Below are 56,122 nucleotides of genomic sequence, written 5' to 3'. Positions count from 1 at the left end.
CGGCGGGCGGAAGACGGGCATGCGGAAGTACGAGGCGTTCCAGAAGCTCTCCGGCGGGCGGCGGGCGGGAACCATGCCGGGATCCACCGTCGCCCAGCGCCCGTTCTCCAGCAGGATGCCGCGGACGGCCGGGGACGGACGGCCCTCATGCGCCGCCGTCGCCTCCTGGGTGCAGCGAATGGAGGCAACGGCGTGGACGGAAACCGCAGCGCCCGAGATCTCGGCGCGGCGACGAGGTGCATCAACCAGGTCGGCGAGAAGGGAAGCCAGGCTGTCGCGGCTTACCTCCGGCACATGGTCGGACTTCGTGGCCGCGAAAGCGACGCGGGAGATGCCCGCGCCCGTCAGCAGGTCCAGCCAGCCACGGCCGTAGCGGAGGGTGGCCGAGATGGCCGAGAGCGCCTCGGCAGTGTCCTCAAAGGCCTCTCGCCCGGCATGGAGGGCGCCGAGCACGTCCACCAGCACCACCTGCCGATCGAAGCGGCGGAAGACGGGGGCAAGGAAGCGGTCGCGCTGGTCGTGCAGATAGGCTTCGTGGCGACGGGCCAGCAGCCCGCCAAGGGGAGAGTTGCGCGCGGATTCCGGGAGCGGGAAGAACCACAGCAGCGGCGCGTCGCCGGACGGGCCGGGATTCAGGAACCGGCCGGGCTGCAGGAAGCGCAACCCCAGCTCGTCCCGGGCGAACAGCAGGAACTGACGGTACAGCGCATGGCCCCGGCGGGCGAGAGAGTCCTCGGCCGGCGCGTTGACGGGCAGCGCGCGGGCAAAAGCAAGGAACTCGGCGGCCGGAGCCGCGCGGATTCCTTTCGAGATCCGCACCAGGGTCTCCTCCGACCACTGTGAGAAATCCTGGGCGAACATGGGGAGGTCCAGCAGCCACTCGCCAGGATAGTCGAGCAGGTCGAGTGTCACCTCCCGGTCTGGCAGAAACTGGCCGTAGATGCCCCGCCGCCGCAGTGTGAGCGCGAGGGAGAGGGTGGAGAGGTCTTCCGTCCGCGCGGGCCAGGCGGGCGGGTCGGCGGCGAGCGCGGCCAGATGCGCCTCGGCATCGAAGCGTGGCGTTGCCTCCACTCCGGGCGGGATCGCGCGGGCTGCGCGCAGCCGGCCGGAGGTGGCCTCCAGCGCGCGCAGACTGCGCCGCCCCTGCCCCGCAGCCACGAGATTGGCGACGAGGGAGGTGAGGAACACGGTCTTCCCCGCCCGCGACAGGCCGGTGACGGCCAGCCGCAGATGCTCGCGCCCGGTCAGTGCCAGCGCCGCTTCCGCGCTGCGCCCGGCGACGTCGGTGACCAGGCGGAAGGGATCGGGGATCACGCGCCCTCGCTCAGGCGCGCTGGATCAGCTCGATCTTGTAGCCGTCCGGGTCTTCGACGAAGGCAATGATCGTCGTCCCGAACTTCAGCGGCCCCGCCTCGCGCGTCACCTTGCCGCCCTGGGCCTTGATCCGCTCGCAGGCGGCGTAGGCATCCGGCACGGCGATCGCGAGATGGCCGAAGGCAGTGCCCATCTCGTACTTGTCCACTCCGTAGTTGTAGGTGAGCTCGATCTCGCCCTCGCCGGCCGCGTTGCCGCCATAGCCGAGGAAGGCCAGCGTGTACTTGCCCTCGGGCACGTCGTTCCGGCGCAGCTCCCGCATGCCGAACATCGTCGTGTAGAAGGCGATGCTGCGCTCCAGGTCGCCGACCCGGATCATGGTGTGGAGGAACTTGCCCTTCGGGGTATCGCTCATGTCGCGGCTCCTGTTGTCGCCGGCCCCACATGGTCATCAGGACGGATCGCGAGAAGGAATAGTCCGGCGGAATCCGCCGTCGTGATCATCCTTTCCCGATCCATCAGCAGCGCGCCCTCTGCCTCGAAGGCGATTCCCGACAATCCGGCCGCGATCGCGCCCTCTACCGTACGCAGGCCAAGGGTGGGCATATCCACCTCACGGTCCTGGCCGGGCTTCACCAGCTTCACCAGCACGCCGCCAGGCCCTTCGCGCCTGAGGTCGCGCGCGCGGGCTAGCATGGCGTCCGTCCCTTCGATCGCCTCCACGGCGAGCACTAGGCCCTGCTGCACCACGGTCCCCTGCCCCACATCGGCTCTCCCCAGCGCGCGGACGACCGCGATCCCGCGGGCGATATCGGCCATCCCGCCGGCATCCGGCGCGGCGCGGGTAAGAAGCCCGGCCGGGCACTGCGCGTCGGCGAGGAACTTGGTAGGCCCGATGGGCTCGAAGCCCTCCTCGCGCATGATCTGGCGCACGGCGGAAAGCAGGCTGTCATCGCCGTTGAAGGCGCGCATGCCGATACGGGCGAGGTACTGCGCGCCCTTCGCATCTGGGCGGAGGGAGAGGATGGAAGGCCGGCGGACATTGCCGACAAGGACGAGTTGCCTGGCGCCGGCCGCGCGGACCCAATCCAGCGCCTGGCCGACTGCACCGAGGCGGAAGACCATCGTTTTTTCGCCGACCCAGTCGGCGGGATTGGCGAAGCCATCCAGCAGCACAGCGACGAAGGGGCGGCCCATGGCTCGGCAGGCAGCAGCCACCCGCAACGGCATGGCACCGCCGCCGGCGATGATCGCAACTGGTTCCTGGCTCATCGGCGTCAGGCCGCTTCGGCTTCCGAAGCCTCGTCCGTCTGGCGGCCGGCGCGCATCAGGCCGCGACGGCTCGACCCCTCAATGAAGGCGAGGATTTCGGCCACCTGCGGCTGCTCGCCCTGGTCCTGCGCGACGAGCGCGATGCGCGCATCGAAGGTGCCGCGCCCCAGAAACAGTCCGCGATAGGCCGCGCGAAGCGAGTTGATCGCCTCGCGGCCAAAGCCACGGCGCTTGAGGCCAATAAGGTTCAGACCGATCAGCCGCGCGCGGTTGCCCATGCAGGAACCGAAGGGGATCACGTCCCGCTCCACGCCGCTCATCCCGCCGATCACCGCCTGGCGCCCGATGCGGACGGACTGGTGAATGGCCGTGCCACCGCCGACGAAGACGTTGTCGCCGATATGCACATGCCCGCCGAGCATGACGTTGTTGGCGAGGATCACCTTGTCCGCGAGCTGGCAGTCGTGGCCGACATGGGCGACGCACATTATCAGGCAGTCCGAGCCCACGCGCGTGATGCCCTCGCCTCCCACGCTCCCACGATGCACCGTCGCGTGCTCGCGAATGATGCTGCGGGCACCGACAATGACGCTGGTCGGCTCACCCTTGTACTTCAGGTCCTGCGGCGGCAGCCCGACCGACGCGAAGGGCAGCACCTGCACACCCTCGGCGAGATGGGTGATACCGTCGATCACGGCATGGGCGCCGATCTGCACACCATCATCCAGCACGCATTGCGCGCCAACCGTCGCATAGGGGCCGATGACCGCGCTGGCCGCGATGCGCGCGCCCTCGGCGACGATCGCGGTGGGATGGATCTCGGGCACGTCTAGCCGTCCAGGATCATGGCGGCGTAGGTCGCTTCGGCCACCACGACACCGTCGACCTTCGCCTCGGCGGAGAACTTCCAGACGTTTCCGCGCTGGCGTTCCTTCTTCACATGCACGCGCATCTGGTCGCCGGGCACGACGGGCTTGCGGAACTTCGCGCCCTCGACGGACATGAAATACACCAGCTTGCCACGGGCCTCCGGCCCCAGCGTCTCGACAACCAGCACCCCCGCGGTCTGCGCCATGCTCTCGATGATCATGACACCTGGAAAGACGGGGTGCCGGGGGAAGTGGCCCTGAAAGACATGCTCGTTGATCGAGACGTTCTTGATGCCCACCGCGCTCTCGTTGAGGACGAGATCGACCACGCGGTCCACCAGAAGGAAGGGGAAGCGATGCGGGATCGCCTCCATGATGCGCGCGATGTCGAGGGTCGTCCGGGCCGCGCCCGCGCCCCTGGGCGCCTCCGCGGCCCCGGTTGTCATCGCCGCCTGTCCTTCGCCGTCCGCCATGTTCAATCGCTCGTTTTCATGGGCGCCGGTCTCGGCGCATCCGTTCCTTTGTCCCGCGCGGCCGCCTTCGACTGGCCCAGCTTGCGCAGGGCAGCGAAGCCACGCATCGCGTCGCGTACGGGAATGGCGGGGCTGCCCACCACGTCCTGCCCGGCCGGCACATCCGCCATGACGCCTGCCTGGGCCCCGATCCGCGCGTTCGCGCCGATGCTTAGATGCCCCGCAACGCCTGCCTGCCCTGCCACCACGACGAAATCGCCGAGGGTGGTGGAGCCGGAGATGCCCGCCTGCGCCACGATGATACAGCCGCGCCCGGTGGAGACGTTGTGCCCCAGCATGGCTAGGTTATCCAGCCGGGTCCCGGGCCCGATCACGGTGTCGTTCCCGGACCCGCGGTCAATGCAGGCATTGGCGCCCACCTCCACCCCATCGCCCAGCACCACACGGCCGAGCTGCGGGACAGTGACGTGCTCGCCCCGGGCTGTGCTGGCGAAACCGAAGCCCTCGCTGCCGATCCGCGAGCCCGGATTGAGAGTCACACGGTCGCCTGCAAGGCAGTGCGTGGCCGTGACGTGGGACAGAATGCGGCACTCCGCGCCAAAAACGGAGTTCGGGCCAATATGCGCGTGCGGCCCCACGATGCAGCGCGGGCCGAGCACGACGCCGGCCCCAAGGACCGCATAAGCACCGATCTCGCAGCCCTCGCCGATGACGGCGCCTTCACCCACCACCGCGGTGGGATGAACTGTGCCATCTGCTTGGTGGGGCGGGTGCAGCAGCGCCGCGATCCGCGCAAAGGCAAGGACCGGCTGCGGGGAGATGAGCGCCACCATGCCAGCCGGTACGGCATGCGCGTTCTCGGCCGCCAGCACCACAGCGCCCGCCTGGCTCTCGCGCAGGGTGGGGAGCCAGCGGCGCGCATCGAGGAAGGACACCTCCGAAGGCCCGGCAGCCTCAAGGGAGGCGACGCCGCGGAAGGCGCGGTCGCCGTCCCCGTCCGGCACCGCCAGCCCGGCCGCTTCCGCGAGCCGGGAAAGCGGCAGAGGACCGGCATAGGCGTGGAAGCGGGGATCCGCCGCCACGGCTTAGCGGCGTTGCTGCGGCTGCGCCGGGGGCTGCTGCGGCGGCCTCTGGCCCTGGGGCGATGCCCCGGGCTGGCCCGCTGCCGGCGCGGCCGGAGCCTGGCCCTCGGGCGGAAGGGACACGTTGCGCAGCACGCGGTTCACCTGCTGGCTGATCTCGTCCGTCAGGTCGAAAGGCGCATCGTTGAAGATGACCAGCGGGCGCGGCAGGACGAGGTTCACGTTGCGGCTGGCAGCCACTTGGCGAATGACCACGGCGAGCGCCTGCTCGATCTCCTGCAGGGCGCCCTGCGCCACCTGCTCAATGGCGCGCGAGCGATCGCGGAAAACGCGCTGGCTGTCGGTGATGCGCTCCTGCAGCTCCCGCTCCTTCTGGCGAAGCTGCTCAGGGTTCATCGTCGCGCGCTGGTTGGCCAGCGCCTGCTGCTCCTCGCGCCAGCGGGTCTGCTCCCGCTGCAGGTCGTCATTCAGGCGCTGACGGCGCTTCTCGATCTCTTCGCGCACGGAGTTGAAGGCCGTGGAGTTCCGCTGGATCTCCGGCACGTCGACAATGCCGACCACTGCCGCCGGCGGCGGCTGCCCGGGCGGCAGGGGGGCCGGATTCGGTCCGGTCGGGCGCTGCGCCTGCTGCGGCGGGCGCTGAGGCTGCTGCGCCGGGCGGGCGGGTGTCTGCGCGGGCCGGGCGGCACCGCCCCCCTGCTGGGGCGGAATGAAGAAGCCGGGATCGGACTGCGCGACAGCGGAGCCAGCCGACAAGGCGGGGATGAGCAGCGCCGCAAGGGCGGCGAGCGCGGGACGCGCGGGCATCATGCGAACTCCAGTCTCATTCGTTCTTAGAACCGCGTGCCGAAGCCGAAGCGGAAGAACTGCGTCTCGTCGTATCGCTTCTTAACCACGGCCTGCGCGAAGTCGAGGTTGATCAGCCCGAAGGGGCTGCGCCACGACACGCCGAGGCCGCTGCCGACGCGCGGGGAGGACTCGTCGGCAATCCTCTCGCCAGCAGCCGGTGAGGAGGAGCCGCTCAGGCCGCCGATGTCGACGAAGGCGCGACCGGTGATGCCGATCTCATCGGGAATAGGAAGCGGGAAGCGGAACTCGGTGGTCTGCGTGTAAAGGAATCGGCCACCAAGGCTGTCGCGCGCGCTGCCCGCGCTGATATCGCGCGGGCCGGCGCCAGCGGTCTGGAAGCCGCGCAGGTTCTCACCACCAAGAAAGAAGCGGTCAACGATTCGCTCGTCCTTGCCGCCGAAGGGCTCGAGGATGCCGACCGAACCCTGGATCGCGAGGACAAAGTTGGGGTCACCCAACGTCCGCTCGAACGGGACGTAGTAGGCACCATCCAGGCGGCCGCGGAAGTAACTGACGTCACCGCCGAGGCCTGCGATGTCTGTTCCCACGCGAACAAGGTAGCCGCTGTGGGGATCAAGGCGGCTATCACGGCGGTCATAGGTGAGAGTTTGCCCGATCTGCGAGAGGAGGGTCTCACCCTGCTGCTCACGAATGTACCGGGAAGCATCACGATTCACGTTGTTGATGTTGCGGTTCGAGAGCGTGTAGGCCCAGGACTGCCGCAAATACTCGTTGAACTCGTAGCCTGCACGCAGCGAGAAGCCGTAGCGGCGCTCCTCGTAGGACGCGTAATCGCGCAGGTTGCGATTGATGTAGAAGACGTCCGCGCCGACCGCGAGATTGCGGTCAAGGAAGGACGGGTCGGTGACCGACAGGTCGAGCTGGCTGCGCCGCTGGGCGATAACGCCGTTGATGCGCGCATCGATGCCGGTGCCGAGCAGGTTGCGCTCGCGCAGGCCGATATCGGCGAGCGCACCGGCGTCTGTGGAGTAGCCACCGCCGATCGAGACCTCGCCCGTCGCGCGCTCGGTCACGTTCGCGCCCAGCACCACACGGTCGGGCGTGGATCCGGGAGTGGTCGAGATGGTGGCGTCGGTGAAGTAGCCGAGGTCACGGATGCGCTGGCGCGAGCGGCGGACGAGCGCCGCGTTGAAGGCATCGCCCTCGGCGAGGCGGAACTCGCGCCGAACAACGCGATCCTGGGTGCGGACATTGCCCGTCACGTCGATGCGCTCGACGTAGAGACGGTTGCCCTCCTTCGCCTCGAAGGTGATGTCGACCGTGCCGGCCTCGGTGTTGCGCACGATGCGCGGGGTCACCTCGACGAAGGGCGCGCCCAGCTGGTTCGCCCGATCCGACAGCGCCTCGGAAATGCGCTCGACCGCCTCGCCGTCATACCAATCACCCGACGAGATATCGACCCGGTTGCGCAGCTGGTCGGCGGTGACATTGCGTAGCGCAGAGGTCGTCTCGATCTTGCCGAGGCGATAACGCCGGCCCTCGTTGATCGTGTAGGTGACGAAGAAGCCGGAGCGATCCGGCGCCAGCTCGGCCGTGCTCGCCGTGACGTTCACGTCGGCATAGCCCTGGCGCAGGTAGTAGCGGCGCAGCAACTCGCGGTCGAAGTTCAGGCGCTCAGGCTCGTAGGTGTCGCTCGAACTGAAGGGGCGGTACCAGGCGGCCTCGCGAGTCGCAACGATCTCCTTCAGGCGGCTATCCGAAACAGAACGGTTGCCAACAAAGTTGATGCGGCTGATCAGCGCCACTTCGCCCTCGTTGACCTCGTACACGACGTCGACGCGGTTCTGGTCGAGCTGGATGATCTTCGGCTCGACGGTTGCCGAGAGCCGGCCGCGGCGCGCGTAGATCTCGAGCAGCCGAGCGCGGTCCGCCTGGGCGGCCTGGCTGGTGAAGACCGAGCGGCTGCGGAGCTGCGTCTCGTTGCGGAGGACGTCGTCGCTCAGCTTGCTGTTGCCCTCAAAGGCAACGCGGCTGACGATCGGGTTCTCCTCCACCTGGACCACGATCCGCTCACCCTGCCGAGCGACACGCACGTCGCGGAACAGGCCGGTGGCGAAAAGCGTACGAAGGGAACGGTCGAGCCGGTCCTCCTCAAACGCATCCCCGGGCTGGAGGAGCATGTAGGAGCGGATGGTGTCCGCCTCGATGCGCTGGTTTCCCTGCACATCGATGGCCTGGACGGTGCCGGAAGCCGGGCGCGGCGCAGGACGACCCTGTGGTGCGGCGCGGCGCGCGGGATTCGGGCCCTGCGCCTCAGCGACCGAGGCCGCGGCAATGGGAACGAGGCAGGTGGCGGCCAGCAGAAGGGCCCGGGAGAAAGGCGAGGCGTGCAAGGCTTGTTCCTGTGCCGGCTGTTCCGGTTCGCGGGGCCGCAACCTAACCGCAAGGGCGGCATGTTGCCACCCCCGCGAAGGTTTCGACGCTAAAGGAATAATGAAGGCCGGAAAATCGGTCGCGTCAGCCGAACAGGCCGTGCACCCAGCGGAACAGGCCGAAGCTCGAGAGGTCATTCCAGGTGGCAAAGACAAAGAGCGTGGCCAGCACCGCCATACCCGCTCGGAACCCGTACTCGACCGCCCGTGCCGGCAGGGGACGGCCCCGGATCGCCTCCAGCGCATAAAACACAAGGTGCCCACCATCCAGCACCGGGATCGGGAACAGATTGATCAGAGCTAGATTCACCGAGAGAATCGCCATGAAGCTGACGAGGTTGGCAAAGCCCAGGCTGGCCACCTGGCCCGAGAGTTGGGCGATGCGGAGCGGTCCGCCCAGTTCCTCCGTCCCGCGCTGGCCGGTGATCATCTGCCAGATGCCCCCGAGCGTCTGGACCGTGACCTCGCCCGTATAGGTAATGCCTCCCCAAATGGCGGAGAGTGGGTCCGTCCGCTCGTAGGTCGCACCGCCACCGCCAACGCCAAGCATGCCAACCGGCGCAGCGCCCTCCGCCGCGCCCGGGCGGGCGGAAGGAGTGGCAGTGACGGTCAGCTCCTGACCTTCGCGTTGCAGACGCAGGCGTACCGGCTGGTTTGCGCGAGGCTGGATATGAGCCTGCACCTGCTCGAATCGCGTCACGGGCGTGTCGTCCAGCGCCAGGATGCGGTCGCCGGCCTGGATGCCGGCCGCCTGCGCTGCGCCGCCCTCGACCACTGAGGCGACTGTCGTGTTCCCGACGGGCCGGCCCACCGCCATGAACAAGGCGGAAAACAGCACGGCCGCAAGGACGAAGTTCGCGATCGGCCCGGCCGCGACCACGATGGCGCGGTCACCGACCGGCTTGTCGTGGTACCGCGGGCCGCGGGGGTCGTGGGCCGGAGCGACATCCGTCGCGTCCGTGACGTCGCCCGCGCCTTCCTGGCCGTAGAGCTTCACATAGCCGCCCAGAGGCAGCCAGCCGATCTGCCAGTCGGTGCCGCGCTTGTCGGTCCAGGCGGCGATTGGGCGTCCGAAGCCGATGGAGAACTTCTCCACGAAAATGCCGCGCCACCGGGCCGCGGCGTAATGGCCCAGCTCATGGAAGAAAACGAGCACGCCCAGCACGACCACGAAGGCGAGCACGGTGCGGAAGGGGTCGGGGAGGAAATCCACCTTGGTCTCTCTGGCTGGGCCCGTTCTGCGCGGGGGGATTCTTAGGCGGCGAGGCCGGGCTGCCCGGCGATCCGGGCGGCTTCGGCGCGGGCCTCGGCATCGAGGGCCAGCACGGCATCGAGGGTGGTCACCGGTGGGCTGCCCAGCTGCTCCAGCGTCGCCTCGACCACCCTGGCAATGTCCAGGAAGCCAAGCCGCCGCGTCAGGAACCTCTCCACAGCCACCTCATTTGCCGCATTCAGGATGGTGGTGGCCCCCTGCCCCGCCAACAAGGCCTCGCGCGCCAGGCGGAGGGCAGGGAAACGGATCTCGTCAGGAGCGGAGAAGTCCAGGCGGGACAACGCGGCGAGGTCGAGCCGCGGCACATCGGCCTGCATCCGGCTCGGCCATGCCAGGGCATGGGCGATGGGGGTCCGCATATCCGGCGTGCCGAGCTGGGCGAGCAGCGAGCCGTCAGCGTACTGCACCATGCCGTGAACGGCCGATTGCGGGTGGATCAGCACCTCAATCCGTGCGGGCGCCACGGGAAAGAGCCGCGCCGCCTCAATCAACTCCAATCCCTTGTTGAACATGGTGGCGCTATCGATGCTGATTTTGGCGCCCATGGACCAGACGGGGTGCTTTAGCGCGCGCTCCGGGGTTGCTGCCCGCATCTCGGCCTCGCTGGCCGTGCGGAAGGGGCCGCCCGATGCAGTCAGGATGATCCGCTCGATCATCGCGGGGTCACGGGCATCGAGCGCCTGGAAAATGGCGTTGTGCTCGGAATCGACGGGCAGAAGCGTCGCGCCCGCCCCGCGTGCCGCGGCCAGCACGATTTCGCCGGCGCAGACCAACGCCTCCTTGTTCGCCAGCGCCAGCGTTCCGCCACGATTCAAAGCGGCCAGCGTTGCCTTTAGCCCGGCCGCGCCAACAATGGCAGCCATGGTCCAGTCGGCCGGGCGAGCGGCAGCCTCGATGACGGCCTCATCTCCCGCCGCTGACTCGATGCCGGTGCCGGCAAGCGCCTCACGCAGGGCGGGCAGGCCGGCGGGGTCTGCCAGCACAGCAATCCGCGCCCTCAGCCGGCGCGCCAAGTCGGCGAGGCCAGCGACGTCCCGCCCAGCGACCAGTGCCTCCACGGTGAACTCGCCCGGCGGCGCCGCTTCCAGCAGGGCGACGGTGCTGCGGCCGACCGAACCGGTGGCGCCGAGAATGGTGATGCTTTTGGTCATGCTACCGCCAGAGCGCGCCGCCATATCCGATGAGCAGCGCAAGGATCATCGCGGCGGGGGCGGCGGCGAGCAGCCCGTCCAGCCGGTCCAGCAATCCGCCGTGGCCGGGGATAAGGCTGGAGGTGTCCTTCACCTTGAAGTGCCGCTTGATGCCGGATTCGAGGAGGTCGCCGGCCTGGGTGGCGACCGCCAGCACCGCGGCCACGGCGGCTGCGCGCCAGGCATCGCCAGGCGCGAGCTGCAGCGCCGCGAAGGCACCAATGCCCATGGCCAGCAGCAGGCCGCCGAGTGCGCCTGACCAGGTTTTCGCCGGTGAGACTTGCGGCATGAGCAGCGGCCCGCCGAACGCCCGGCCGGCCAGATAGGCGCCGATATCGCTGGCCCAGACGACGAGGAGCAGAAAGAGCAGGTTGTCACGCCCGGCCTCGTTCTCGTGCCGGAGCTCGATCAGGCAGAGGCAGCCCACACCAATATAGAGCACGCCGAGGGCAAGGCGCAGCGCCGGCTGTCCCGGCCGGTCCCGCCCGCGGAGGCGCTCGGCCCAGGCCCAGGTCAGCAGGAATCCACCCACCAGCACGAGCCAAGAGGCCAGCGGACGTTCCGCCACGGCCAGCGCGCCCGCCACAAACACCGCAACCGGCACCCCGGCCCCCGGCAGCCGCGCCGTTCGCAGCCCGCAGAGGTGCACCCATTCCCAGGTGAGCACTGCGGCGCCGATGGCGAGAAGAAGGGTGTAGGCGTTGGCCCCGAGCCAGACACAGAGGAGTGCCGTTGGCCCAAGGACAATGGCGGAAAGGAAGCGCTTGCGGAGATCACGCCAGTTCTTGTCGGGGCGCGGCACCGGGACGTCAGACGCACCCTGGGAGGTGCTGGTGAGGCCTGAAGGCATCAACCGGTCCGCGCCCCGAAGCGACGGTCGCGCCGGTGGTACTCGGCAATGGCCTCGCGCAGATGCCCGGCGTCATAATCCGGCCAGAGCACGGGCTGGAAGACCAGCTCGGCATATGCAGCCTGCCAGAGCAGGAAGTTCGAGATCCGCTGCTCGCCAGAGGTCCGTATAATGAGGTCGGGATCCGGCATTCCGGCGGTCTCTAGGCCGGCGGCGAAGGAGGCCTCGTCGATCGATCTGGGGTCGATTTCGCCCGCGACGGCGCGCAGGGCGAGGTCCCGGGCGGCCTTGGCGATCTCGGCCCGGCCTCCGTAGGAAAGCGCCACGTTCAGGTTGATGCGGGCGTTGCCCGAGGTCGCAGCCTCGGCCCGCTCGATCTCGGCCATCATGCCCGGGCCGAAGGCGGCACGGTCGCCGATAACCCGGAGCCGAACACCCTTCTCGACGAGCTGGGCCAGCTCGTGGCGGAGATAGTGGCGCATCAGCCCGGTCAGGTCGCGCACCTCATCGGCCGGACGGCGCCAGTTCTCGCTACTGAAGGCGAACAGGGTCAGCCAGGTCACGCCCTGCTCGGCTGCAGCTTCCACCGCGCGCCGCGTCGCCTCTGCCCCGGCCTTGTGGCCGAGCGCGCGCGGCACGCCGCGAGCCGCGGCCCAGCGTCCGTTTCCATCCATGATGATCCCCACATGGACGGGGGCCGGGGGCATGGTGCCCCCGGTCTTCAGGACAGGCTGGGTTGCGGCGCTCATGGGCCAGGCTCTGGGGTATGGACGGCTCAGACGGCCCTGATGTCCTTGTCCTTCTCAGCCAGCAGCACATCCACCTTTTTGACGTACTCATCGGTCAGCTTCTGCACGTCATCCGACCAGCGCTTGGCATCGTCCTTCGAGATCTCGGACTTGGTCTCCCAGCCCTTGATCTGCTCCATCCCGTCGCGGCGCACGCCGCGGATGGAGACCTTGTTCGCCTCGGCATATTTGGCGGCCTGCTTGGCCAAGTCGTTGCGGCGCTCCTGGGTAAGCGGCGGCAACGGTACGCGGATGACCTGGCCTTCGGCCTGCGGGTTCAGGCCAAGATTGGCATCGCGGATAGCGACTTCCACAGCCTTTGTGACCGACTTGTCCCAGACCTGCACCGAGAGCAGGCCAGGCCCGGCAACGGAGATGTTGGCCACCTGGCTCAGCGGCTGGTTGGTGCCATAGGCCTCGACGCGGATCGGCTCCAGCAGCGCAGGGCTGGCCCGGCCGGTGCGGAGGCCGGAGAACTCCTTGCGGAGCGTCTCCAGCGCACCGTCCATGCGGCGCACGAGATCCTTGCGGAGATCAGGGAATTCGGGTGGGGCGGCCATGGCGTGTCCCTCAGCTCTCGTGAACCGTGGTGAACTTGCCCTCGCCCTTCATGACGGCGGTGAAGGCACCGGGTTCGTGGATGTTGAAGACGATGATGGGCAGCTTATTCTCGCGAGCGAGCGAAATTGCGGCAGCGTCCATGACCGCAAGATCCCGCGCCAGCATGTCCAGATAGGTGAGCGCCTCATAGCGCTCGGCCAGCGGATCCTTGCGAGGATCGGCGGTGTAGACGCCGTCCACCTGGGTGCCCTTGAGCAGCGCGTCGCAGCCCATCTCGGCGGCGCGGAGCGCGGCCGCCGTATCAGTGGTGAAGAACGGATTTCCCGTACCGGCGGCGAAGATCACCACCCGGCCCTTCTCCATGTGCCGCACCGCGCGGCGGCGGATGAATGGCTCGCAAAGGCTAGCCATGGGAATGGCTGATTGCACGCGGACAGGCACCCCGGCCTTTTCCAGCGCATTTTGCATGGCCAGCGCGTTGATGACGGTGGCCAGCATGCCCATGCCATCGGCCTGGGCGCGATCCATCCCGGCAGCGGCGCCGGAGACGCCGCGGAAGATGTTGCCGCCGCCGATCACGAGGCTGACCTGGATGCCCAACTGGGTCACCGACGCCACGTCCTCGGCGATTGCGTTCACTGTGTGGCCGTCCAGCCCATAGGAACCGACGCCCATCAGGGCCTCGCCAGAAACCTTCAACAGGACGCGCTTGTAGCGGGGCGTGGTCATTCTCGGCGGCGGTCCCGGGGCTGGCGACGTTAATCAGGGCCGCTGGTCCGGGCAAGATGCCGGGCCAGGGGCGAAACCGCCGGGCGCGCGTGCGTCCGGCGGCAGTCAGGGTCTTCCGGCCAGACGGGGCAGACGACCCCGCCAAGCCGTGAAAGGCTGGATCAGGCGGCCGTACCGGCGGCCGCTGCGACCTCCGCGGCGAAGTCGGTCGTCTCCTTCTCGATGCCCTCGCCCAGCTGGAAGCGGGCGAAGCCCACCAGCGTGGCGCCGGCCTTCTGGACAACGGCCTTCACGCGGCTCTCGCCGTCATGCACCCAGACCTGCTCCAGCAGCACCACTTCCTCGTAGTACTTGCGGATGCGGCCCTCGACCATCTTCTCGATGACCGCGGGGGGCTTGCCGGAGGCCTGAGCCTGCTCGGTCAGCACCGCGCGCTCGCGGTCCAGCGCGGAGCTGTCCACGGCGGAGACGTCGAGCGCCTCGGGGCGGGTCGCGGCGACATGCATGCCGATCTGGCGGCCGAGCGTCAGCACGGCATCGCCGCCATCGACGGCCTCGAGCGCTGCCAGCACGCCGATCTTGCCCAGGCCCGGCTTCACCGCGCTGTGGACATAGGTGGCGACGGCGCCAGAGCCGACCGCGAACACCTTGGCGCGGCGGATCGTCATGTTCTCGCCGATCGTGGCAATCAGGCGGGTCAGCTCCTCGGCCACCGTGTGCCCGGCGCCGGGATACTGGGCGGCCTTCAGCCCTTCTACATCCTCGCCGGCCTCGAGCGCGATCTTGGCAACCGTCTCGACGAAGCCCTGGAACTGCTCGTTGCGGGCCACGAAGTCCGTCTCGGCATTCACCTCAACCATCGAGGCCTTGGTGCCGGAGGAGGCGACGCCGATCAGGCCTTCGGCGGCCACGCGGCCGGACTTCTTGGCGGCGGAGGACAAGCCCTTCTTGCGGAGCCAGTCGATCGCGGCCTCAGAGTCGCCGTTGCTCTCCACCAGGGCCTTCTTGACGTCCATCATGCCCGCGCCGGTCTTCTCGCGCAGGTCGCGGACCATGGCTGCCGTGATCTCGGCCATCTCTGTCTTCCCGTCTCTTGGCGCGGGGCATCCCCGGGGCGGCCCCCGGGCGATCCTGCCGCCGCTGTATGCGACACGCCGGGGCGGCAAGGCCACCCCGGCGCGTTCAGGTCATTGCGAGCCGGCCGGCCGAAGCCGCCCGGAGCCCGGCGTCACGAACCGGCGTTGTTGCCGTCGTCGCGGTTGTTCTGGACCATCTGCTCCATGCTCTCCGTGTCCACGCCCGCGGTCGGGGAGGACTGGACGGCACCCTCAAGCACCGGAACATCGGCCACCTCGGCCCCGCCCAGCGTCTCGGGCACGGCGCCCGCGCCCGGCAGGCCGCTGTCGTCCGGCAGCACGTCGACCGGCAGGTCGGCCTGCGCGCCGACATCGATGCCGGAGTTGGACAGCTCGGCGGAGATGCCGTCGAACACGGCCGCAGCCATCATGTCGCAGTACAGGTTAATGGCGCGAATGGCGTCGTCATTGCCCGGGATCGGGAAGGCGACGCCCGAGGGGTCGGCGTTGGAGTCGCAGACGGCGATCACGGGGATGCCGAGCTTGTTGGCCTCCTCGATCGCCAGCTTCTCCTTGATCGTGTCGATCACGAAGATCAGGTCGGGCAGGCCGCCCATCTCGCGGATGCCGCCGAGCGCGCGGTCGAGCTTCTCACGCTCGCGGGTCAGCATCAGGATCTCCTTCTTGGTGAGACCCTGGGTGTTGCCGCCGAGCTGCTCATCCATCTGCTTCAGGCGCTTGATGGAGCCGGTGATGGTCTTCCAGTTGGTGAGCATGCCGCCCAGCCAGCGGTGGTTGACGTAGTACTGGCCGCAGCGGGTCGCGGCCTCGGCCACGTAGTCCGCCGCTGCCTTCTTCGTGCCCACGAAGAGCACGCGGCCACCACCGGCCACCACGTTGCGGACGGTGCGCAGCGCGCTGTCCATCAGGGGTACGGTCTGCTGCAGGTCCAGGATATGCACCTGGTTGCGCACGCCGAAAATGTAGGGGGCCATCTTCGGGTTCCACCGACGGGTGTGGTGGCCGAAATGGACGCCGGCCTCGAGCAGGCCGCGCAGGGTAACCTCGGGCATCGCCATGTGGCGGTTCCTTCCTTCCGATTGGATCCGGTTGGGCCTCCGCGGTGCTGTGCTCCCGGATGGGAGACCGGACCCTGCCGCTTATCTCGGAAGGGCGCACCGCGTGCGGATTTGCCGGCCGCGGAAAGGCTCCGCGTCCGGCGCGCGCGATATGGCATGGTGAGCCGGTCGGGGCAAGGGTTTCCCGCAGCCCCGGGGCTTCTTGCCCGGGGCCGCGGGCGCCAGAATCAGGCGAAAGCGGCTTCCAGCCGTCCCAGCACCGCCTCTTCGTCACCGGAGACGCTGCGCGTCAGACCGAGGAAGCTGCCGGTCGCTTCCGCCACCTGCCGAGCGCGGCCGAGAAGTTGCGGACGCAGCCCGGCGCGCTGCTCGGCCGGAAGGGCGCGGACATAGTCGGTCCAGGCGGCGAGGAGCGCGGGCGGCGGTGCCTCGGCCAGCCAGCCCTGGAGCAACGCGTGGCCGGGGGCGCCGGGCGCCAGGCCGGATTCACTTGCGGCCGAGAGGATGGCCTGGCGCTCCTTCGGATCGAGGCTGCCATCCGCCCAGGCCACGGCGACCAGCGGCACAAGGGTCAGGGCAGCGACTGTGCCGCTGCCGAAGCCGAGCGAGGCCAGCCGGTCCAGCACCGCCTCGTCCTGCAGGCCAGAAGCCTCGGCCAGCCGCTCCCGCTCCGAGCGAGACGGATCGGCGGTGTGCATGCGGCGGATCAGCTCGCTGTCCTGGCGCGCGAAGAAGGCATCCTCGAGGGCGCGCCGGCGATCGTCCAGCTGGTCATGGCTCATGGCGTCTCTCCTGTTCGGCCCCGGGCCGGGGCGGCCGGGTTAGATGGGTTCTCACCGTGCCATGATCCAGCATGGACGCCGGGCCGGTCCACCCGCTCCCGGGGGTGCCGGTCAGGCCGCCTCCACCGCTTCCACGCCGGGGATCACCTTCAACGCCTGCGCCAGGCGGGGCGAAACGTTCCAGCGGCCGGGCAGCTGCAGTTCCACCTCCTGCCCCGGGCCGGTGCGGGGGATGAGGATGACCTCGCCCTTCCCCCGGCCCTCGCGCTCCAGCAGGGCGCGCAACGGCTCGAGCGCCTCCATCTGGGCAATCTCGATCCGCAGTCCGGCGCCGACGGATTGCGCGGCGCGCTCCAGCGGCTCGCAATCCAGCGCGGTCAATCGAACCGCCTCGCCATCGGCCTTCACCTCGGCGGTGAACATCACCGCATTCCCTTCCCCCAGCATGTCCCGGCACTTGCCGAGGATCTCGGAAAAGCAGGTGATCTCGGTGCTGCCGGAGGCGTCGGAGATGCGGACCCAGGCCATGCGGCTGCCGGTCTTTGTCGTCCGCTCCTTCGTGCCGATGATGGTGCCGGCGAGCTTGAGTCGGCCCGCGCCGGCCTGGGCGCGCTCGGTCATCTTGGCAATCGGGCAGACATTCAGCTTCCGCAGGACATCCTTGTACTCGTCCAGCGGGTGGGCGGAGAGGTGGAAGCCGATCGCATCCGCCTCCTGGGAGAGCTTGTCCAGCTGCGGCCAGTCCGGCATCTCGCGCATCCGCAGCGGAGGCGTGTCGGTCGCGGCACCGGGCAGGCCGAACAGGCCGATCTGGGCGCTGCTGCGGTCCTCGGCGGCGGCCTGGGCGCGGCGGATGATCTGCTCGGCACCCTCCGTGACGCGGGCGCGGTTGGCGTCCAGCGCCTCGAAGGCGCCGGCGCGGGCCAGGTTCTCGACCTGCATCTTGTTCAGCAGTTTCGGGTCGACGCGGTCCGCGAAGTCGGTGAGCGACTTGAAGGGGCCGCCCGCCTTCCGCGCGCGCACGAGGTCCTGCATGGCGCCCAACCCCACGCGCTTCACCGCGGCCAGGGCGAAGCGGATGACTCGGATGCCATCCTCACGGATTTCCACCGCGAACTCGGCGTCGCTGCGGTTCACATCCGGCGGCAACACCTTGATGCCGAGGCGCGACGCCTCCGACAGGTGGGAGGCGAGCTTGTCCGTGTTCGTCATGTCGAGCGACATGATGGCGGCAAGGAACTCGGCGGGGTGCTTCGCCTTAAGATAGGCGGTCTGGTAGGAGATGAGCGCGTAGGCAGCGGCGTGGGACTTGTTGAAGCCGTACTCCGCGAAGCGCTCCATCAGGTCGAAGATCTCGCCGGCCTTGTCGTCCGGGATGCCCTTGCCCGTCGCGCCCTCGACGAAGATCGCGCGCTGCGCCTGCATCTCCGAGCGGATCTTCTTGCCCATCGCGCGGCGCAGCATGTCGGCGCCGCCGAGCGAGTAGCCCGCCAGCTCCTGGCTGATCTGCATCACCTGCTCCTGGTAGACCAGGATGCCGTAGGTCTCCTCCACCAGGGCCCGCATCGCGGGATGCACGGGTTCCCAGGCCTGGCCGTGCTTCCTCGCGCAATAGGCGGGGATGTTGGCCATCGGGCCCGGCCGGTAGAGCGACACCGCCGCGATCAGGTCCTCGAAGCGGTCCGGTCGCATCATGCGCAGGACGTCGCGCATGCCCTGGCTTTCGAACTGGAACACCCCGGCCGCGTCGCCCTTGGCGAGCATCGCGTAGGTGTCCGCGTCGTCGAGCGGGATGGCAGTGATGTCGATGACGGTGCCTTGGGCCGCCAGCAGGTCCAGCGCGCGCTGGATCACGGTGAGCGTCTTCAGCCCCAGGAAGTCGAACTTTACCAGCGACGCGCTCTCGACGTATTTCATCGAGTACTGCGTCACCAACATCTCGCTGCGCGGATCGCGGTAGAGCGGCACGATGTCGATCAGCGGGCGGCGCCCGATCACCACGCCGGCGGCATGGGTGGATGCGTTGCGGTACAGCCCTTCTAGCTGCAGCGCCGTCTGCATCAGGCGATCGACATTCTCGTCCGTCTCGCGCATCTCGCGCAGCTTCGGCTCGCCATCCAGCGCCTCTTGCAGGGTGGGCGGCTTGGCGGCGTTGAAGGGAATCAGCTCGGCGATCCGGTTCACCTGGCCGAAGGGCATGCCCATCACGCGCCCGACGTCGCGCACCACTGCCTTGGCCTGCAGCCGGCCGAAGGTGATGATCTGGCCGACGCGATCCTCGCCGTATTCGCGGCGAACATACTGGATCACCTCCTCCCGCCGGTCCTGGCAGAAGTCGATGTCGAAGTCCGGCATCGAGACGCGCTCGGGGTTCAGGAAGCGCTCGAAGAGCAGTCCGAAGCGCAGCGGATCAAGATCCGTGATGAGCAGCGCCCAGGCGGCGACCGACCCCGCACCCGAACCACGGCCGGGGCCTACGGGGATGTCGTGCTCTTTCGCCCACTGGATGAAGTCGGCCACGATCAGGAAGTAACCGGAGAAGCCCATCTTCTCGATGACCGAGAGCTCGAATTCCAGGCGATCGCGGTACTCGGGCCGCTTCTCCTCGGGCGTCCCCTGCGCATTCAGGCGCCCCTCCAGCCCGCGGCGGGCCATGTCGCGCACGGTCTCGGCCTCGGTCATTCCCTCCCCAACCTTGGGGCAGATCGGCAGCTCAGGCTTCTTGTTCTCCGCCATGACGGCGCAGCGGCGCGCGATGGCGAGGGTGTTGTCGCAGGCCTCCGGCAGGTCCTTGAACAGGGCACGCATCGCGGCAGGCGGCTTGAACCAGTGATTGGCCGTCAGCCGGCGCCGGTCCGGCTCGGCAAGTGTGCGTCCCTCGGCGATGCAGAGCAGCGCGTCATGCGCCTCGTGCGCGGCCGCATTGGCAAAGTACACGTCATTCGCGGCAACGATTGGCACCGCGGCCGCATCGGCAATCGCGAGCAGCCCGGGCTCCACCGCACGGTCATGCTCCGTGCCGTGGCGGGTCAGCTCGACGGCCAGGTTGTCGCCATAGGCCTCGCGCAGCGCAGCCAGCAGCGCCTCAGCCATCGGGCGGCGCCCTTCGGCGAGCAGCCGGCCGAGCGGGCCGAGCGTTCCGCCCGTAAGCAGGTAGATGCCGCCGGCATTCTCGCGCAGCTGGTCCAGGTTGATGGCGGGCTTGCCCGAGGGGTCCTCGCCCAGCCAGCCCAGGGACGATAGGCGCTGCAGATTGGCCAGCCCCGCCTTGTCCATGGCCAGGGCCACCACCGGGTCGGGCGGCAGGCGGGCGGCTTCCGGGCGTTCTGGCTCCTTGGCGCGGGCGAGCCAGAGCTGGCAGCCGATGATCGGCTGCACCCCCTCCTTCGTCGCGTAACCGCTGAACTCCAGGGCGCCGAACATGGTGGCCGTGTCGGTGAGCGCCAGCGCCGGCATCCCGGCCTTGCGGGCCAGGCCGGGAAGCTTGTCGGCCTTGATGGCGCCCTCGGCCAGCGAATAGGCGGAGTGGACGTGGAGATGGACGAAGCTGCCGGACATGGGAGGAATATAGGGCGTCCCGTCCCCCGCCGCAGTCCGATTCCGACAGGGCAGGCCGGAACGATTGGCGCCGTGATCAGCCCGGTACGACCATCCCGTCGCGAAGCGTCACTGTCCGATCCATTCGGGCCGCCAGCTCCGGGTTATGCGTGGCAATCAGGGCGGCGAGGCCCCTGCCCCGCACCGCTTCCAGCAGCTCGGCAAAGACCCGGTCTGCCGTGCCGACATCCAGGTTGCCCGTGGGCTCGTCAGCTAGCAGAACCTTCGGAGCATTAGCCAGCGCGCGCGCGATGGCGACGCGCTGCTGCTCGCCGCCCGACAGCCGGCTCGGGCGGTGGTCGCGCCGGTTGTCCAGACCGAAGGTGCCCAGCAGCTCGCGGGCCCGCGTCTCGGCCGCGCGGCGCGGCTTTCCAGCGGCGAGTTGGGGGAGGATCACGTTCTCCTCCGCCGTGAACTCGGGCAGCAGGTGGTGGAACTGGTAGACGAAGCCGATCGTCTCCCGCCGCAGCGCCGTACGGGCATCGTCGTTCAGATTGCCGGAATCGCGGCCCTCGACCAGCACGCGGCCGGTATCGGGCTTCTCCAGCAACCCCGCCACATGCAGCAGGGTGGATTTTCCGGTACCTGAGGGCGCGACCAGGGCCACGATTTCCCCGGCATGCAGATCCAGATCAGCGCCTCTCAGGACGGGCAGTTCCCCGGCCTCGGTGCGGTAGCGGCGCTCGACGCCGCGCAGTGCGAGCACGCCCTCAGCCATTGCGGAGGCCCTCCACAGGGTCGAGCCGCGCGGCACGCCAGGACGGATAGATCGTCGCCAGCAGTGATAGGCCAAGGCCCATTCCGACCACCTGCGCCACCTCCATCGGATTGACCACGGCGGGCAGCTTGGTGAGGAAATAGATCTCCGCGCTGAACAGCTCGGTCCCGGTGAGCGACTGCAGGAACTGCCGGATATTCTCGATGTTCAGGCAGAACACCAGGCCGATGCCGAAGCCGATCAGCGTGCCCGCCACGCCGATGGAAGCACCGGCAAGCAGGAAGATGCGCAGGATGGCGCCGCGCGTGGCGCCCACCGTCCGCAATACCGCGATGTCCCGCCCCTTGTCTTTCACCAGCATGATCAGCGACGAGATGATGTTGAAGGCGGCGACGATGATGATGAGGGTTAGGATGAGGAACATCACGTTCCGTTCCACCTGCACCGCGTTGAAGAAGGACGAATTGGAGTCCTGCCAGTCCAGCACCCGCACCGGCCGGCCCTGCAAGGCCTGGAAGATGGAGCGGGTGGCGTCCCGTACGCGGGTGGGGTCGTTGACGAAGACCTCCACCTGGGTCGCCGCCTCTCGCTGCTGGAAGTAGACCTGCGAGGCTTCGAAAGGCAGGAAGACATAGCTGGAATCGTATTCCTGCATCCCTGCCTCGAACATCGCCACCACCTCATAAGCGCGCAGCCGCGGCACGGTGCCGACGACGGTGGCGCGGCCCTGGGGCGAGACGAGCGTGATGCGCTCGCCGATGCGCAGCCCGAGGCGGCGGGCGAGGCGCGTGCCGATGACGATCGTGTCCTCGCCCCCGAAGCGGGAGAGGTCGCCGGCGCGGATGTTGTTCGCGATCAGCGGCCGGGCGCGCAGGTCCTCCGGCCGGATGCCGCGAGCCAGGCCGCCCGTGGCACCGCCGTTCTCGCTCGTGAACAGCACCTGCCCCTCTACGATCGGTGTGGCGGAGACGATGCCCGGAAGCTGGCGGATGCGGGCGGCGATGTCGTCGAAGTCGCGCAGGCCGGAATTGTCCTGCGCGAAGACGCCGAGATGGCCGTTCAGCCCGAGGATGCGGCCCAGCAGCTCCTGCCGGAAGCCGTTCATCACGGACATGACAATGATCAGCGTCGCCACGCCCAACGCGATCCCGACGAGGGAGAAGATCGCGATGACGGAGACGAAGCGCTCGCCCTTGCGGGCGCGCAAGTACCGGAAGGCGACGGCGCGCTCGAAGGGCGAGAACATCAAGCGATGGTCGCCTTGATCTTGGCCACAGCCTCTTCGAGCGACAGCTCCAGTCGCTCGCCCGTCGCCCGACGCTTCAGCTCGACGATGCCGTTCGCGGCGCCTCGCGGGCCGATGATGGCCTGCCAGGGATAGCCGATCAGGTCGGCATCCGCGAACTTGGCGCCGGCACGCTCGCCGCGGTCGTCATAGACCGCCTCGCCGGCCAGGGCGGCGTAGAGCTGCTCGCAGATCGCATCCGCGGCTGCGTCGCCGGGCTTGAGGTTAAGGATCGCGCAGGCATAGGGCGCCACGGAATCCGGCCAAATGATGCCGTTCTCGTCATGCCCGGCCTCGATGATGGCGGCGAGCAGGCGGGAGACGCCGATCCCATAGGACCCCATCTCCGGCACTACGGGCGTGCCGTCCGGCCCCGAAACCGTCAGCCCCATGGGCTTCGAGTACTTGGTACCGAAGTAGAAGATGTGTCCGACCTCGATGCCGCGCTCGGTCACCTGGGATTCGGCGGGGATGGCATCCCACTCCGCCTCGTCATGCTTCTCGTCCGTCGCGGCGTAGCGGCTGGTCCAGAAATCCACCACGGGAGAGGGATCGCCCGTGCCGGTGGGGTCCTGCGCCAGCACATCGAAGTCCAGCAGGTCCTTGTGCAGGTACACCACGCTCTCGCCCGTCTCGGCGAGGATAATGAATTCGTGGGAGAGGTTGCCACCGATCGGGCCCGTGTCGGCCTGCATCGGGATGGCCTTCAGGCCCATCCGCGCAAAAGTCCGAAGATAGGCGCGGAACATGCGCCGGTAGGATTCGCGCGCGCCCTCGGCGTCGATGTCGAAGGAGTAGGCATCCTTCATAAGGAACTCGCGACCGCGCATCACCCCGAAGCGGGGGCGGATCTCGTCCCGGAACTTCCACTGGATGTGGTAGAGATTGCGCGGCAGGTCGCGGTAGGACTTTGCGTATCCCTTGAAGATGTCGGTGACCATTTCCTCGTTGGTCGGGCCGTAAAGCATCTCCCGGTCATGCCGGTCGGTGATGCGGAGCATCTCCTTCCCGTAGTCGTCGTAGCGGCCGCTTTCCTTCCACAGCTCCGCGGGCTGGATCGTCGGCATGAGGATTTCCTGCGCCCCGGCCAGATCCTGCTCCTGCCGTACGATCTCTGACACCTTGCGCAACACGCGCAGGCCGAGCGGCAGCCAGGCATAAATGCCGGCACTAGTCTGGCGAATGAGGCCGGCCCGTAGCATCAGTCGATGCGAGACGATCTGCGCCTCGGCAGGCGTTTCCTTGAGCGTGGGCAGGAAGGCGCGGGAGAGGCGCAAGGGTGAGAGCTCCGGTCGGGTTCGGGCCGCAACCTAGAGCAAGATGCCGGGGGCGCAATCCGCGCCGATGCCGGCCAACTGCCGCTGCCCATAGCCGGGCCCAAAAAAGAAGGGCCGCCCCGAAGGGACGGCCCGAGTTTAGGGAGGAAACGCCAGTCACACGGCGGAAGAGGAAAAGCCCTCTTCCATGTCCCTAGGATGCTGCACCGCACTGCTGTGCGGAAGGGATTTCTGACCCGAAAACACGCCAAGTAAAGCCAATCCTCCGAACTTTGCCGAAATTTTCCGCAAATTCTGATGAATTTTTGGCAATTGCTCAATCATTGGGCTTCGCAAGCCAGCCGTCACGGAAGGAGAGCCAGTCAGCCCGCACCAATATTTCAATCCCGATCCAAACCAGCGCCGACAGCACGGTCGTCAGGAGCACGACCCGAAGGACCCGGACCTGCCGTGGCGCCCCCCGCCACCCGCCCGCCGCGGGATCCCCGTCTGGCTCGGGATTCACGCCGAGCGGCAGCACAGCAAAGAGCAGCGTCCACCACACCAGAAAGTAGACAACCGTTCCGGTGACCCAGCCCATTCCCATGTCCGTCCCCTCACCTGCCACGCCCGTGCCGTAATCCCGGGGCTGCCTTCAGCGTTCCTGACCCATGACAGCCCCGAGAGGAGACACCATGAAACGCATTCTGGTCCTCGCCGGCATCGCTCTTTCGGCGCTTCCGCTCCTACCCTCCCAGGCCGAGGCTCGCCCGCCCTGGGAGCGGCATGAAGACCGGTGGGAACGCCATGAGCGCCGCGAAGCCTGGCGCGAGGAGCGCTGGCGGCGCGAGCGCTGGCGCGAGGCTCGCCGCCGGGATGAGTGGCGGCGCGAGCGCTACTACCGCCAGCGCGCTTATGGCCCGCCGGTGGCCTATGCCCCGCCCGCGCCAGGAGTCACGCTTCAGCTTAACCTTCGCTGAGCGAAGTGGCCTGCGGGCTCACACCCGCAGGAGATGCAGTTCGACCAGCGGCCGCTTGCGCAGACGGCGGCCAATGGCCTTGCGGAGCGCCGACCGCGCAGCCTCCCGAAGCGCGGAGTCCTCGCGTCGCAGAGGCGCGGGCAGGTCGTTGACCAGCCGGGCGAGGTCGGCCGCGATCTGCAACGGCGCTTCTTCTCCATGTTCGAACAGCCCGGGTGCCGAGACCTGCGGAACGCCGCGCACCCGGCCGTTGTCGTCCACCGCCAGGGAGCCCACGACCACGCCGTTGAACAGCATCCGCCGCCGGGCGCCCAGCACCCCGCCCTCGAGGGGCAGCAGGCGCGAGCCGTCGACGGCCAGCTTGCCGCTCTGCACGCTCTCGGACACCTCGACCGGATCGGGGCCAAGACGGAGCACGTCGCCATCCTCGATCAGATGGGGGATGGAACCGAACTCACGGGCGAGAGCGGCATGCTCCTGCAGGTGCCGCCACTCGCCATGCACGGGCACGGCGTGGCGCGGCTTCACCAGGTCGTAGAGGCGACGCAGCTCATCCTTGGCGGGATGGCCGGAGCAGTGAACCGGATGCTCGGAATCCGGCGTGATGACGCGGCAGCCGGCGCGATAGAGCGCGGCCTCGACGTTCATGATCGCCTTCTCGTTCCCCGGGATCATGCGGGAGGAGAAGATCACCGTGTCTCCTTCGCCCAGCGAGATCTGGGGGTGCGTATCGGCGGCGATCTTCGCGAGTGCCGAGCGGGGCTCGCCCTGGCTGCCCGTGCAGATGATCAGCAGTTCATCATCCGGCAGGTAACCCGCTTCCTCTTCATCGATGAAGGGAGGGAGATCACTGAAATACCCCGTCTCGCGCGCTGCCGCATCCGCATTACGAAGGGACCGGCCGAACAGCGCGACACGACGGCCCGCGGCCATGGCGGCACGCGTAATGGAATCCACGCGGGCAATGTTGGTCGCAAAGCAGGCAACCGCGACGCGGCCCTTGAGGGTTGCGATGAGGTTGGTCAGCGCCACCCGGACATCGGCTTCACTGCCGGAATGCCCGTCCACGAGCGCATTGGTGCTGTCACACACCATGGCGAGCACGCCTTCCTCCCCGAGGGCGGCGAAGGCTGCCTCATCGGTCGGCGGGCCGATCAGCGGGTCGCGGTCCAGCTTCCAGTCGCCCGTGTGCAGCACGATGCCGTGGCGGGTGCGGATGGCCAGTGCCTGGGATTCCGGCACGGAATGGGCGACGCGCAGAAACTGCAGGTCGAAGGCGCCGATCTTCACGCGCGAGGACAGCGGCACGGTGTGCAGCGTCACCTCATGCATCAACCCGGCTTCACCGAGCTTGCGGCGGAGAACCGCGCTTGCAAAAGGGCTGGCGTAGAGCGGGCAACGGAGCAGCGGCCAGAGCGAGGCTACGGCGCCGAGATGGTCCTCATGGGCGTGGGTGATCACCATCCCAACCAGCCGGTCCCGGCGCTCGGCAAGCCAGGCAGGGTCGGGAACCAGGATCTCGGCCTCGGGCGCTTCGGCGCCACCAAAACCGATGCCGCAATCCACCGCCAGGAGCTGCCCGTCCAGCCGATAGACATTGAGGTTCATGCCGATCTCCCCCGTCCCCCCGAGAGGGAGGAAGGCGAGGTCGTCGGTCGTTTCGAAGGTCATTCGTTCTCGTTCTTGAGGGAGTCTGGAAGCGTCGTTCTATGGAAGATGGGGGGTGGATTGCGTGCAGCCAACAGGCGCAGGCCCTCGAGGGTGATATCGGGATCAGTATGTTGAATGACCGTGGTCCCCTCAGCGAACAAGGGGGCAAGGCCACCTGTCGCGATCACCTTCAGGGGACCGCCATGCTCGGCTCGGATACGGGCGACCAAGCCCTCCACCAGCCCCACATAACCCCAGTAGATGCCGGACTGCATGGCAGGCACCGTGTCCCGGCCAATGACTGATTGCGGGCGCCCAATGCCAATCCGTGGGAGGCGGGCGGCGGCGCGGTGGAGTGCCTCGATTGAGAGATTGATGCCCGGCGCGATGATGCCCCCGATATAGGCCCCGTTATCCCCCACCACGTCGAAGGTAGTTGCGGTTCCAAAATCAATGACCACGAGGGGGGCGGTGTAGTGGTAGTGGGCGGCCAGGGCGTTCAGTAGCCGGTCAGCGCCAACCTCCTTGGGTCGGTCTACCAGGATGTCGAAGCCCCACTCCACGCTGCCCGCGCGCGCCACGAGCGGCTCGCAATCGAACCATTCCCGGACGACGCGGCGCAGGTTGTAGAGGGCGGCAGGAACCACCGTACCAAGAGCGCAGTGGGTGATGTCGGAAGGCTTCAGCCCGTTATGGGCGAGCAGCGACAACAACCAGACCGCGTACTCGTCACTGGTACGGTCGTCGCGGGTAGCGATCCGCCAGCGGCCCCGCCACTCGGTCCCGTCATGGACGGCGAAAACGACGTTGGTATTACCGGCATCGATGGCCAGGAGCATGTGGAATCTCCTCTCCGGCCTTCTAGGACTCCACATCCCCGGCCATGATGGTTTCCATGCCGGTTGCAGTGCGAAGAAGCAATCCGCCCGCCGGGTCGAGCCCCGCAAACCTGCCGGAGAGCGGACCATCCGGGGTGGTGACGGTCAGGGCTGCGCCCGGGGAATGACCTCGTTCCAGCCAGGCCGTCCGCACCGGCTCGAAGCCTGTCGCCGCCCGGATAGACCGCCAGTGGTCGATTGCATGGAGGATTGCAGCCGCTGCCGCGTCCGGCTCCATGGCCGGTAGCGGCAGCGCGGCCGTCATCCGGCCCGGTATGGCTGGGGCATGGGCCAGGTTCACCCCAAAGCCGAAGGCCAGCCATTCTAATCTGCCATCTGGACCGAGGCTGGCTTCCGAAAGGATGCCGGCGCATTTAGCCCCGCCGAGCAGCAGGTCGTTCGGCCATTTGAGGGTAAGGCCCGGCCCGGCATGGGGCGCCAGAGCGGAGTGCAGCGCCACGGCGGCAAGAAGGCTCCACTGCGGGACCTCACGCACCGGGATCTTTGGTCGCAGAAGGACGGACAGGTAAAGATTGCCCGGAGGAGACGACCAGGAGCGCCCATGGGTGCCGCGCCCGGCCGTCTGGCGGTGGGCGAGGATGGCGAGGCGTTCCGCCTCCCCCGCCTCGGCCCTCTCGCGCATCACCGCGGCGGTGCTGGGCAGCTGGTCATGGACCAGCAGCCGCCAGCCGGCCGGCGGAGCCCTCACCCCGCCAGCGCCGCCACAGCCGCGGCAGCGGCCGCCACGATCGGCGCGGGGAAGAAGAAGAGCAGCACGTTGAATAGCCCTGAAACCGCCAGCACCATCGAGACCGCGGCCGGACGCGGGTCCAGCGCGCCCTCAGGCGCGTCGAAATACATCACCTTGATGATGCGCAGATAATAGTAGGTGCTGATCACGCTGGTGAGCACGCCAACCGTGGCGAGAATCCAGAACCCTTCCTGTACCGCCGCCAGGAACACGTAGAGCTTCGAGAGGAAGCCCGCGAGTGGCGGGATGCCGGCCATGGAGAACATGAAGATCGCCATGGCCACGCCCATGGCCGGATCCGTCCGCCCGAGACCCGCAAGATCCTCTACCCGCTCCAGCGCGCGGCCCTGTCGCCGCATGGAGACGAGCACCGCAAAGACGCCGGCATTCATGACAAGGTAGATCGCCATGTACAGCATGACGCCGCGCAGACCTTCGGGGGTGGCCACCACCAGGCCGATCAGCGCGTAGCCGACATGACCGATCGAGGAATAGGCCATCAGGCGCTTGATGTTGTTCTGCCGCAGCGCCGCCAGTGACCCGAGTAGCATAGACCCCATCGAGGCCAGCCAGATCACACCCTGCCACTGAGCCGCGAGATCCGCGAAGGGGTCCGCCAGCACCCGCACGAGCAGCGAGACGGCCGCGACCTTCGGCGCCGAGGCGAAGAAGGCGGTTACCGGCGTGGGCGCGCCCTCATAGACGTCTGGCGTCCACATGTGGAAGGGAACAGCCGAGATCTTGAAGGCCAGCGCCGCGACCACAAAGGTCATCCCAACCATCACGCCGAGCGACACGCCTTCCCCGACCGAGACACCCGTGGCGATGGCGGCGAAGTTCGTAGAACCAGTAAAGCCATAGGTCAGGCTCGCGCCGTAGAGATAGATGCCGGAGGCGAGGGCGCCCAGGACGAAGTACTTAAGGCCGGCCTCGGCAGAGCGCGCGTTGTCGCGATCGAAGGCGGCAATGACGTACAGTGAAAGCGAGAGAAGCTCGAGGCCCATATAGAGGGTGATGAGGTCGGAGGCCGAGACCATCACCATCATCCCGATCGTGCTGAACAGCACGAGAATCGGGAACTCGAACCGTGCGATGCCCTGCTTCTCGTTCCAGTCGAGCGCGAGCATCAGCCCGGATGCCGCGCCGAGCAGGATCAGGATCTTGGCAAAACGCGCGAAGCCATCAGAGACGAACTGGCCACCGAAGGCCATGCCGTCAGGCGTGGCCAAAGCAAGGACGGCCGCCAGCAGCAGCACGCCGAGGGTGCCCATGGTGACAGGGAAGGTCATGTCCCGCTTCGGGATCACGCCGACCATCAACAGAACGAGGCCGGCACCCGCGAGCAGGATTTCCGGAAGGGCGAGGGTCCAGTTCATCGTCTCACAGCCCTGCCAGGCGCGGCGCGGCCAGGGCTGCTTCGTGCCGCTCGACAAGTGCGGCGACAGAAGCTTCCCAGACATTGGTGAAGGAGGACGGGTAGAGGCCCATCCAGAGGGTCAGGAAGATCAAGGGTGCAAAAATCGCGATCTCCCGCGGGGAGAGGTCGATCAGGTTCCGCACCTCATCCCGGGCGATGCGGGAGAAGACCACGCGCCGGTACAGCCACAGCATATAGGCGGCACCGAGGATCATCCCCATGCCTGCACCCAGCGCCACCCAGCCCGAGGAGCGCCAGGCGCCAGCGATGACCAGGAACTCACCGGGGAAGTTGGCCGTGCCCGGCAGAGCGACGCTGGCCATGGTGAAGAGCATGAACACCATCGCGTAGACCGGCATGATCTTGGCAACGCCGCCGTAGCGGGCGATCTCGCGCGAGTGCACGCGATCATACAGCACGCCGACACAGAGGAAGAGCGCCCCGGAAACCACGCCATGCGCAAGCATCGTGAATAGCGCGCCCGAGATGCCCTGCTGGTTGAAGGTGAAAAGCCCAATCGTAACGATGCCCATATGCGCCACCGAGGAATAGGCAATCAGCTTCTTCATGTCCTCCTGCGCGAAGGCGATGAGGCTGGTGTAGATCACCGCCACCACGGAGAGCGCGAACATCATCGGCGCGAAGTACTGCGACGCCTCGGGGAAGAGCGGGATCGAGAAGCGCAGGAAGCCGTAGCCGCCCATCTTCAGCAGCACGCCAGCCAGGATGACGGAGCCGGCCGTCGGCGCTTCAACGTGAGCGTCTGGCAGCCAGGTATGAACCGGCCACATCGGCACCTTCACCGCGAAGGAGGCGAAGAAGGCGAGGAACATCCAGTACTGCCAGGAGGACGACACGCCGTGCGCCATCAGCCCGGCAATATCCGTGGTGCCGGCCTGATACCAGAGCGCCAGGATCGCCAGCAGCATTAGCACCGAGCCGAGCAGCGTGTATAGGAAGAACTTGAAAGCGGCATAGACGCGCCGCTGCCCGCCCCAGACCCCGATGATGAGAAACATCGGGATCAGCACGCCCTCAAAGAAGACATAGAAGATGATGAGGTCGAGCGCGCAGAACATGCCGACCATCATCGTCTCGAGGACGAGGAAGGCGATCATGTACTCCCGCACCCGCGTCTGCACCGCCTCCCAGGAGGCGAGGATGCAGATCGGCGTCAGCAGGGTGGAGAGCAGGACAAAGAGCATCGAAATGCCGTCCACGCCCATATGGTAGTTCACGCCGAACTCGGGCAGCCAGGACAGCTGCTCGACAAACTGCGCCTCCGTCACCTTAGGGTCAAAGCGGAACCAAAGGATGAGGGACAGCACGAAGACGATCAGGCTGGTCCAGAGCGCCGTCCAGCGAGCGTTCGAGGCAACGGTCGCCTCGTCGCCACGGACGCAGAGGATCGCCAGCACCCCTGCCAGTGGCAGGAAGGTGAGTAGCGAGAGCAGCGGGAAGCCGGCGGCGTTCATCGGGTGAAGCCCAGGAAGATAACGGAGACGAAGACCACGAGACCCGCGATCATGGTGAAGGCGTAGTTCGCCACTCGCCCGGTCTGGAAGCGCGCCACGCCGCGCGCCGCATCCACGGTCACGGCGGCAACGCCATTCGGCACGCCATCAATGATCGTTGCATCACCCACTTTCCAGAACAGCTGCGCCAGCCGGCGGAAGGGGCGGACAAAGATCATGTCGTACAGCTCGTCAAAGTACCACTTGTGCAGCAGAAAGCGGTGCAGACCCGGAAGGGCGGCCGCCAGCCGCGCTGGGAGACCCGGCGCGAACATGTAGAACAGATAGGCGAGCGCAATGCCGGCGACGGCCATTACTGTCGGCGCCAGCGGTACCCATTCGGGCACCTCATGTGCTGCGTGCAGCACATGGTTATGCGCGGCGTTGAAGATGGCACCGTTCCAGAACTCGGCCTGATGATGGCCGATGAACAGCTCATGGAAAGCGGCCCCGGTGAACAGCGCGCCCAGGGCGAGAACCAGGAGCGGGATAAGCATCACCGCCGGGCTCTCATGCACGTGCTCCATCACATGGTGATCCGCCCGCGGCTTGCCGTGGAACGTCAGGATCAGCAGGCGCCAGGAGTAAAAGGCAGTGAGGAAGGCCGCGATCAGGCCCATGGCGAACGCGTACATTCCCGCGCCCGTATGGGCGGCGAAGGCGCTCTCCAGGATCATGTCCTTCGAGTAGTAGCCGGCGAAAAAGGGAATACCGGCAAGAGCCAGGCTGCCGATCCACATCACCGCGTAGGTAACGGGGATCTTGGTCCAGATGCCGCCCATCTTCCGTATGTCCTGCTCATCCGACATGGCGTGGATGACCGAGCCCGCGGATAGGAACAGCAGCGCCTTAAAGAAGGCATGGGTGAAGAGGTGAAACACTGCCGCCTGATACGCGCCGACGCCGATGGCGAAGAACATGTAGCCGAGCTGCGAGCAGGTCGAATAGGCGATGATGCGCTTGATGTCGGTCTGAACGCAGCCGATCGTCGCGGCGAAGATCGCCGTCGAGGCACCGACGATGGTCACCAGGGTGAGCGCGTTCGGGGCGTACTCGAAGATCGGCGACATGCGCGCCAGCAGGAACACGCCGGCCGTGACCATCGTCGCCGCATGGATCAGCGCGGAAACCGGCGTCGGGCCCTCCATCGCGTCCGGCAGCCAGGTGTGCAGCCCCAGCTGCGCCGACTTGCCGCAGGCGCCGAGGAACAGCAGCACCGCGATGACCTCGAGGGCCGGCAGTCCGGCGAAGGTGGCGCCGCGCAGCTCCTCCACGCGGGGGAAGATGTCGCCGAAGTTCAGGGCCCCGAAGGTCCAGAAGGTCAGCGCCATGCCCAGCATGAAGAACAGGTCGCCCACGCGGTTCACGATGAAGGCCTTCATCGCAGCCCGGTTCGCGCTCTCACGATCGTACCAGTAGCCAATGAGGAGGTAGCTCGCGAGGCCGACGCCCTCCCAGCCAAAGAAAAGCTGGACCAAGTTGTCCGCCGTCACCAGCATCAGCATGGCGAAGGTGAACAGGCCGAGATAGGCGAAGAAACGCGGCGGCGTCGCGTCATGCGACATGTAGCCGACGCTGTAGAGATGGATGAAGGTGGAGATGAAGGTGATCATCCCGACCATCATCGCGCTCAGCGTGTCGTAGCGGAGCGCCCAGTCGACGGTCAGCCCGCCGACATTGATCCACTCCGAGATGGTCACGGTGCGGGGCGCGGAGTGCAGCCCGACCTCGATGAAAGCCGAGACGCCACAGATGGCGGCCAGCACCATGCAGCCGACCGAGACCCACATGGCCAGCCGGTCACCCAGCCACCGGCCGAAGAACCCGGCCAAGCACCCGCCGAGCAGCGGGAAGAAAACGGCACCGACGAACATGGCGCCTAACCCTTCAGGGTGGACACGTCTTCCACCTCGATGCTGCCGCGGTTGCGGAAATAGATGACGACGACCGCAAGGCCGATCGCCGCTTCGGCGGCGGCCACGGTCAGGATGAACATGGCGAAGATCTGTCCCGTCAAATCCCCGAGCCGGGCCGAGAAGGCCACCAGGTTCAGGTTCACCGAGAGCAGGATCAGCTCCACCGACATGAGGATGACGATGATGTTCTTCCGATTCAGGAAGATGCCGAAGATCCCGAGCACGAAGAGGATCGCGCCCACCGTGAGATAGTGGCCGAGGCCGATCTCGAGCATCAGTGGTGCCCCCCTGCCCCATGGCCGTGGTCATCATGCCCGTCGGCGATGACCTTCGGCTTCTGCTCCTCCGGCAGCGGCGGCCGCAAAATGCCCAACTGCCCGATGGAAGCCCCGACCGGAACGCTGGCCATGTCGAGATGCGTGCGGCGGGCAACCTGGGCCGAAATGTCCTGCCGGCGGCTGCGCGCGCTCTCGCGGTGCGTCAGCACGATGGCACCGATCATGGCGACCAGCAGGATCAGCCCCGCGCCCTGGAACAGGAACACGTATTCCGTATAGAGCACCCGCCCGATGGCGGCAGTGTTCTGCACGCCCTCCGGTGCCGGATGCAGCCGCAGCCCCTCGGCGGCACCGCTGGACTGCCAGGCGCCGAGAACAAAAACTAGCTCGAGGAATAGGATGCCGCCGATCACCGCACCGATCGGGGCGTAGCGCTGGAAACCCTCGCGGAGACGCGCGAAGTCGATGTCCAGCATCATCACCACAAATAGGAACAGCACAGCGACGGCGCCGACATAGACGATGACCAGGATCATCGCCAGGAACTCGGCGCCGGCGATGAGAAACAGCGCGGCCGCGTTGAAGAAGCCGAGAATCAAGTACAGCACGCTGTGCACCGGATTCCGGCTGGTGACGACCATCACGGCGCTGGCGATCAGCACCGCCGCGAAGGCATAGAAGGCAAGACCCGTAATCATCTGTAGGGCGCATCCGCCTTCAGGCGCGCGGCGAGCATGGGCTCCCAGCGGTCGCCGTTATCGAGAAGCTTCTGCTTGTCGTAGAACAGCTCCTCGCGCGTCTCGGTCGCGAACTCCAGGTTCGGACCAAGAACGATAGCATCAACAGGGCAGGCCTCCTCACACAGGCCGCAATAGATGCATTTCGTCATGTCGAGGTCGTAGCGTGTCGTGCGCCGGGACCCATCCTCGCGCGGCTCGGCCTCGATGGTGATGCAGACGGCAGGGCACACCGCCTCGCACAGCTTGCAGGCAATGCAGCGCTCCTCCCCATTGGGGTAGCGCCGCAGCGCGTGCTCGCCGCGAAAGCGCGGGCTGAGCGGGGAGCGCTCATTGGGATAGTTGATCGTCGCCTTGGGCTGAAAGAATGCCCGGAGCGTCAGCATCATGCCGGAGACAATTTCCCCGAGCAGGAGGCCGCGCGCGACCTTGTCGAGCGTCGCCATCAGGGGCGGACCTTCTTGCTAGCGGTGTTGGGGCGGGTCATGCGGGCAACCATCCGAAAACCTTCAGCGCGCCCGCTGTGAGCACCAGCCAGAGAAGGCTAATCGGCAGGAACACCTTCCAGCCCAGCCGCATGAGCTGATCGTAGCGGTAGCGCGGGAAGGTCGCGCGGACCCAGACGAAGGTGAACAGGCAGAGGCAGATCTTGAGGATGAACCAGATCGGCCCGGGCACCCAGTTCAGCGGCGCCACGTCAAAGGGTGGCAGCCACCCACCCAGGAACAGGATGGTGGTGAGCGAGGACATGAGGATCATGTTCGCGTACTCGCCGAGGAAGAACAGGGCGAAGGTCATCGCCGAGTATTCCACGAAGAACCCGGCCACCAGCTCCGACTCACCCTCGGGCAGATCGAAGGGTGCCCGGTTCGTCTCCGCCAGGGTGGAGATGAAGAAGATGATGAACATCGGAAACAGCGGAATGAAGAACCACATCCCTTTCTGCGCCAGCACGATGTCCGTCAGGTTCAGCGACCCCACGCAGAGCAGCACGGTGACGATGACGAAGCCCATCGAGACCTCGTAGGACACCATCTGCGCCGCCGAGCGGAGCGCGCCGAGGAAGGCGTATTTCGAGTTCGACGCCCAGCCCGCGATGATGATGCCGTACACGCCAAGCGAGGAGATCGCGAAGAGGTAGAGCACGCCGACATTGATGTCGGCGATCGCCCAGCCCTCGTTCACCGGGATCACCGCCCAGGCGATCATGGCCAGCACGAAGGTCAGCATCGGCGCCATGATGAAGAGGACGCGGCTCGCACCCGTGGGCACGATGGTCTCCTTCATCAGCATCTTCAGCGCGTCGGCGAAGGGCTGCAGCAGGCCGAAGGGGCCCACCACATTCGGCCCGCGACGCAGCTGCATCGCCGCCATGATCTTGCGCTCGGCCCAGGTCATGTAGGCCACCCCAATCAGCAGCGGCACCAGCAGCGCGAGCGCCTGCGCGACCGTCAGCGACAGCACACCGATGGGGGTGTTGAGAAAGCCGTCCATCACTCGGCCGCCATCGCCGGAACCGGCCCGTACTCTCGGGCGCAGGTCGCCATCACGTCGCTAGCGCGGCTGATGGCGTCGAACTGCCAGTAGTTCGTCACCGTCATGCCGAAGGTCTCGCTGCCCAGGGCGGAGGCGTCACCGGCGGGGCTGGCCGAAACCGGTGCCGGCGCCGGCACCTCGTCCACCCGGCCGAACACCGGGTTCACCTGCACCAGCCGCTCGCGGATCGCGGGCCAGTCGTCATAGGGCAGCGGGTGGCCGAGCAGCTCGCTCGCCGCCCGCAGGATCTTCCAGTCTTCCCGCGCCTCGCCCGGGCCGAACACGGCGCGACGGCCACGCTGGACCCGCCCCTCCGTGCTCACATAGGTGCCGTCCTTCTCGAGATAGGTGCACCCCGGGAGGATCACGTCGGCCCGCGCCGCAGCGCGGTCGCCGTGATGGCCCTGGTAGATCACGAAGGTCTCCGGCCCGATCAGAGACGGGTCGAACCCGTCCGCCCCGAGAAGCCAGAGCGCATCCACCCCGCCGCCGAGCATGGCGCCGAGATCCTTGCCCCCCTGCCCCGGCAGGAAGCCGAGATCGAGCGCACCGACCTGACCTCCCTGCGTGTGCAGCAGGTTGAAGCCGTTCCACTCGGCACCGATCGCGCCGATGGATTGCGCCAGCGCCCAAGCGGAGGCCAGCACCGCCGCGCCGTCCGGCCGCGCAAGCGCGCCACGGCTCAGCAGGATCATCGGGCGCTTGGCGTTGCGCAGTACGTCGCCGAAGGCGCCGTCCATCACGCTGCCCAGCAGATCCGGTGTGTCACCAAGATAGGTGACAGGATAGGTGAGCTCCGCCTCCGGCCCGATCACGCCGACCGGCATATGGCCGTTCATCACCCGCCGCCGGATGCGCGAGTTCAGCACCGGCGCCTCCCGGCGGGGATTGCCGCCGATCACCAGCAGCGCGTCCGCCTGGTCGATGCCGGCGATCGAGGTGTTGAACAGGTAGAAAGCGCGCTCGGAGCCATCCAACGCCGCCCCGTCCTCACGGCAGTCCAGGTTCGTCGAACCCAGTGCCGCCATCAGGTCCTTCAGCGCGACCATGCTTTCCGCATCGGCCAACCCACCGGCCACGGCGCCAATCCGGCCGCCCGGAAGGCCCTTCAGCTTGGCGGCGATCGCGGTGAAGGCCTCCGGCCAGCTCGCCGGCCGCAGCTTGCCGTCGCGCTTCACCCAGGGTCGGTCCAGCCGGCGGTGCTTCAGCGCGTCGAAGGAGAAGCGGCCACGATCGGCCATCCACTCCTCGTTCACGTCCTCATGCACGCGGGGCAGGATGCGCAGCACGTCCGGCCCGCGGCTGTCGACGCGGATGTTGGTGCCATTTGCGTCCAGCACGTCGACACTGTCCGTCTTGGTCAGCTCCCAAGGACGCGACATGAAGGCGTAAGGACGGCTGGTCAGCGCACCCACCGGGCAGATGTCGATCAGGTTGCCCGACAGCTCGGAGGAGATCGCCTTCTCCACATAGGTGGTGATCTCCATCGCCTCGCCGCGGCTGACCGCGCCCAGCTCGGAAACGCCGGCGACCTCGGTCGAGAAGCGGACGCAGCGCGTGCACTGGATGCAGCGCGTCATGATCGGCTTGATCAGCGGGCCGAAATACTTATCCGTCACCGAGCGCTTGTGCTCGTGGTAGCGGCTGTGGTCGCCGCCATAGGCCATCGCCTGATCCTGCAGGTCGCACTCGCCACCCTGGTCGCAGATCGGGCAATCAAGCGGGTGGTTGATCAGCAGGAATTCCATCACGCCGCGCCGCGCGTTGCGCACGCCCGGGCTGTCCGTGATGATCTTCATGCCTTCCATGACCGGGAAGGCACAGGAAGCCACCGGCTTCGGCGCCTTCTCCACCTCGACGAGGCACATGCGGCAGTTACCGGCGATGGACAGGCGCTCGTGGTAGCAGAAGCGGGGGATCTCCTTCCCCGCCAGCTCCGCAGCCTGGAGAGCCGTGGCGCCCAGCGGCACCTCGATCTCCTGGTCATCCACCGTGACCTTGATGAGCTTCACTTCGCTCATGGTTCCTACTCCGCAGCCATCGGGAAGACCCGCGCGGCATGCCTGGTCTTATACTCGGCGATGCGCTCTTCCATCATCGGGCGGAAGTGGCGGATCAGCCCCTGCACCGGCCACACGCCGCCATCGGCGAGCGCGCAGATCGTGTGCCCCTCGATACGCTTCGTAATGTCCTCGAGCAGGTCGATCTCGTCGATCTCGGCGCGGCCCTCGACCATGCGGTCCATCATGCGGCTGACCCAGCCCATGCCCTCGCGGCACGGCGTGCACTGGCCGCAGCTCTCATGCTTGTAGAACTTGGACAGCCGGGCGATCGCGCGGATCAGGTCGGTGGACTTGTCCATCACGATCACACCCGCGGTGCCGAGACCCGACTTGTGCTCGCGCAGCGCGTCGAAATCCATCAGAACGTCGTCGCAGACATGCTTCGGCAAGAGCGGCGTTGAGGAGCCGCCAGGAATGACGCAGAGCAGGTTGTCCCAGCCCCCGCGTACGCCGCCGGCATGGCGCTCGATGAGCTCGCGCAGCGGCATGCTCATCTCCTCCTCCACATTGCAGGGCTTGTTCACATGCCCTTGGATGCAGAAGATCTTGGTGCCCGAGTTCTTCGGCCGCCCGAAGCCCGCGAACCAGGCCCCGCCACGCCGCAAGATGGTCGGCACCACCGCGATTGTCTCGACGTTGTTCACCGTGCTCGGGCGCCCGTAGAGGCCCACCGCCGCCGGGAAGGGCGGCTTAAGACGCGGCATGCCCTTCTTGCCCTCGAGGGACTCGATAAGCGCCGTCTCCTCGCCGCAGATATACGCGCCGGCGCCACGATGCACGTAGAGCTCGAAGTCGTAGCCCGTGCCCGCCGCATTCTTGCCGAGCAGCCCCGCCGCATAGGCCTCGTCGATCGCGGCCTGCAGCACCAGGTGCTCCTTGTAGTACTCGCCGCGCACATAGATGTAGCCCGCGGTCGCACCCATCGCGACGGCCGCGAACAGGCAGCCCTCGATCAGCGTGTGCGGATCGTGGCGAAGGATGTCGCGATCCTTGCAGGTGCCGGGCTCGGACTCGTCGGAGTTGACGACGAGATACACCGGCAGGTTGTCCGGGTTGGACTTGGGCATGAAGGACCACTTCAGCCCCGTCGGGAAGCCGGCGCCGCCGCGGCCGCGCAGACCGGACTGCTTAACCTCCTCGATGATCCAATCGCGGCCTTTGGCGATGAGCGCCTTGGTGCCGTCCCAGTTCCCGCGTTTCTGCGCCGCCTCCAGGCCCCAGTGCTGGGTGCCGTAGAGGTTGGTGAAGATGCGATCCTTGTCCTGAAGGGCCATTTCAACCTTCTCCGGGAACGTCGAGCAGCGTCAGGCGGCCACCCACCGGCGCGCTCGTCTCGCGGCCGATGGTGCTGCCCGGCGAAGGACGCTCGCCGCGCTTGAGGGCTTCGAGCAGCTGGACGGTGCGGTCGTAGTCCAGGTCCTCGTAGTAATCGTCATCCACCTGCAGCACCGGCGCGTTCACGCAGGCCCCGAGGCACTCCACCTCGGTCATTGTGAAAAGCCCGTCGTCGCTGGTGTCGCCATAGCCCTTCAGGTGCCCGGCATCCTTGCAGGCGCGCAGCACGTCGTCCGACCCGCGCAGCATGCACGGCGTCGTGCCGCAGACCTGGAGGTGGAAGCGCCCGATCGGCTTGGTGTTGAACATGAAGTAGAAGGTGGCGACCTCGAAGACGCGGATGGGCGCCATGCCGAGGCGCTCCGCCACCTTGTCCATCGCGATCTTCGGTACCCAGGCGCTGCCGGTCTGCCGGCCCATCTGCTTCTGCACGACGTAGAGAAGCGGGATCACGCCCGAGGCCTTCTTCGCCTCCGGATAGCGCGCGAGAATTTTGGCGATCTGCGCCTCGCTCTCATCGTCGAACGCAAAGCTGTCCGGCTCGGCCTGGCTGTTGCGCCAGTTGGGGTCGAGGTGGTCGACGGCTCCTTCGGTCACCGGTCGATCTCTCCAAAAACGATGTCGAGGCTGCCGATCACCGCAACCGCATCCGCCAGCATGTGCCCCTTGGACAGCACCTCCATGGCCTGGAGATGCGCGAAGCCCGGCGCGCGGATCTTGCAGCGATAGGGCCGGTTGGTCCCATCAGCCACCAGGTACACGCCGAACTCGCCCTTCGGCGCCTCGACGGCCGTGTAGGTCTCGCCGGCGGGCACGTGGTAGCCTTCGGTGTAGAGCTTGAAGTGATGGATCAGCGATTCCATCGAACGCTTCATCTCGCCGCGGCGCGGGCCGGTGATCTTGTTGTCCTGCACCTTCACAGGGCCTTCAGGCATCTGGTCCAGGCACTGGTGGATGATCTTCAGGCTCTCGCGCATCTCGGCCATGCGGACGAGGTAGCGATCGAAGCAGTCGCCATGCCGGCCGACCGGGATCTCGAACTCCATGCGATCGTACACGTCATAGGGCTGCTGGCGCCGCAGATCCCAGGCCATGCCCGAGGCGCGCAGGCACGGACCGGAGAAGCCCCACTCCATCGCCTGCTCAGCCGTCATCACGCCGATGTCGACGGTGCGCTGCTTGAAGATACGATTGCCCGTTAGCAGCCCGTCCAGATCGTCGATAAACTTCGGGAAGCCCTTTGCCCAGGCGCGGATACGATCAGTTAGCCCCGCCGGCAGATCGCGATTCACGCCGCCCGGTCGGAAATAGTTGGCGTGGTAGTGGCTGCCCGAAACCTGCTCGTAGAATTCCAACAGGATCTCGCGCTGCTCGAAGCCCCAGAGCGGCGGCGTAATCGCACCGCAGTCCAGCGCATAGGTCGTGATGTTCAGCAGATGGTTCAGAATGCGCGTGATCTCGGCGAACAGCACGCGGATGTACTGCGCCCGCAGCGGCACCTCGATGCCCAGCAGCCGTTCCTGCCCCAGCGCGAAGACATGCTCCATGCACATCGGGGAGACGTAATCGAGCCGGTCGAAATACGGCATCGCCTGGATGTAGGTCTTGTACTCGATCAGCTTCTCGGAGCCGCGATGCAGCAGCCCAATATGCGGATCCGCACGCTCGATCACCTCGCCCTTCATCTCGAGGATGAGACGCAGCACGCCATGCGCGGCAGGGTGCTGTGGGCCGAAGTTCAGCGTGTGGCTGTCCAGCTCCACGCGGCGCGTCTGCACGTCCTCGGGGCTGACATCAACGGGGATGGCGTCGCCGGTTGTAAGGCTCATGTGGGGTTCTCCGCGTCCGGCTTCTCGAGAAGCGAGGCAGGCGGCGGCGCAATACGGTTGAGATGAACCTTCTCGTCACCCGGCAGGGTCGTCATGCCCTCCCACGGAGATAGGAAGTCAAAGTTGCGGAAATCCTGTGTCAGCTTCACGGGCTCATAGACCACCGCGCGACGCTCGGCGTCGTAGCGAACCTCGACATGGCCGGTCAGCGGAAAGTCCTTGCGCAGCGGATGCCCCTGGAAGCCGTAATCCGTCAGCAGGCGCCGCAAGTCGACATTTCCCTCGAAGGCGATGCCGTACATGTCCCAGGCCTCGCGCTCAAACCAGCCGGCGGTCGGCCATATCGCGGTTACGCTCGGAATGGGCTGCACTTCGTCCGTCGTGGTGGTCACGCGGATGCGGTGGTTATGCGTCAGCGACAGCAGGTTCCAAACCACCTCGAAGCGCTCCGGCCGCTCGGGCCAGTCCACGCCACACAGGTCCATCAGCTGCTCGAAGGCGAAGCGCGGATCGGCGCGCAGGATCGCCATCACCGTCCGCACCGATTCGCGGCGGATGCGAAGCACCAGTTCGGCGCCGCGCGCCACGTAGGCCTCGGTCACCGCGCCAACAGGCAAGGCGGCAGCGACCTGCTCGCCGAGGAGGGACAGGTTCGGGGAAAGCTCAGCCACGGAGGATAGTCCCCGTACGACGGATCTTCTTCTGCAGCTGCATGATGCCGTAGACCAGCGCTTCCGCCGTGGGCGGGCAGCCCGGCACGTAGACGTCCACGGGCACGATGCGGTCGCAGCCGCGGACCACGCTGTAGCTCCAGTGATAATAGCCACCACCATTGGCGCAGCTGCCCATGGAGATGACCCAGCGCGGCTCGCTCATCTGGTCGTAAACCCGGCGCAGCGCGGGGGCCATTTTGTTGGTCAGCGTGCCGGCCACAATCATCACGTCCGACTGGCGCGGTGACCCTCGGGGGATCACGCCGAACCGGTCGAGGTCGTAGCGCGCCATATAGGCGTGGATCATCGGCACGGCGCAGCAGGCCAGGCCGAAGGTCATCGGCCATAGGCTGCCCGTGCGGGCCCAGTTCACCACTTTGTCCAGGTTGGCGACAACGAAGCCCTTCTCCTCGATCTCACCCGTCACGCCTTGCAGGACAGCATCCTGCTCGGGCCCCGGGGGAAGGGCCTGGCCGTTCCAGGCTACCTGTCCGTCCTCAGTCCTGACGCCGCTCATCGCATCGTCCTCCGCGCGACACCGCGCGTTGTTTCCTTGCGGGCCGCAGGGCCCGTCTCGCCGCGCATCGCGCGACTCATTCCCAGTCCAGCGCGCCCTTGCGCCACTCGTACACGAAGCCGACCGTCAGCAGGCCCAGGAAGCCCATCATAGAGAGGAAGCCCAGCCAACCGATCCCGCCCAGCGACACCGCCCATGGGAAGAGGAAGGCCACCTCAAGGTCGAAGATGATGAACAGGATCGCCACGAGGTAGAATCGCACGTCGAAACGGTGACGGGTGTCCTCGAAAGGCTCGAAGCCGCACTCATAGGTGGACAGCTTCTCCGCGTCCGGTTTCTGGCGCGCAGCCAGGACCGACCCGCCCACCATGGCGATGCTGATCGCGGCAGCGATTCCCAGGAAAACCAGGATCGGGAAGTAATTGGCCAGCAGCGGCTGGGTCATCTTGCCCCTCGGAGCTCTAGGGCAGCCGAGGGCACTTGCGGACCACCGGATACGCCCATGGGCGCTGAAGCCATGCCGCAGCGCAACGCAGATCTAATATAGGTCATCCGGAGCTTCGGCCATAGGCCCCGCCATTCATTCCAGCACAATGAATGCAGCGTAATCAATGCTTGCGAGCCATTCGCAAGACGCTGCGCAGCGACGGAAGCGGCCACGTGGCCCAGACCCCGAAACGCAAAACGCCGCCCCAAGGGGCGGCGTCTTGATCGCGTCGCGTGGCGCGAGTGACGGGGCTCGAACCCGCGACCTCCGGCGTGACAGGCCGGCGCTCTAACCAACTGAGCTACACCCGCAAGCGACGTGAGGGCCGTTTATGGCCTGCCGCATGGCCTGTCAACCCGAGTACGGGATCGTTGCAGGAATGGGCGCTGAGGGATTCGAACCCCCGGCATCCTCGGTGTAAACGAGGCGCTCTACCGCTGAGCTAAGCGCCCGCATTCCAGCATCGCCGATCGAGCATTCCAAGCGCCCTACAGGCACCTCGGCAGCGCGAGAGAGTATTCAGCCCCATCCCCGCCCGTCAACGCTGCCCCAGAAGCGAGGACGGGGCACCGGCTGAATGCCAATGCCCCGTCCCAAGTGCACCTCGGGCCGTACTGCCCGTGCGGTCTCAGTGCGGCAAGCTGGCACCGGTCGGATCACCGGCGGCCGGCTTGGAGGGCGGAACCTCTTCCGGCTCAACCCAGTCGATCGGCTCGGGCCGGCGCACCAGGGCCTGGGAGATCACCTCGTCCACATGGGCAACCGGGATGACCTTCAGCACCTTGGTCACGCTCTCCGGGATATCCGCCAGGTCCTTCTCGTTCTCCTTCGGGATGAAGACCGTCCCTACCCCGGCGCGCAGTGCCGCGAGCAGCTTCTCCTTCAACCCGCCGATCGGAAGCACCCGGCCCCGCAGCGTGATCTCGCCCGTCATCGCCACATCCTTGCGGACCGGGATGCCCGTCAGGATCGAGACGATGCTGGTCGCCATCGCAATGCCCGCGGACGGACCGTCCTTCGGCGTCGCACCCTCCGGCACGTGGACGTGGATGTCCCGCTTCTCGAAGATCGTCGGCTTGATGCCGAAGGCCGTCGAGCGGCTGCGGACATAGGACACGGCCGCCGAGACGCTCTCCTGCATCACGTCGCCCAGCTTGCCGGTGTGCTTGATGGCACCCTTGCCCGGCAGCAGCACCGACTCGATGGTTAGGATCTCGCCACCCACCTCGGTCCAGGCGAGGCCGGTGACGGCACCAACCATGTCCTCGGCCTCGGCCTCGCCGTAGCGGAACTTCCGCACGCCGGCATACTTGCCGAGGTTCTCGGCGGTGATCTCCACCGTCTTGACCTTGCCGGAAACAATCTCGCGCACGGCCTTGCGGGCCAGCCCACCGATCTCGCGCTCCAGGCTGCGGACGCCCGCCTCCCGCGTGTAGTAGCGCACGAGGTCGCGCACCGCGTCGTCGGACACGCTCAGCTCGCCCGGCTTTAGCCCGTTCGCCTCGATGACCTTGCCGATCAGGTGGCGGCGGGAGATGCCGATCTTCTCATCCTCGGTGTAGCCGGGGATTCGGATGATCTCCATGCGGTCCAGCAGCGGCTGGGGCATCTTCAGCGAGTTGGCGGTCGTGATGAACATCACGTCCGACAGGTCGTAATCGACCTCCAGGTAGTGGTCGGCAAAGGTCCCGTTCTGCTCGGGATCCAGCACCTCCAGCAGGGCCGAGGACGGGTCCCCGCGCCAGTCGGCGCCGAGCTTGTCGATCTCGTCCAGCAGGAACAGCGGGTTGGATGTCTTCGCCTTCTTCATGCCCTGAATGACCTTGCCGGGCATGGAGCCGATATAGGTCCGCCGATGGCCGCGCACCTCCGCCTCGTCGCGCACGCCGCCGAGCGACATGCGAACGAAGTTGCGGTTCACCGCCTTGGCAATCGACTTGCCGAGCGAGGTCTTGCCGACACCCGGAGGGCCGACGAGGCATAGGATCGGGCCGCGGATCTTCTTCGACCGGCTCTGGACCGCGAGGTACTCGATGATCCGCTCCTTGACCTTGTCCAGGCCGTAATGGTCGGCATCCAGAACCCGCTGTGCCTCCTCAAGGTCGATCCGCACCTTCGTGCGCTTCTTCCAGGGGATGGTCAGCATCCAGTCGAGGTAATTGCGGACAACGGTCGCCTCGGCCGACATCGGCGACATGCCGCGCAGCTTCTTCAGCTCGCCCATCGCCTTCTCGCGAGCCTCGGTGGACAGGCCGGTCTTCTTGATCTTGGCCTCGAGCTCGGCAATCTCGTCCTTGCCCTCCTCGCCCTCACCAAGCTCCTTCTGAATGGCCTTCATCTGCTCGTTCAGATAGTACTCGCGCTGCGTCTTCTCCATTTGCCGCTTCACGCGGTTCCGGATGCGCTTCTCCACCTGAAGAACGCCGATCTCGCTCTCCATATGAGCGAAGACCCGCTCCAGCCGCGCCGTCACCCCGATCGTCTCGAGCAGCTCCTGCTTCTCGGCAATCTTCAGGTTCAGATGGGCAGCGACCGTATCGGCCAGCTTGGCCGGCTCCTCGATCTGATTGATCGAGACCAGCACCTCGGGCGCGATCTTCTTGTTGAGCTTGATATACCCCTCGAACTGCCCGACGACGGAGCGGCTCAGCGCCTCAACCTCGCGAGCCTCGGGGCTGGCCTCCTCGATCGGCTCCGCATAGGCCTCGAAGTGGCTGCCGGTCTCCTTCCAACCCACCACGCGCGCGCGGCGGCCACCCTCGACCAGCACCTTCACGGTACCATCGGGCAGCTTGAGGAGCTGCAGCACCGTCGAGACGGTGCCGACATCGAACAGGTCGTCCGAACCGGGATCGTCCTGCGCCGCGTTGCGCTGCGCCAGGAGGAGGATCTGCTTGTCCTCCCGCATGACGGATTCCAGCGCACGAACAGACTTCTCGCGCCCCACGAAGAGGGGAACGATCATGTGGGGGAAAACGACGATGTCGCGCAGGGGTAGGACGGGCAGCGCCTCGCCCCGAACCAGCTCCGACCCGCCTTGATTACCAGAATCCGCCATGGGGACCTCGCTAAGACAGCCGGCGCGGAAACGCCCCGATCGGGCACGTTCCCGACGCCACGGGAATGAACCCTATGTGGTACCGGGGCGCCTCACCCGCAACGGCGGGGCGACGCCCCGGATGATAGGGGGCTATGCAATAAGAGTGCCCCAGCCGCGCGGAGCAGGCCTCCAGGCCTCAGGCGCTAGTCTGCTCCGCCGCGCGTTCACCGTAGATGAACAGCGGCTGTGCCCGGTTCTCGGCCACCTCCTTGTTCACCACGACCTCCTCGACCTCGTCGAGGCCCGGCAGCTCGAACATCGTCGAGAGCAGGATGCCCTCCATGATCGAGCGCAGCCCGCGGGCACCGGTCTTGCGCTGGATGGCACGGGTGGCCACCGACTTCAGGGCGTCCTCGGTGAAGGTGAGCTTGGTCCCCTCCATCTCGAACAGCCGCTGGTACTGCTTCAGCAGGGCGTTCTTCGGCTTGGTCAGGATCTCGATGAGAGCCTTCTCGTCCAGGTCCTCGAGCGTCGCGATGACAGGCAAGCGGCCGATGAACTCGGGGATCAGCCCAAACTTCAGCAGGTCCTCGGGCTCCACCTCGCGTAGCACCGCACCCGGCCGCCGCTCGTCCGGACCACGGACCTCGGCGCCGAAGCCGATCCCCGAGCCCTTGCCCTTTGCCGCGATGATCTTCTCGAGCCCCGCGAAGGCGCCGCCCACGATGAACAGGATGTTGGAGGTATCCACCTGCAGGAACTCCTGCTGGGGGTGCTTCCGGCCACCCTGGGGAGGGACGGAGGCCACCGTGCCCTCCATGATCTTCAGCAGCGCCTGCTGAACGCCCTCGCCCGACACGTCGCGCGTGATCGAGGGGTTGTCCGACTTGCGGGAGATCTTATCGACCTCGTCGATATAGACGATGCCGCGCTGCGCCCGCTCCACGTTGTAATCCGCGGACTGGAGCAGCTTGAGGATGATGTTCTCGACATCCTCGCCAACATAGCCGGCCTCGGTCAGCGTCGTCGCATCGGCCATGGTGAAGGGTACGTCGAGGATGCGGGCCAGGGTCTGGGCCAGCAGCGTCTTGCCCGAGCCGGTGGGGCCGACGAGCATGATGTTGCTCTTCGCGATCTCCACCTCGCCGTTCTTGGCGCCATGGGCCAGCCGCTTGTAGTGGTTGTGCACGGCCACCGAGAGCACCTTCTTCGCGTGCTCCTGCCCGATGACATAGTCATCAAGGACCTTGCAGATCTCCTTCGGCGTCGGCACCCCGTCGCGGGACTTCACGAGGGTGGTTTTGTGCTCCTCGCGGATGATGTCCATGCACAGCTCGACGCATTCATCGCAGATGAAGACGGTCGGGCCCGCGATGAGCTTGCGGACCTCGTGCTGCGATTTCCCGCAGAACGAGCAGTACAGGGTGTTCTTGGAATCGCCGGACTTGCTCATGCGCGCTCCTCGCCCCTGGCCGGTCCGGATGGCGGCGCGACTGGGGCGTCAGACTGGCAGAATAACCCTCCTCCCCCTTCCGGGGAAGCATGGGACGAATTGATGACGGTGGCGCCGCCCCAACCCCAGGAACGGATCCCGAACAGGCCGGGGCAGCGCCCACCCATCAGGAGCGCGGGCCCTCGACCGCCGGCGCCGATACCGCGGCACTGGCCGGCAGCTTGGACACCACTTGGTCGATCAGGCCGAAGGCCTGGGCCTCCTCGGCGGACATGTAGGTGTCGCGCTCGAGCTTGCGCTCGATCTCCTCGACGGGCTGGCCGGTATGGGTGACGTATATCTGGTTCAGCCGCTTGCGGAGGTCGAGGATCTCCCGCGCCTGGATCTCGATATCCGTCGCCTGGCCCTGGGCCCCGCCGGAGGGCTGGTGGACCATGATACGGCTGTTCGGCAGGGCGAAGCGCTTGCCCTTCTCGCCAGCCGTCAGCAGCAGCGAGCCCATGGAGGCCGCCATGCCCAGGCACACGGTCGAGACCGGGCTGCGGATATACTGCATCGTGTCGTACATCGCGAGGCCGGCCGAAACCACGCCGCCCGGGCTGTTGATGTAGAAGGCGATGTCCTTGTTCGGGTTCTCGCTCTCCAGGAACAGCAGCTGGGCGCAGATCAGCGACGAGACCTGGTCGAAGACCTGGCCCGTCAGAAAGATGATCCGCTCCTTCAGCAGGCGCGAATAGATGTCGTAGGCGCGCTCGCCCCGGGCGGTCTGCTCGACCACCATGGGCACGAGGGAGTTGTTGTAGAGTTCCACCGGGTCGCGATCGACGAATACGGAGCGAGTCATCAGCTTGTCCTTCCTCGCCGGCGGAAGGGTGCGTCCCCGATGGCACCGCCCGGAAAGGTGCCCGGCCATGCCGCGGCACCCGCCCGGCCCCCTCGCCGGCAATCTTCGATCCCCAAGATGGGGCAACCCGCCCCCCTCGGAAAGGGGGGCGGGCCTTGTATCCGCTGGTTTGCAAATCCGCCGGGGTTACGGCCCCGGCGCAGAAGTCAGGCGGCCTGCAGATCGGCCGGGGTGACGGTCTTATCCGTCACCTTGGCCAGCTCCAGCATGTAATCCACCACCTTCTCCTCGAAGAGCGGGGCACGGAGGTTCTCCAGCGCCTGCGGGTTCTTCTGGAAGAAGTCGTAGACCTGCTTCTCCTGGCCGGGATACCGGCTTGCCTCGTTCCGCATGGCCTGGGCCAGCTCGTCCTGGCCGACCTGGATGTTGTTCGCCCTCCCGATCTCGGAGAGCAGCAGGCCCAACCGGATGCGCCGCTCGGCGATCTTCCGGTACTCGGCGCGCAGCGTGTCCTCGTCCTTACCGGCATCCTCGGCGTCCAGGCGGCCCGCCTTGCGGTCCTCCTCGACGCGCGACCAGATCTGGCCGAACTCGGCTTCCACCATGCCCTCGGGCACCGCGAAGTCGGCGCGGTCGGCCAGCTGGTCGAGCAGAGAGCGCTTCACCCGCAGCCGGGTCAGCCCGTCATACTCGCTCTGGATCGACTTCTTCAGCTCCTCGCGGAGCTTCTCGGCGCTTTCCAGGCCAAGCGACTTGGCGAACTCGTCATCGGCCGGCGAAGCCGTGCGGGTCTTCAGCGCCTTGGCGGTGATTTCAAACTCCGCAGGCTTCCCGGCCAACTCGGACGAGCCATAGGCGTCGGGGAAGGCCACGCGGATCTTGCGGGTCTCGCCGGGGCGGATGCCCTCCAGCCCCTCGGTGAAGCCGGGAATGAAGCCCTCGCCGCCCACCTCGATCGGCATCTCCTGCGCCGTGCCGCCCGGGAAGGGCTCGCCGACGACCGCGGCATCCCCTTCGCCCTCGACCAGCCGGCCCACGAAGTCGGAGACCACGACGTCACCCTTCTGTGCCGGGCGCTCCTCGGTCACATCCTCGAGCTTGGCGTTGCGCGCCGCCAGGCCGTCGGCCGCCTTCTGGACCTCCTCGTCGGAGGGCTCGGCGCGCGGGCGCTCGATCTCGATGCCGCTGAAATCCGGCATCGGGATCTCGGGCAGCACCTCCATCTCAATGTTGAAGGCCAGGTCCTGGCCCTCGGCGAACTCGCCGACGAGCTCGACCTTCGGCTGGAGCGCCGGGCGCAGGCCGCGGCCGGTCAGCAGGTCGCGGGTGGCCGTCTGCACCTGCTCCTCAAGCACCTCGCCGGTCACCGCGGTCCCGTAGCGCTTCTTGACCACCGACATCGGCACCTTGCCCGGGCGGAAGCCGGGGATCCGCAGGTCGCGCCCGAGGGCCGCAAGACGCTTGTCGCGCGTCGCCTCGATCTCCGTCGCCGGCACCACCACCGAGAAGGACCGCTTCAGCCCCTCGGCCGAGAGCTCCGTCACCTGCATTCGCTCAGTTCCACATCCAGGACAATTCAGGGCGGCGCCAGGCAGGGTTGGTGCGGGCGGAGGGATTTGAACCCCCACGGCTTGCGCCACTGGAACCTAAATCCAGCGTGTCTGCCAGTTCCACCACGCCCGCATCGCGCAGCGCCGAAGGGGGCGCCCTTAGCGCAACGGCGCCGTCTTTCCAAGCGCCGCCGAACCGGACGACCCGTCACGCCCCCGAATCAGCCCGGTGGATCACGCGCCAGGACCACCCCACGGCTCAGTCTCCGGCGCCAGCCGCCGCCGCGAGCGCGCCGGCAATGCCTGCCACCACATCCTCCGCCAACACCCCCGGCCCATCCGGCGCTGCGGCGCCCTGCAGCCAGACGGCGGCGCATGCCGCCTCGAAAGGCGCCATCCCCTGCGCTAGCAGTCCGCCCGCGATCCCTGCCAGCACATCTCCCGTTCCCGCGGTGGCAAGGCTCGGCGGCGCATTGTGGTTGATGGCCGCCCGCCCATCCGGCACCGCGATCACCGTATCCGGCCCCTTCAGAACCACCGCCGCCCCCACGAGGACCGCAGCCCGGCGCGCCGCCGCCAGCCGGTCCGGCCCCGCCGGCCCGAACAGCCGGGAGAACTCCCCGCCGTGAGGCGTCAGGATCGCGGCGCCCCGCAGCGCCTCCGGATTTCCGGCGCAGGCACCCAGCGCCCCGGCATCCGCCACCACCGTACGCCCGGCCCCGATCGCACCGGCCAGCAAGCCGCGCGTTTCCTCATCCGGAGCCAGGCCCGGCCCGATAACCCAGACCCGGCGTCGTTCATCCTCCAGCAGCGGCGCGGCCGGCGGTCCGGCGACGATCACCCCCGGCTCACCCGCTCGAAAGGCGGCCGCCGCGTCCTCGGCGGTCGCCGCAAGGGTCACCAGCCCGGCCCCGGCCCGGCGCGCCGCCGAAGCCGCCAGCCGCGCCGCCCCGGCCATCGCCCCACCCGCTACCACCACATGCCCTCGCCCGTATTTGTGGCCGGCCGCGTCCAGCGCCGGCAGGCGCCACAGGCCGGGTGCGTTGCGGAAGTTCCGCGCGCCCTCCCCTGCCAACGCCTTCTCTAGCGCGGCCTCGGGGAGCCCGATGGCGGACAGGTGCAGCACGCCGCATAGCCCGCGGCCCGGGAGCAACAGATGCCCGGGCTTCAGCCGGGCGAAGGTGACCGTCAGCTCCGCCGCCACCACCTGCCCGGCCGTCTGCCCTGTTGCGCCATCCAGCCCGCTCGGCACGTCCACGGCCAGGATCGGCCCTCCTGCTGCCTTCAGCACCGAGACCGCCTCCTCGGAGAGCGGCCGCGACGGCGCGCCCCCGAGAAGCGCATCGATCACCAGTCCCGCCCGCGCCGCCTCGCCCGCCGCGAAGGGAACCACCGGCCCGCGCCACCGCGCCGCGGCCTCCGCTGCCGGCCCGCCAGACCGCGGTGGCGCCATGACCGCCACCGCCACCGGCCATCCCGCGGCCTCCAGCAGCCGCGCGGCCACATAGCCGTCCCCGCCATTGTTCCCCGGCCCGGCGAGCACCAGCGTCCGGCAAGGCCGGAACCGCGCCATCGCCGCCCGGGCCACCGCCCGCCCCGCGGCCTCCATCAACACGCGGACGGGGACGGTCGAGGCAGAATCCGCACGCGCCATGGCGGTCGGGGTGAGCAGATCAAGCGGCCAGGGGAGCGCACCTGTCGTCTCCGGCGCGGGTTGATGCCTATGATGGCGGGCGGACTGAGGGCTGGCCGAACCCGGCTCCTTCAGGAGAAGGCGCGGCGCAGACCGCCCAGGGGAGAAAGATGACATGGCCAGTGAACGCACGCTGCGCGAACTCTATGCAGGGGATCCGGAACGCGCGGATGCCATCGCCTTCGGCCGCCGCGGCGCGCTGAAGGGGCCGGCCCTGGCCGCCATGGGCGCGGCGCTCGGCGCCACCATCCCCTTTTCCGCCCGGATGCCGGCCGGCCTGCTTCCGGCGGCCCTCGCCCAGGGCGCCGGCTCCCCCACCGTGCTGCGCCTCGACGGCAAGGCGCCCCTGATCCTTCTCGGCGAGCGCCCCCTGGTGGCGGAGACGCCCGAGGCGATGCTGGACGACGACGTGACCCCAGCGGACAAGTTCTTCGTCCGGAACAATGGCGGCATCCCCGAGCGGCACGCCGGCGACCCGAAGTCCTGGCGGCTGAAGATCGACGGCGAGGTGAACACCCCACTCGACCTCACCCTTGGTGATTTGGAAGGCCGCTTTGAGGTGGTCACCCTCCGCCTACAGATGGAATGCGGCGGCAACGGCCGCGCTGCCTTCAACCCGGAAACCCGCGGCAACCAATGGGGCAACGGCGCCATCTCCAACGGCGAGTGGACGGGCGTGCGTCTGCGCGACGTGATCCGCGCCGCCGGCCCCAAGGACACCGCCCGCTTCACCGGCCATTTCGGAGCGGACCCGCATCTCTCCGGCGATACCGCGCGCCAGGCGATCAGCCGCGGCATGCCAATCGCAAAGGCGATGGAGGACACCACCCTAATCGCCCTCCGCCTGAACGGCGCGGCCATCCCGACCATCCATGGCTATCCCGTGCGGCTGGTTACCCCGGGCTGGCCGGGCAGCCTCTCCCAGAAGTGGCTGAACCGGATCACCCTGCGCGCCACGCCGCATGATGGGCCGGGCATGGGCGGCACCTCCTACCGCCTGCCCACTCGCCCCATCGTGCCCGGCAGCACCAACAACGGCGCGGACTTCGCGGATATGACCTCCATGCCCGTGCGCGGCCTGCTGACCAACATCGCCCACGGCACCCGCATGGCTGCCGGAACCCGCCAGCTCGACTTGCGCGGCCAGGCCTGGGCCGGGGACAACACGGTCCGCGCCGTTCATGTCTCCACCGATTTCGGTGCGAGCTGGACCGAGATGCGCGTGAACGCTCCGCCGAACCGCCATGCCTGGCAACGCTGGCAGGGCGCGGTGGTGCTGCCCTCCGACGGGTACTTCGAGCTCTGGACCCGCGCGACCGACAGCAATGGGCAGATGCAGCCCCATGCCGCCGCGAACTGGAACCCGCAGGGCTATGGCGCGAACGCCATGGCGCGAACGGCCATCCTCGTCGGATGAGTCTGTCACGCTCCGAGAGGCTAGGGCTGGGGGCGATCTGCGCCCTTGGCCTCCTCGCGCTCGCGCTCGATGTCCCGGCCGGGCGGCCGGCCCGCATGGCCGAGCCACCTCCGCCCACTCCCTTCGCGCGCGCGACCGCCGCGGCCGACGCCGAGCGTGCTATGGCAACGGAACGGCAGGCCGCTGCCGCCCGTGTCGAGACCGAGCGCCTCGCCGCCGTGCAGACCCCGCGCGAGACCGAGGACGTGCTGCCCGCCGGCCACGGCCGGGGCGAGGTCTTCGCCCTCTGCACCGCCTGCCACAGCACCGCGCTCATCCGCCGTAGTGGCTTCACCCGCGAGCGCTGGGACGAGCTGATGGATTGGATGACGGAGAAGCAGGGCATGGCGCCACTGGAAGGCGAGATGCGGGGGTTGGTCGTGGACTACCTCGCCCAGAACTTCGCCCCCCGCCGCGCCCCTCGGGGCGGCAATCCCTTCCTGAACTGACGGGGCAAGCGCTTCCTTGCGCAAACGGGTCTAGTGTAGCGGCGAATCGGCAGGAGGCGGGCCATGGCCTTCGTGGTGGCAGTGGCGCAGCGGAAGGGCGGGGCGGGCAAATCCACCGTCGCCGCCAATCTGGCGGTAGCGCTGGCCGAGGCGGGCGCCCGCGTCGCCCTTCTCGACACCGACCCGCAGGCCACCCTCACCCGCTGGCACGGGTTGCGGCCGGATACGGCCCGCGCCCTTGCCTTCGAGAGCCCGGCGGGCTGGCGTGTGCCCCAAGCCGTCACACGTCTCCGGAAGGAGATGGATTTCGTCCTGCTCGACACCCCACCGCATGCCGATACGGACAGCCGGGTGGCCATGCGTGCGGCCGATCTCGTGCTGATCCCCCTCCAGCCCTCCCTGCCTGATCTCTGGGCGATGGAGGCGACGCTGGAGGTGGCGGCGGCCGAGCACCGGTCCGTCGCGCTGATGCTCAACCGCGTCCCCGCCCAGGGCCGGGCGGCGCAGGAGGTGGCGGATGCGCTCGCCGCCCGGAAGCTGCCCCTTCTGCCCGGCCCGTTCGGCAACCGCACGGCCTTCGCGGCCGCCTTCGGCGAGGGGCTGGGCGTGGTGGAAGCCGCGCCCCGCAGCCAGGCCGCGGCCGAAGCCCGGGCACTGGCCGAGGCGATCCGGCGCGAGGCAGCCTAGCCGCTCAGCCCGCCTTGGCGGCGATCTCCAGCCGCCAGATCGCCAGCCCAGCCCCGACCAGCACCATGAAGCCGACCAGGTCCCAGCCATCCGGCACCTCGCCCCAGAACAGCACACCCAGCGCCGTGGTCCAGAGGATGGCTGAGTACTCGAAGGGTGCGATGAGCGTGGTGTCCGCCGAGCGATAGGCCGCCGTCATGAGCAGCTGCGCTATGACGGAGACCAGCCCGATCGCCAGCAGCAGCCCCCATTGCCAGGCCGTCGGCCAGATCCAGCCCGGCAGGGCCAGCAGCCCGGAAACCGCGGCGGCGCCGATGGCGAACCACAACACGATGGTTATGCCGGACTCGCCCGCCTCGCCCATCCGGCGGATCGAGACCATCGCATAGGCCCAGCCCAACGCGGCCGCGAGCACCGCTGCCACTGCCCCCAGATGCAGCGGCCCGCCGCCCCCGGGCTGCAGCATCAGCAGCACGCCCGCGAAACCCACCACCACCACCGCCAGCCGCGCCCGGCTCACCCGCTCCCGCAGCAGCAGCACCGAGAGCGCGGTGAGGAAGAGGGGCATGGTGAAGTTCAGCGCCGTGACAGTGGCCAGCGGCAGGTACACATAGCCAAAGAAGGAGCCGTACATCCCGATCAGCCCGCCGATCATCCGCTCCAGGTGCCGGCGCGGATGCCGCGTGCGCAGGGCCAGACGCAGCCCGCCCGGCGCCGTCCAATGCGCCAGCATCAGCAGCGACGGCAGGGGAAGGATGTTGCGGAAGAACACCAGCTCGGAGAGCGGCACCGCCCCCTCCAGCGCCTTCACGGCCGCGGCGGCCAGAGCGAAAAAGCCGGCCGAGCCGGTGACGCAGGCGATGGCCCGGACCCGCGCGGCGCGCAGGCCGGCGGGAGAGACTGGGCTCGTCGGGGAATTCATTGTTCAACGCTTCGTGTGAGGCAGCGGCATTCTCCCCCCCGCCGCCCATCCCGCAACCCTTGCCCGGGGTGATTTCAACCTCCCCCGTTCCGCTGTAGCGTCCGCCCGGCATGACAGAGCAAGACGGCCCGGCACCCCCGAACCGCCCCGCCAAGGCGCCTGAAATCCCGCCGCACCCCCTCTATCTCCCCGAGGCGGATGAGGTGGTCTGGAGCGGCCGCTACCCCGTCCAGCGCGTGCGCTTCCGCTACCGCAAGCGGGATGGCAGCCTCTCCGGCCCCGTCACCTGGGAGCTCCTGCGCCGCGGCAAGGCCGTGGTCGTCCTGCCCTGGGATCCCTTGACCGACCGCATCGCGCTCATCGAGCAGTTCCGCCTGCCCGCGCTCGCCGCCGGCGAGAACCCGCGCGTGACGGAACTGCCTGCCGGGATGATGGAGACCGGCGAGGACCCCGAGGTGACCGCCCGCCGCGAGCTGGAGGAGGAGACCGGCCTCGCCTGCTCCCGCATCGCGCAGATGGGCACCTTCATGCTCGTCCACGGCTCGAGCGACGAGACCGTGCACTTCCAGCTCGCTGAGGTCTCGCTGCCGGAGGGCGCCGGCGGCACCGGCGGACTGGCCGCCGAGAACGAGGAGACGGTGATGAGCGTGGTGCCGGCCGCCGAGGCCTTCGCCATGGTCGCCGAGAACCGCATCCGCAACGCCCCCGCCGCCCTTGCCCTGCTCTGGCTGCAGGTGAACCACGCCCGCCTTCGGGCCGAATGGACAGATTGATGCCGACCGAAGCCTTGTTCCGCGAAAACGCCTATGCCGAGGGCAACTCGGCCACTGTGCTGGAAAGCAGCGAGGCCGGGGTCATCCTCGACCGGAGCGTCTTCTACCCCCGCGCCGGCGGCCAGCCCGGCGACACCGGCACGCTGGCCTGGGAAGACGGTAAGATGCCCGTCGCCGACACGGTGAAGGCACCCGACGGCTCCGCCCTGCACGTCCCTGCCGCGGGCGCGTCAGTTCCGCCAGTTGGCGCGAAGGTCACCGCCAAGCTCGACTGGACCCGCCGCCACCGCCACATGCGGATGCACACCACCCTGCACCTGCTCTGCGCCGCGATGCCCGGCATCTACGCCACCGGCAATCAGATCGGCGCCGAGAAGTCACGCCTCGACTTCGACCTGCCCGAGCCTCCCACCAAGGAATGGGTGACGGAGAAGCTCAACGAGCTGATCGCCGGCGACCACCCGATCGGCGAGCGCTGGATCACCGAGGTCGAGCTGGACGCCAATCCCGGCCTCGTCCGCACCCTGTCCGTCCAGCCCCCGCGCGGCGCCGGCCAGATCCGCCTCGTCCGCATCGGCACCGAGGAGAACATGATCGACCTCCAGCCCTGCGGCGGCACCCATGTGCGCCGCACCGGCGAGATCGGCCGCGTCGAGGTGCTGAAGATGGAGAGCAAGGGCAAGCAGAACCGGCGCATCCACATCGTGCTAGCAGGAGACCCCGAATGACCGATCTCGTCTCGACCGAATGGCTGGCCGGAGAGCTCGGCGCGCCCGATCTCGTGGTGCTGGACTGCTCCCTGGTCCTGCCCGGGGAGCCCGGCGACACCCGCGCGGGCCACGTCCAGTCCCGCATCCCCGGCGCGCGCTACTTCGACATCAACCTCTTCGCCGACCCCGACAGCGACCTGCCCCACATGGTCCCGACACCGGCGCGCTTCGCCAAGCTGGCCGGCGCCCTCGGCATCTCGAATGCCAGCCGCGTCGTCTTCTACGACCAGTCCCACGGCCTTCGAGCCGCCGCCCGCGGCTGGTGGCTGATGCGCCTCATGGGCCATGAGGCCGCCTCTGTCCTCGATGGCGGCCTGCCGAAGTGGAAGCGGGAGGGCCGCCCCCTCGAATCCGGCGAGCCCCCTGCCCCGCCCGCCGCCAGCTTCGTTCCGGATTTCCGCACCGACCGCCTGCGCGGCATCGGCGATGTGAAGCGCATCGTGCGGCA

At 67.7% G+C, this 56,122-nt stretch carries 52 protein-coding genes and 3 tRNA genes (2 of these 55 only partly in view); 7 read left to right on the top strand and 48 right to left on the bottom strand.

Annotation, left to right across the window (positions count from 1 at the left end):
* The 22 genes from ACVBD7_RS05865 to ACVBD7_RS05760 form a co-directional block, all read right to left on the bottom strand.
* Positions 1–1,314: the 5' portion of a YcjX family protein gene (locus ACVBD7_RS05865; RefSeq protein WP_458096564.1), read on the bottom strand. 84 nt of this gene lie to the left of the window's left edge; 1,314 of the gene's 1,398 nt are visible here — the first part of the coding sequence; the start codon lies at positions 1,312–1,314; its stop codon lies beyond the left edge, outside the window.
* A gap of 10 nt (positions 1,315–1,324) precedes the next feature.
* The gene (gene gloA / locus ACVBD7_RS05860; RefSeq protein ID WP_458096563.1) at positions 1,325–1,729 is read right to left on the bottom strand and encodes a lactoylglutathione lyase; all 405 of its coding nucleotides are present in this window, start codon (positions 1,727–1,729) and stop codon (positions 1,325–1,327) included.
* Positions 1,726–2,586 carry an LpxI family protein gene (locus ACVBD7_RS05855; RefSeq protein ID WP_458096562.1) on the bottom strand — a complete coding sequence of 287 codons (861 nt, stop codon included), beginning with the start codon at positions 2,584–2,586 and terminating at the stop codon, positions 1,726–1,728. The genes gloA and ACVBD7_RS05855 overlap by 4 nt, the downstream gene beginning before the upstream one ends.
* Positions 2,587–2,591: 5 nt before the next feature.
* Positions 2,592–3,413 (bottom strand): acyl-ACP--UDP-N-acetylglucosamine O-acyltransferase, encoded by an 822-nt coding sequence (gene lpxA / locus ACVBD7_RS05850; protein ID WP_458096561.1) that lies wholly within the window; start codon positions 3,411–3,413, stop codon positions 2,592–2,594.
* Positions 3,414–3,415: 2 nt separating this feature from the next.
* Complete coding sequence (gene fabZ, locus ACVBD7_RS05845; protein WP_458096560.1) at positions 3,416–3,901, bottom strand: 3-hydroxyacyl-ACP dehydratase FabZ; 486 nt, start codon at positions 3,899–3,901, stop codon at positions 3,416–3,418.
* Between the two features lie 29 nt (positions 3,902–3,930).
* Entirely contained in the window at positions 3,931–5,010 is a 1,080-nt protein-coding gene (lpxD, locus tag ACVBD7_RS05840; RefSeq protein WP_458096559.1) for a UDP-3-O-(3-hydroxymyristoyl)glucosamine N-acyltransferase, read from the bottom strand.
* Between the two features lie 3 nt (positions 5,011–5,013).
* Positions 5,014–5,820 carry an OmpH family outer membrane protein gene (locus ACVBD7_RS05835; protein ID WP_458096558.1) on the bottom strand — a complete coding sequence of 269 codons (807 nt, stop codon included), beginning with the start codon at positions 5,818–5,820 and terminating at the stop codon, positions 5,014–5,016.
* A gap of 23 nt (positions 5,821–5,843) precedes the next feature.
* Positions 5,844–8,213 carry an outer membrane protein assembly factor BamA gene (gene bamA, locus ACVBD7_RS05830; protein WP_458096557.1) on the bottom strand — a complete coding sequence of 790 codons (2,370 nt, stop codon included), beginning with the start codon at positions 8,211–8,213 and terminating at the stop codon, positions 5,844–5,846.
* Positions 8,214–8,337: 124 nt separating this feature from the next.
* Positions 8,338–9,465, bottom strand: coding sequence for an RIP metalloprotease RseP (gene rseP, locus ACVBD7_RS05825; protein WP_458096556.1), 1,128 nt, complete (start codon positions 9,463–9,465; stop codon positions 8,338–8,340).
* A gap of 41 nt (positions 9,466–9,506) precedes the next feature.
* Positions 9,507–10,676: a 1-deoxy-D-xylulose-5-phosphate reductoisomerase gene (gene dxr / locus ACVBD7_RS05820; RefSeq protein ID WP_458096555.1), complete on the bottom strand. Its 1,170-nt coding sequence runs from the start codon at positions 10,674–10,676 to the stop codon at positions 9,507–9,509.
* A 1-nt stretch (position 10,677) separates the two neighbouring features.
* Entirely contained in the window at positions 10,678–11,565 is an 888-nt protein-coding gene (locus tag ACVBD7_RS05815) for a phosphatidate cytidylyltransferase (RefSeq protein ID WP_458096554.1), read from the bottom strand.
* A complete protein-coding gene (uppS, locus tag ACVBD7_RS05810; RefSeq protein WP_458096553.1) occupies positions 11,565–12,314 on the bottom strand; it encodes a polyprenyl diphosphate synthase in 750 nt (249 codons plus the stop codon). Before uppS ends, ACVBD7_RS05815 begins: the two co-directional genes overlap by 1 nt.
* 26 nt (positions 12,315–12,340) lie before the next feature.
* Positions 12,341–12,913: a ribosome recycling factor gene (gene frr / locus ACVBD7_RS05805; protein ID WP_458096552.1), complete on the bottom strand. Its 573-nt coding sequence runs from the start codon at positions 12,911–12,913 to the stop codon at positions 12,341–12,343.
* Between the two features lie 10 nt (positions 12,914–12,923).
* Positions 12,924–13,643 (bottom strand): UMP kinase, encoded by a 720-nt coding sequence (gene pyrH, locus ACVBD7_RS05800; protein WP_458096551.1) that lies wholly within the window; start codon positions 13,641–13,643, stop codon positions 12,924–12,926.
* A 161-nt stretch (positions 13,644–13,804) separates the two neighbouring features.
* Positions 13,805–14,719, bottom strand: coding sequence for a translation elongation factor Ts (tsf, locus tag ACVBD7_RS05795; protein ID WP_458096550.1), 915 nt, complete (start codon positions 14,717–14,719; stop codon positions 13,805–13,807).
* 152 nt (positions 14,720–14,871) lie between these two features.
* On the bottom strand, positions 14,872–15,798 hold the full coding sequence (rpsB, locus tag ACVBD7_RS05790; RefSeq protein WP_458096549.1) for a 30S ribosomal protein S2: 927 nt from the start codon (positions 15,796–15,798) through the stop codon (positions 14,872–14,874).
* Between the two features lie 227 nt (positions 15,799–16,025).
* Positions 16,026–16,580, bottom strand: a complete 555-nt coding sequence (locus tag ACVBD7_RS05785) for a hypothetical protein (protein WP_458096548.1) — start codon at positions 16,578–16,580, stop codon at positions 16,026–16,028.
* 111 nt (positions 16,581–16,691) lie between these two features.
* Positions 16,692–20,138 carry a DNA polymerase III subunit alpha gene (gene dnaE, locus ACVBD7_RS05780; protein WP_458096547.1) on the bottom strand — a complete coding sequence of 1,149 codons (3,447 nt, stop codon included), beginning with the start codon at positions 20,136–20,138 and terminating at the stop codon, positions 16,692–16,694.
* A gap of 76 nt (positions 20,139–20,214) precedes the next feature.
* Positions 20,215–20,895 carry an ABC transporter ATP-binding protein gene (locus ACVBD7_RS05775; protein ID WP_458096546.1) on the bottom strand — a complete coding sequence of 227 codons (681 nt, stop codon included), beginning with the start codon at positions 20,893–20,895 and terminating at the stop codon, positions 20,215–20,217.
* The gene (locus ACVBD7_RS05770; protein ID WP_458097643.1) at positions 20,888–22,141 is read right to left on the bottom strand and encodes a lipoprotein-releasing ABC transporter permease subunit; all 1,254 of its coding nucleotides are present in this window, start codon (positions 22,139–22,141) and stop codon (positions 20,888–20,890) included. Before ACVBD7_RS05770 ends, ACVBD7_RS05775 begins: the two co-directional genes overlap by 8 nt.
* Complete coding sequence (gene proS / locus ACVBD7_RS05765) at positions 22,141–23,457, bottom strand: proline--tRNA ligase (RefSeq protein ID WP_458096545.1); 1,317 nt, start codon at positions 23,455–23,457, stop codon at positions 22,141–22,143. Before proS ends, ACVBD7_RS05770 begins: the two co-directional genes overlap by 1 nt.
* 316 nt (positions 23,458–23,773) lie before the next feature.
* Positions 23,774–24,037, bottom strand: coding sequence for a DUF1467 family protein (locus tag ACVBD7_RS05760; RefSeq protein ID WP_458096544.1), 264 nt, complete (start codon positions 24,035–24,037; stop codon positions 23,774–23,776).
* Between the two features lie 94 nt (positions 24,038–24,131).
* Here ACVBD7_RS05760 and ACVBD7_RS05755 point away from each other — a divergent pair, with 94 nt between their 5' ends.
* On the top strand, positions 24,132–24,416 hold the full coding sequence (locus tag ACVBD7_RS05755) for a hypothetical protein (RefSeq protein ID WP_458096543.1): 285 nt from the start codon (positions 24,132–24,134) through the stop codon (positions 24,414–24,416).
* An 18-nt stretch (positions 24,417–24,434) separates the two neighbouring features.
* Here the strand turns inward: ACVBD7_RS05755 and ACVBD7_RS05750 are convergent, their stop codons facing one another.
* From ACVBD7_RS05750 to ACVBD7_RS05630, 25 genes are all read right to left on the bottom strand, one after another.
* Positions 24,435–26,087 (bottom strand): ribonuclease J, encoded by a 1,653-nt coding sequence (locus ACVBD7_RS05750; protein WP_458096542.1) that lies wholly within the window; start codon positions 26,085–26,087, stop codon positions 24,435–24,437.
* Positions 26,084–26,905 (bottom strand): type III pantothenate kinase, encoded by an 822-nt coding sequence (locus tag ACVBD7_RS05745; protein WP_458096541.1) that lies wholly within the window; start codon positions 26,903–26,905, stop codon positions 26,084–26,086. Before ACVBD7_RS05745 ends, ACVBD7_RS05750 begins: the two co-directional genes overlap by 4 nt.
* A 22-nt stretch (positions 26,906–26,927) precedes the next feature.
* A complete protein-coding gene (locus ACVBD7_RS05740; RefSeq protein WP_458096540.1) occupies positions 26,928–27,653 on the bottom strand; it encodes a biotin--[acetyl-CoA-carboxylase] ligase in 726 nt (241 codons plus the stop codon).
* A complete protein-coding gene (nuoN, locus tag ACVBD7_RS05735) occupies positions 27,650–29,071 on the bottom strand; it encodes an NADH-quinone oxidoreductase subunit NuoN (protein WP_458096539.1) in 1,422 nt (473 codons plus the stop codon). The genes ACVBD7_RS05740 and nuoN overlap by 4 nt, the downstream gene beginning before the upstream one ends.
* A gap of 4 nt (positions 29,072–29,075) precedes the next feature.
* Positions 29,076–30,587 carry an NADH-quinone oxidoreductase subunit M gene (locus tag ACVBD7_RS05730; RefSeq protein WP_458096538.1) on the bottom strand — a complete coding sequence of 504 codons (1,512 nt, stop codon included), beginning with the start codon at positions 30,585–30,587 and terminating at the stop codon, positions 29,076–29,078.
* Positions 30,584–32,500, bottom strand: coding sequence for an NADH-quinone oxidoreductase subunit L (gene nuoL, locus ACVBD7_RS05725; protein ID WP_458096537.1), 1,917 nt, complete (start codon positions 32,498–32,500; stop codon positions 30,584–30,586). The genes ACVBD7_RS05730 and nuoL overlap by 4 nt, the downstream gene beginning before the upstream one ends.
* 5 nt (positions 32,501–32,505) lie before the next feature.
* Positions 32,506–32,817 (bottom strand): NADH-quinone oxidoreductase subunit NuoK, encoded by a 312-nt coding sequence (nuoK, locus tag ACVBD7_RS05720; RefSeq protein WP_458096536.1) that lies wholly within the window; start codon positions 32,815–32,817, stop codon positions 32,506–32,508.
* On the bottom strand, positions 32,817–33,518 hold the full coding sequence (locus ACVBD7_RS05715; protein ID WP_458096535.1) for an NADH-quinone oxidoreductase subunit J: 702 nt from the start codon (positions 33,516–33,518) through the stop codon (positions 32,817–32,819). The genes nuoK and ACVBD7_RS05715 overlap by 1 nt, the downstream gene beginning before the upstream one ends.
* Positions 33,515–34,003 (bottom strand): NADH-quinone oxidoreductase subunit NuoI, encoded by a 489-nt coding sequence (nuoI, locus tag ACVBD7_RS05710; protein ID WP_458096534.1) that lies wholly within the window; start codon positions 34,001–34,003, stop codon positions 33,515–33,517. The genes ACVBD7_RS05715 and nuoI overlap by 4 nt, the downstream gene beginning before the upstream one ends.
* Before the next feature lie 37 nt (positions 34,004–34,040).
* Positions 34,041–35,051: an NADH-quinone oxidoreductase subunit NuoH gene (nuoH, locus tag ACVBD7_RS05705; RefSeq protein WP_458096533.1), complete on the bottom strand. Its 1,011-nt coding sequence runs from the start codon at positions 35,049–35,051 to the stop codon at positions 34,041–34,043.
* The gene (nuoG, locus tag ACVBD7_RS05700; protein WP_458096532.1) at positions 35,051–37,114 is read right to left on the bottom strand and encodes an NADH-quinone oxidoreductase subunit NuoG; all 2,064 of its coding nucleotides are present in this window, start codon (positions 37,112–37,114) and stop codon (positions 35,051–35,053) included. The genes nuoH and nuoG overlap by 1 nt, the downstream gene beginning before the upstream one ends.
* A gap of 5 nt (positions 37,115–37,119) precedes the next feature.
* Positions 37,120–38,430: an NADH-quinone oxidoreductase subunit NuoF gene (nuoF, locus tag ACVBD7_RS05695; protein WP_458096531.1), complete on the bottom strand. Its 1,311-nt coding sequence runs from the start codon at positions 38,428–38,430 to the stop codon at positions 37,120–37,122.
* Between the two features lies 1 nt (position 38,431).
* Entirely contained in the window at positions 38,432–39,088 is a 657-nt protein-coding gene (locus tag ACVBD7_RS05690; RefSeq protein WP_458096530.1) for a complex I 24 kDa subunit family protein, read from the bottom strand.
* Complete coding sequence (locus ACVBD7_RS05685; protein ID WP_458096529.1) at positions 39,085–40,320, bottom strand: NADH-quinone oxidoreductase subunit D; 1,236 nt, start codon at positions 40,318–40,320, stop codon at positions 39,085–39,087. Before ACVBD7_RS05685 ends, ACVBD7_RS05690 begins: the two co-directional genes overlap by 4 nt.
* Complete coding sequence (locus ACVBD7_RS05680; RefSeq protein WP_458097642.1) at positions 40,317–40,937, bottom strand: NADH-quinone oxidoreductase subunit C; 621 nt, start codon at positions 40,935–40,937, stop codon at positions 40,317–40,319. The genes ACVBD7_RS05685 and ACVBD7_RS05680 overlap by 4 nt, the downstream gene beginning before the upstream one ends.
* Before the next feature lie 46 nt (positions 40,938–40,983).
* Positions 40,984–41,550 carry a NuoB/complex I 20 kDa subunit family protein gene (locus tag ACVBD7_RS05675; protein ID WP_458096528.1) on the bottom strand — a complete coding sequence of 189 codons (567 nt, stop codon included), beginning with the start codon at positions 41,548–41,550 and terminating at the stop codon, positions 40,984–40,986.
* A gap of 76 nt (positions 41,551–41,626) precedes the next feature.
* A complete protein-coding gene (locus tag ACVBD7_RS05670) occupies positions 41,627–41,995 on the bottom strand; it encodes an NADH-quinone oxidoreductase subunit A (protein WP_184515526.1) in 369 nt (122 codons plus the stop codon).
* 276 nt (positions 41,996–42,271) lie between these two features.
* Positions 42,272–42,348 (bottom strand) — tRNA-Asp (locus tag ACVBD7_RS05665).
* A gap of 69 nt (positions 42,349–42,417) precedes the next feature.
* Positions 42,418–42,489 (bottom strand) — tRNA-Val (locus ACVBD7_RS05660).
* Between the two features lie 176 nt (positions 42,490–42,665).
* Positions 42,666–45,095: an endopeptidase La gene (lon, locus tag ACVBD7_RS05655; RefSeq protein WP_458096527.1), complete on the bottom strand. Its 2,430-nt coding sequence runs from the start codon at positions 45,093–45,095 to the stop codon at positions 42,666–42,668.
* A 178-nt stretch (positions 45,096–45,273) separates the two neighbouring features.
* Entirely contained in the window at positions 45,274–46,530 is a 1,257-nt protein-coding gene (clpX, locus tag ACVBD7_RS05650; RefSeq protein ID WP_458096526.1) for an ATP-dependent Clp protease ATP-binding subunit ClpX, read from the bottom strand.
* 166 nt (positions 46,531–46,696) lie between these two features.
* Complete coding sequence (clpP, locus tag ACVBD7_RS05645; RefSeq protein WP_458096525.1) at positions 46,697–47,374, bottom strand: ATP-dependent Clp endopeptidase proteolytic subunit ClpP; 678 nt, start codon at positions 47,372–47,374, stop codon at positions 46,697–46,699.
* 206 nt (positions 47,375–47,580) lie between these two features.
* Entirely contained in the window at positions 47,581–48,924 is a 1,344-nt protein-coding gene (gene tig, locus ACVBD7_RS05640) for a trigger factor (RefSeq protein ID WP_458096524.1), read from the bottom strand.
* Between the two features lie 48 nt (positions 48,925–48,972).
* Positions 48,973–49,057: transfer RNA gene (locus ACVBD7_RS05635), tRNA-Leu, on the bottom strand.
* A gap of 126 nt (positions 49,058–49,183) precedes the next feature.
* Positions 49,184–50,578, bottom strand: coding sequence for an NAD(P)H-hydrate dehydratase (locus tag ACVBD7_RS05630; protein WP_458096523.1), 1,395 nt, complete (start codon positions 50,576–50,578; stop codon positions 49,184–49,186).
* Positions 50,579–50,732: 154 nt separating this feature from the next.
* On the opposite strand from ACVBD7_RS05630, the gene ACVBD7_RS05625 reads away from it, so the two are divergent.
* From ACVBD7_RS05625 to parA, 3 genes are all read left to right on the top strand, one after another.
* The gene (locus tag ACVBD7_RS05625; protein WP_458096522.1) at positions 50,733–52,034 is read left to right on the top strand and encodes a sulfite oxidase; all 1,302 of its coding nucleotides are present in this window, start codon (positions 50,733–50,735) and stop codon (positions 52,032–52,034) included.
* Positions 52,031–52,522 carry a hypothetical protein gene (locus ACVBD7_RS05620; RefSeq protein WP_458096521.1) on the top strand — a complete coding sequence of 164 codons (492 nt, stop codon included), beginning with the start codon at positions 52,031–52,033 and terminating at the stop codon, positions 52,520–52,522. The genes ACVBD7_RS05625 and ACVBD7_RS05620 overlap by 4 nt, the downstream gene beginning before the upstream one ends.
* Positions 52,523–52,585: 63 nt before the next feature.
* Positions 52,586–53,209: a ParA family partition ATPase gene (gene parA / locus ACVBD7_RS05615; RefSeq protein ID WP_458096520.1), complete on the top strand. Its 624-nt coding sequence runs from the start codon at positions 52,586–52,588 to the stop codon at positions 53,207–53,209.
* A gap of 4 nt (positions 53,210–53,213) precedes the next feature.
* On the opposite strand, the gene ACVBD7_RS05610 is transcribed toward parA, so the two are convergent.
* Positions 53,214–54,131 (bottom strand): DMT family transporter, encoded by a 918-nt coding sequence (locus ACVBD7_RS05610; protein WP_458096519.1) that lies wholly within the window; start codon positions 54,129–54,131, stop codon positions 53,214–53,216.
* 110 nt (positions 54,132–54,241) lie between these two features.
* Here ACVBD7_RS05610 and ACVBD7_RS05605 point away from each other — a divergent pair, with 110 nt between their 5' ends.
* The 3 genes in view from ACVBD7_RS05605 to ACVBD7_RS05595 are tightly spaced (each overlapping or abutting the next) and all read left to right on the top strand, a layout consistent with a single transcriptional unit that may run on beyond the window.
* Complete coding sequence (locus tag ACVBD7_RS05605; RefSeq protein WP_458096518.1) at positions 54,242–54,904, top strand: NUDIX domain-containing protein; 663 nt, start codon at positions 54,242–54,244, stop codon at positions 54,902–54,904.
* Entirely contained in the window at positions 54,904–55,632 is a 729-nt protein-coding gene (locus tag ACVBD7_RS05600) for an alanyl-tRNA editing protein (RefSeq protein WP_458096517.1), read from the top strand. Before ACVBD7_RS05605 ends, ACVBD7_RS05600 begins: the two co-directional genes overlap by 1 nt.
* A protein-coding gene (locus ACVBD7_RS05595; RefSeq protein WP_458096516.1) for a sulfurtransferase crosses the window boundary here: on the top strand, positions 55,629–56,122 show its 5' portion. The gene runs 364 nt beyond the window's last position; 494 of the gene's 858 nt are visible here — the first part of the coding sequence; it begins with the start codon at positions 55,629–55,631; the stop codon falls past the right edge of the window. Before ACVBD7_RS05600 ends, ACVBD7_RS05595 begins: the two co-directional genes overlap by 4 nt.

It is taken from the genome of Roseomonas sp. WA12 (genome assembly GCF_054165765.1).
Note: the sequence above shows the minus strand (reverse complement) of the source record. Positions and strands in the feature narration are given on the sequence as shown.

Coding starts and splice junctions, on each gene's coding strand:
- gloA (WP_458096563.1), bottom strand. CDS start 1,729: ATGAGCGATACCCCGAAGGGCAAGTTCCTCCACACCATGATCCGGGTC.
- ACVBD7_RS05855 (WP_458096562.1), bottom strand. CDS start 2,586: ATGAGCCAGGAACCAGTTGCGATCATCGCCGGCGGCGGTGCCATGCCG.
- fabZ (WP_458096560.1), bottom strand. CDS start 3,901: ATGACAACCGGGGCCGCGGAGGCGCCCAGGGGCGCGGGCGCGGCCCGG.
- ACVBD7_RS05835 (WP_458096558.1), bottom strand. CDS start 5,820: ATGATGCCCGCGCGTCCCGCGCTCGCCGCCCTTGCGGCGCTGCTCATC.
- dxr (WP_458096555.1), bottom strand. CDS start 10,676: ATGACCAAAAGCATCACCATTCTCGGCGCCACCGGTTCGGTCGGCCGC.
- ACVBD7_RS05815 (WP_458096554.1), bottom strand. CDS start 11,565: ATGCCTTCAGGCCTCACCAGCACCTCCCAGGGTGCGTCTGACGTCCCG.
- uppS (WP_458096553.1), bottom strand. CDS start 12,314: ATGAGCGCCGCAACCCAGCCTGTCCTGAAGACCGGGGGCACCATGCCC.
- frr (WP_458096552.1), bottom strand. CDS start 12,913: ATGGCCGCCCCACCCGAATTCCCTGATCTCCGCAAGGATCTCGTGCGC.
- pyrH (WP_458096551.1), bottom strand. CDS start 13,643: ATGACCACGCCCCGCTACAAGCGCGTCCTGTTGAAGGTTTCTGGCGAG.
- tsf (WP_458096550.1), bottom strand. CDS start 14,719: ATGGCCGAGATCACGGCAGCCATGGTCCGCGACCTGCGCGAGAAGACC.
- rpsB (WP_458096549.1), bottom strand. CDS start 15,798: ATGGCGATGCCCGAGGTTACCCTGCGCGGCCTGCTCGAGGCCGGCGTC.
- ACVBD7_RS05785 (WP_458096548.1), bottom strand. CDS start 16,580: ATGAGCCATGACCAGCTGGACGATCGCCGGCGCGCCCTCGAGGATGCC.
- dnaE (WP_458096547.1), bottom strand. CDS start 20,138: ATGTCCGGCAGCTTCGTCCATCTCCACGTCCACTCCGCCTATTCGCTG.
- ACVBD7_RS05775 (WP_458096546.1), bottom strand. CDS start 20,895: ATGGCTGAGGGCGTGCTCGCACTGCGCGGCGTCGAGCGCCGCTACCGC.
- ACVBD7_RS05770 (WP_458097643.1), bottom strand. CDS start 22,141: ATGTTCTCGCCCTTCGAGCGCGCCGTCGCCTTCCGGTACTTGCGCGCC.
- ACVBD7_RS05760 (WP_458096544.1), bottom strand. CDS start 24,037: ATGGGCTGGGTCACCGGAACGGTTGTCTACTTTCTGGTGTGGTGGACG.
- ACVBD7_RS05755 (WP_458096543.1), top strand. CDS start 24,132: ATGAAACGCATTCTGGTCCTCGCCGGCATCGCTCTTTCGGCGCTTCCG.
- ACVBD7_RS05750 (WP_458096542.1), bottom strand. CDS start 26,087: ATGACCTTCGAAACGACCGACGACCTCGCCTTCCTCCCTCTCGGGGGG.
- ACVBD7_RS05745 (WP_458096541.1), bottom strand. CDS start 26,905: ATGCTCCTGGCCATCGATGCCGGTAATACCAACGTCGTTTTCGCCGTC.
- nuoN (WP_458096539.1), bottom strand. CDS start 29,071: ATGAACTGGACCCTCGCCCTTCCGGAAATCCTGCTCGCGGGTGCCGGC.
- ACVBD7_RS05730 (WP_458096538.1), bottom strand. CDS start 30,587: ATGAACGCCGCCGGCTTCCCGCTGCTCTCGCTACTCACCTTCCTGCCA.
- nuoL (WP_458096537.1), bottom strand. CDS start 32,500: ATGTTCGTCGGTGCCGTTTTCTTCCCGCTGCTCGGCGGGTGCTTGGCC.
- nuoK (WP_458096536.1), bottom strand. CDS start 32,817: ATGCTCGAGATCGGCCTCGGCCACTATCTCACGGTGGGCGCGATCCTC.
- ACVBD7_RS05715 (WP_458096535.1), bottom strand. CDS start 33,518: ATGATTACGGGTCTTGCCTTCTATGCCTTCGCGGCGGTGCTGATCGCC.
- nuoI (WP_458096534.1), bottom strand. CDS start 34,003: ATGGCGACGCTCGACAAGGTCGCGCGCGGCCTCCTGCTCGGGGAAATT.
- nuoH (WP_458096533.1), bottom strand. CDS start 35,051: ATGGACGGCTTTCTCAACACCCCCATCGGTGTGCTGTCGCTGACGGTC.
- nuoG (WP_458096532.1), bottom strand. CDS start 37,114: ATGAGCGAAGTGAAGCTCATCAAGGTCACGGTGGATGACCAGGAGATC.
- nuoF (WP_458096531.1), bottom strand. CDS start 38,430: ATGGCCCTTCAGGACAAGGATCGCATCTTCACCAACCTCTACGGCACC.
- ACVBD7_RS05685 (WP_458096529.1), bottom strand. CDS start 40,320: ATGAGCCTTACAACCGGCGACGCCATCCCCGTTGATGTCAGCCCCGAG.
- ACVBD7_RS05675 (WP_458096528.1), bottom strand. CDS start 41,550: ATGAGCGGCGTCAGGACTGAGGACGGACAGGTAGCCTGGAACGGCCAG.
- ACVBD7_RS05670 (WP_184515526.1), bottom strand. CDS start 41,995: ATGACCCAGCCGCTGCTGGCCAATTACTTCCCGATCCTGGTTTTCCTG.
- lon (WP_458096527.1), bottom strand. CDS start 45,095: ATGGCGGATTCTGGTAATCAAGGCGGGTCGGAGCTGGTTCGGGGCGAG.
- clpX (WP_458096526.1), bottom strand. CDS start 46,530: ATGAGCAAGTCCGGCGATTCCAAGAACACCCTGTACTGCTCGTTCTGC.
- clpP (WP_458096525.1), bottom strand. CDS start 47,374: ATGACTCGCTCCGTATTCGTCGATCGCGACCCGGTGGAACTCTACAAC.
- tig (WP_458096524.1), bottom strand. CDS start 48,924: ATGCAGGTGACGGAGCTCTCGGCCGAGGGGCTGAAGCGGTCCTTCTCG.
- ACVBD7_RS05630 (WP_458096523.1), bottom strand. CDS start 50,578: ATGGCGCGTGCGGATTCTGCCTCGACCGTCCCCGTCCGCGTGTTGATG.
- ACVBD7_RS05625 (WP_458096522.1), top strand. CDS start 50,733: ATGGCCAGTGAACGCACGCTGCGCGAACTCTATGCAGGGGATCCGGAA.
- ACVBD7_RS05620 (WP_458096521.1), top strand. CDS start 52,031: ATGAGTCTGTCACGCTCCGAGAGGCTAGGGCTGGGGGCGATCTGCGCC.
- parA (WP_458096520.1), top strand. CDS start 52,586: ATGGCCTTCGTGGTGGCAGTGGCGCAGCGGAAGGGCGGGGCGGGCAAA.
- ACVBD7_RS05610 (WP_458096519.1), bottom strand. CDS start 54,131: ATGAATTCCCCGACGAGCCCAGTCTCTCCCGCCGGCCTGCGCGCCGCG.
- ACVBD7_RS05605 (WP_458096518.1), top strand. CDS start 54,242: ATGACAGAGCAAGACGGCCCGGCACCCCCGAACCGCCCCGCCAAGGCG.
- ACVBD7_RS05600 (WP_458096517.1), top strand. CDS start 54,904: ATGCCGACCGAAGCCTTGTTCCGCGAAAACGCCTATGCCGAGGGCAAC.